This window comes from Phenylobacterium sp., from assembly GCF_030697925.1.
Lineage (GTDB): Bacteria > Pseudomonadota > Alphaproteobacteria > Caulobacterales > Caulobacteraceae > Phenylobacterium.
This window is the reverse complement of record NZ_JAUYOJ010000002.1, coordinates 1-53,546: the sequence shown is the minus strand read 5'-3', so window position 1 is coordinate 53,546 and position 53,546 is coordinate 1. Positions and strand designations below refer to the sequence as shown.

Sequence of the window (53,546 nt, the reverse complement as noted above, 5' to 3'; positions counted from 1 at the left end):
CATCTGGCCTGGTCGGCTTGGCGGGGGGCCTACCATCCCGACCTGCTGCCCTTTCCGCGAACGCGCCAGGCGCTCACTCGGATCGCGGCCAACGTGCACCGGGCGCAGGACGCACTGGGCCGCCCCATCGCCGTGGAGAACCCTAGCCACTACATGCCTATCGACGGGCACGACTGGGACGAGATCGATTTCCTGAGCGAGTTGGTGCGTCGCACCGGCTGCAGCCTGTTGCTGGACGTCAACAACGTCTTCGTCAGCGCCAACAACCTCCGCTTTTCGGCGGAAGCCTATCTCGACGCCTTTCCCGGCGAACACGTCGCTGAAATCCATCTGGCCGGCCACGCCGAAGACCCGGACCTGGGCCGCGCCCTGCTGATCGACAGCCATTCCGCGCCTGTCGCCGATCGGGTCTGGGCCCTGTACGAGCGCCTGGTCGCGCGGATCGGCCCCCGGCCGACACTGATCGAGCGCGACGACGATATACCCGCCTTCGCCGAGCTGATGGCCGAGCGTGATCGCGCCCATGCGGTGCTGACGACCTGCAGCCGCGGGGTCGCCGCATGAGCCCGCTAGCTGCCTGGCAGGACGCCTTCGCCGCGGGCCTGAGGGGAGCGGAGCATCCCCTGGCCGCGCATCCCGCCTTCGCCGTCTACCGCAATACGGTCTGGAAGGGCTGGATCGACGCCTTGGAAGCCAATTATCCCGCCATTGCCGCGCTGACCGGGTCGGACTGGACTCGCGCCGCGGCCGCCGCCTTCGCCGAGATCCACGCGCCGAGCTGTCCGATGCTGTCGCTCTACGGCGAGGGCTTCGCCGACTTCCTGGTCGAGTTCCCCCCGGCGGGTTTGCTTCCCTTCCTCCCCGACATCGCCCGGCTCGATCGGGGCTGGACCGAGGCCCACCTGGCGGCGGACGTCCCGGTGCTCGGGTTCGGCAGCCTGGCGGAGCTTGACGCCGGGGCGATGGAGCGAACGCGTTGTCGCCTGCATCCCTCAGCCCGCTTCGCCTGGTTCGAGACCACCATTCCGACGCTGTGGCTGGCCAATCGAACCGACTTCGAGGGCGGTGAACTGCTGCTCGACGATCGCCCCGAAGGCTTGCTGCTGGCGCGCCCGGCGGAAAGCGTCGAGGCCCTGGTCCTGGATGCGGCGGCCTTCGCCTTCCTCGACGCCTCCCGGAGCGGCGCAACCCTGCTCGACTGCGCCATCGCCGCCCTGGCCACTGATCCCAGGGCCGAGCTGGGCAGCCTGCTGGGCCGCTTGATCGGCTTCGGCGCCTTCACAGACTTCATCCCTATCGAACCGGAGCCGCCCCATGTCCCTGCTTGAAACCGCGCGCGCGCCATTCGCCCTGGCGGGCGCGGCCGCCGAACGCGCCCTGCCGCAGGCCCTCCTGTCGTTCGTCGCGCGCCTCGGCATAGCCGGGGTCTTCTGGCAGTCCGGACGCACCAAGGTCGACGGCCTGCTGCACCTGCGCGACGGGACCTATGTGCTCTTCGCCGAGGAATACAGGGTGCCGCTGATCCCGAGCGACCTCGCCGCGCACCTGGCGACCTACGCCGAGCACGCCTTCCCGATCCTGCTGGTCCTGGGCCTGTTCACCCGCTTCGCGGCCCTGGCCCTGCTCGGCATGACCCTGGTGATTCAGATCTTCGTCTATCCCGACGCCTGGCCGACCCACCTGTCCTGGGCGGCGATCCTAATCTTCCTCGTCGCCCGTGGCGGCGACGCCTGGTCGCTGGACCGCGCGCTCAGGATCGCCTGACGGACGGCCGGACCGGCCTCGCGTCCAGGCCCACCGTCGCGTTGGCGGCCAGTTCCGCCGCGGTCCTGCCCAGCACGGGATGACGCCACTCCGGCGCGATCTCGGCCAGGGGGCCCATGACGAACAGCCGCTCGTGGGCGCGGGGGTGCGGCAGGGTCAGGTTCGGATCGTCTGAGACCGTCCTGCCGTGGGCGATGAGGTCGAGATCGAGCGTCCGCGCGGCGTTCCGCGCACCACGTTCGCGCCCGAACGCCACCTCGAGGTTGAACAATGTTCGGATTACGTGTTCGGGGGGCTGTCGAGCCTCGACAAGCACGACGCCGTTGCGATACTCCTGGCCTGTCGGGTCCGGCCAGGCGGCGGAGCGCCACCAGGACGACCGGGCCACCAGAGGCAATCCCGCCTCTGCGAAACGCGCGAGCGCCGCTTCGAGAAGGGCTTCGGACGACCCAAAGTCGCCGGCGATATTTCCGCCAAGGGCGATGATGACCGCCTCGTCCGCCTTCAAGCCCAACGCCCCATTTCCAGGATTTCCGCAACCATGACGTTCTACCCCACCGACAGGCTCGCGCTCTTCATCGACGGCGCGAACCTGTATTCGGCCGCCAAGGGGCTGGGCTTCGATATCGACTATCGCAAGCTTCTGGAAGAATTCCGCAAGCGCGGCGTCCTGATCCGCGCCTACTACTACACCGCCCTGGTCGAGGATCAGGAATACTCCCCGATCCGCCCGCTGGTGGACTGGCTGGACTACAACGGCTTCCGCCTGGTGACCAAGCCAGCACGGGAATACACCGACGCCCAGGGCCGCAAGCGCTGGCGCGGGGACATGGATGTCGAGATCGCCGTCGACATGCTGGAGATGGCCGGCCACGCCGACCACCTGGTGCTGTTCTCTGGCGACGGCGACTTCCGGGTCCTGGTCGAGGCCGTTCAGCGCAAGGGCGCGCGGGTCACCGTGGTCTCCACCGTCAAGTCGCAGCCGCCGATGGCGTCCGATGACCTGCGCCGCCAGGCCGACAGCTTCGTGGACCTGGCCGACCTGGCCGACATCATCGGCCGGCCCTCGCGCCTGCCCCGCTTCATCCAGGAAAGCCGTACCGGTTCGGCCGACCGCGACGCGGACGCCGACGTCGACGCCGAAGCCTAGTGTCGGTTGAGCTCTGGGGCGCCGAGCCGCCCCGCGACTGCCCGCTCTGTCCCCGGCTGGTCGCCTATCGCGAGGCCAACCGCGCCCAGAACCCCGACTGGTGGAACGGCCCGGCGCCGTCCTTCGGCGACCAGCAGGCGCGCCTGCTGGTGGCGGGCCTGGCGCCTGGCCGCACGGGGGCCAACCGCACGGGGCGGCCCTTCACCGGCGATGGCGCCGGCTGGATGCTTTACGAGACCCTGATCAAGACCGGCTTCGCGCGCGGCGTCTACAAGGCCGACCCGAATGACGGGCTCGAGCTGGTCGATTGCATGATCACCAATGCGGTGCGCTGCGCCCCGCCGGGCAACAAACCCGAGACCCGCGAAGAGAACACCTGCCGCCCGTTCCTGACCGCCCGGCTCACGGCCCTGCCCCGGCTCAAGGTCATCATCACCCTGGGCGACGTCTCGCGGCGCAATGTGCTGAAGGCGCTGGGGCTGAAGGCCTCGGCCGGCCCGCCGGGCCACGGGACGGAGTTCCAGGCCGGGCCCTATGTGGTGCTGAATAGCTACCACTGCTCGCGGCTCAACACGAACACCGGCCGGCTGACGGCTGAGATGTTCGAGGCGGTTTTCCGCCGGGCGCGGGAACTGGTGGACGGCTAGGCGGGCCGGCTCCAGTAGAAATACCGCCAGGCCAGCCTGAACCCGAACGCGCGATAGAGCGAGCGGGCGGGCGTATTGGCTTCCTCCACCTGCAGGAACACCCGGTCGATCCCGCGCGCCTGGGCGGCGCCGGCCAGACCCGCCAGGACACGTCCGGCCAGACCTTCGCCACGGCGGCTGAGATCGGTGCGCATGCCGTGCACGCTGGCCCAACCTTGGCGGAAGGCGGCGACGCCCACCGCCACCGTCCGGCCGTCCTGCCGCACTCCACCATAGACGGCGTCCGGCGAGCGAGTCAGCGCCGCCACCCGGTTGGCGCCGTCAGCAGGATCGAATCCCTGGCCCGTGAACACCTGGGCCCAGCCCTCGTCCGGCGCATCGGCGACGTCGGCGGGCGCACCTCTGGCGGCGGCGACCATGGCCATCGGTGAGCCGACCTTCACGAGCGTCGGCTGCTCGAAGCCATAGCCCCGGCGGGTGAGCTCGGCCCGCACGGCCTCAAGACCGGGCGCGTCGGCCAGGCGGAAGGCCGGTTCCAGCCCAGACTCGGCGAAGGCGGCCTCGATGCGGTCGAGGATCGCGGGCGAGAAGGCCGGATCATGGAGGAGCGGGACCGCGCTCTTGGCGCGCCGGATCGTGCCGGGCTCGAGGGCGACCAGCCAGCCGTCGACCTCGGCGACCGCGCGCGGCGCGACGGCGGCGAGCGTCGCGCGTTCGATGGCCTCGACTTCCACTAGCCTTTGTCCCGCATCAGGCGGGCCTTGTCGCGTTGCCAGTCGCGCTCGGCGGTGGCCTCGCGCTTGTCGTGGGTCTTCTTGCCCTTGGCGAGCGCAATCTCCAGCTTGGCCAGGCCCTTCTCGTTCCAATAGAGCTTGGTCGGGATAAGCGTGCGGCCCTCGCGCTGGACGGCGCCGATCAGCTTGTCGAGCTGCTTCTTGTGCAGCAGCAGCTTCCGGTGCCGGCGCGGCTCGTGGTTGAAGCGGTTGGCCTGGGCGAAGGGCGGGATGTCGGCGTTGATCAGCACGATGTCCTTGCCTTCCACCGAGGCGTAGGACTCCGCGATATTGGCGCGGCCGAGGCGCAGCGACTTCACCTCCGAGCCGGTCAGCATGATGCCTGCCTCGAAGGTCTCCTCCAGGAAGTAGTCGTACCGCGCGCGGCGGTTCTCGGCGATCAGCTTGCCGGCCATCAGACCACGCCGGCTTCCCGCATGGCGGCCAGCACTTCGGCCTGCGAAGCCTCCGAGGCCGGCGTGATCGGCAGGCGCGCGAAGGCGTCGCACAGGCCCAGGTGCGCCAGGGCGAACTTGGTCGGCGCCGGCGACGCATCCGAGAACAGCGCCTTGTGCAGGCGGAACAACCGGTCCTGCCAATAGAGAGCGGTCTTCCAGTCCTCGGCCAGGGCGGCGTTGTAGAAGGTGGCGCAGAGGTCCGGGGCGACGTTGGAGGTCACCGAGATGCAGCCGTGGCCGCCATGGGCCATGTAGCCGAGCGCCGTCGGGTCGTCCCCGGTGAGCATCACCCAGTCGTCGCCGCACAGCAGGCGCTGCATGGTCGCCCGGGACATGTCTCCGGTGGCGTCCTTGACGCCCACGATGTTCGGCAGCTTGGCCAGCCGCGCCAGGGTCGTGTCGGCGATATCGACGCTGGTCCGGCCCGGCACGTTGTAGACCAGCACCGGCAGCTGCACGGCCTCGTTGATCGCCGCATAGTGGGCGTAGAGGCCTTCCTGGCTGGGGCGATTGTAGTAGGGCGTCACCACCAGGGCCGCGTCGGCGCCGATGGTCTTGGCGTGGCGGACCAGCTCGATGGCCTCGGCAGTGGAGTTTGACCCCGCCCCGGCGATCACCGGGACGCGACCGCCTGTCGCCTTGACGCACAACTCGACGACGCGACGATGCTCGTCGTGGCTGAGGGTCGCGGTCTCCCCGGTGGTGCCGACGGGCACCAGGCCATGGACGCCGCCGGCGATCTGGCGCTCGACGAGGGCCACGAAGGCCTGCTCGTCCAGGCCGCCGTCGCGGAACGGCGTCACCAGGGCTGGCATGACGCCCTTGAACAATGGATCTGACATGGTCTGCAAAAAGCCGTGAAAGCGAGGCCTGTTAATTGCGGCCTCAAGATTTGGCCGGACAATATGTTGGCCCGCCCCCGCGCCGCAACATATCTATCATGAGACCGGAGTTCGCCAACTTGCACTTCAAGGCCCGCAAAGCGTTCCTGACCGCCACGGCCGCGATCCTCGTCACGAGCGTCGCCCAGGCCCAGCCCGCGTCCACGCGCCAGGCCTATGAGGGGCCGCCGCGCCCGATCGAACTGACCCAGACCCCGCAGACCGCCTATCGCCAAGCCTTGTCCGACGCCGATTCCGCGGCCCTGCGCAGCGCGCTGGACGCCGCCAAGCGGGCCGACGTCACCGGCGCCCGCTCGGCCATCGGCATGATCGGCGATCCGATCGCCAAGAAGATCGCCACCTGGGCCCTGGTCGACGCCGCCGCCGAGTCGCTGTCGTTCTTCGAGGTTGACCAGGCTCGCCGCGACCTGGCCGGCTGGCCGCGCGGCCAGCGCCGGCTGCAGGCCTCCGAGCGGCTACTAGAGACCTCCGGCCAGAGCCCGCAGCGAATCGTCGAGTGGTTCGGCGGCGGCGAACCCCAGACCGCCGAGGGCGCCATGGCGCTGGCCTCCGCCTATCAGGCCACCGGCAAGCCCAAGGAGGCCGCCGAGCTGATCCGCGGTTTCTGGCGCAACCGGATCTTCGAGGTCGCCCCGCAGAGGGCCATGCTGGCCCGGTTCGGGGCCGCGCTGACGCCCGAGGACCACATCCGCCGGGCCGACGTCGTGCTCTATGGCGCGCAGGGGCCGGCCGCCCGCGAACTGCTGCCCTTGCTGCCGCTGGACCACCTGGCCCTGGCCCAGGCGCGGATGGCCTATCGGGCCAACGCCACCAACGCCAACGACCTGGCCGCCGCCCTGCCCCCGCAATTCGCCAACCATCCGGGCCTGGCCTTCGAGCGCGCCGCCTTCTACCGCAAGCGCAATCTCGAGAACCTGGCCCTGGCCCAGGTGCGCTATTTCCCGACCGAGGCGCCGCATGCCGAGATGGCCGACCGGATTTGGGACGAGCGTTACCGCCTGGTGCTGTTCGCCCTGCGCAACGGCGACGCTCAGGGCGCCTATGCCGCCGCAGCAAATAGCGGCCTGACCTCGGGCGGCGACGCGGCGGACGCGGAGTTCTACGCCGGCTGGCTGGCGCTCAATCGGCTGCGCAACCCGAAGCAGGCCGATATCCATTTCGCCAACCTGGAGAAGATCGGCTCGTCGCCGATCACCCGCGGCCGGGCGCTTTACTGGCGCGGCCGGGCGGCGGAGGCCGCCGGCGACAAGGCCAAGGCCGAGGGCTTCTATTCGGCCGCGGCGCGGCACAACACCACCTTCTACGGTCTGCTGGCCGGCGAGAAGGTGGACGGAGGGCGCCTGACGCTCGGCCAGGACCCAACGGTGACCCAGGCCGACCGCGCCCGGTTCGAGGGGCGTGGTTCGGTGCGCGCGGCGCGCCTGCTCCACGAGATGGGCGACAAGGACCGCTTCCGCGCCTTCGTCCTGGCCCTGGATGACGTCCTGCCGACGGCCGAGGAGCAGGCCCTGCTGGTCGACCTGGCCCGCGCCTATGGCGACCAGGACACCTCGATGAAGGTGGTCCGAACCGCCGCCCAGCGCGGTTTCATCCTGCCGGGCCGCGGCTATCCGCTCCGCACCCCGCCTCAGGTGATGGGCGCTCCGGAAACCGCGCTCACGCTCGGGATCACCCGGCAGGAAAGCGGCTTCGATCCCCTGGTGCGCTCCGGCGTGGGCGCACGGGGCATGATGCAGTTGATGCCGGCCACCGCGGCGCTCACAGCCCGCAAGGCCGGAATGAACTATTCGCCGGGCATGCTGGACGATCCGGACTACAACATGCAGCTCGGCCAGGCCTATCTGGGCGAGATGATCGGAACCTTCTCCGGCTCCTATCCGATGGCCATCGCCGCCTACAACGCCGGGCCCGGACGCCCTAGCCAATGGACGGCCTTCTGCGGCGACCCGCGCGGCGGTTCGACCGATCCGGTCGACTTCATCGAGTGCATTCCGTTCTCGGAAACCCGCAACTACGTCATGCGGGTGATGGAGGGGATGCAAGTTTACCGGGCCAAGCTCAACGGCGGCAGCGCCCCGATCACCCTTTCGAGCGACCTGCGGCGCGGCGCATACGGGACCTATGCCGGTCCCGCCCAGACGACGGCGCCCCGCCTGCCGATCGGCGGGGCGAACACGCCGATTCCCAATCCCCAATAAGGGTCGGCCCAGTAAGGCTAGTCGGCCACCAGGCCGTGCATCAGGCCGTCGAGGGTGACCTCGATGATCTCGTCGGTGGGGGCCCAGCCGAAGTTCGGCCGGGTGACCATCAGGGTCACGACCCCGTGGCAGGAGGCCCACAGGGCCTGGGCGGCCGAGTCCGCCGTGCCGGTGCGCAGGCGGCCCTCGGCGGCGATCTCACGCACCACGCCGGAGAAGATCTCGTAGCAGCGGGCGCCCATGTCGGCGGTGCCCTCGTGCCAGACTCCCGAGATTTGCCGGGCGCCGGAGAACACCAGCTCATAGGCGTTGGGATGCTCGAAACCCCAGCGCATATAGGATTCCAGCATCAGCTTGACCCGCGTGGCGGCGTCCACCGGCTTGGCGGCGATGATGCTGTTGCGTTCCAGCAACTGCTCCATGGTCCGCTCGCAGATCTCGAGCAGGATGCAGCCCTTGTCCGGGAAGTGCATGTAGAGGGCGGTGGAGGACACCCCCACCTCGTCGGCGATCTTGCGGATCGTGGCGCCTTCATAGCCTTCGGCGACGAAGATGCGCTCCGCGGCCTCTAGAATCTCGGCGCGACGCAGATGGCCGTCACCCTTGGGCTTGCGGGCCGAGCGTCTCGTGGTCACTGCCGTGGTCACGGGAATCCTTCCGACGTCTGAACACTCCGCGGACCATAACCGCCTCTTGGCGAGTCCGCCTCCGGAAAGTGAGGCATTTCCGTGACTAAGGCCAGACTGCAGATTCAGGCGCGCCGCAACGCCGCAGCTTGACGGAACCGCGGCGGCGGGCGCCAACTTTCCTTGGGGATGTCTCACGGATTGGAAGCGACCATGAAACTGCCGGACGACCAACTCCAACGCCTAGCCCTGCATAGCGCTTTCGGCCTTCACCTCATCGCCAAGTGGATGGCCGGGCGCACCGACGTCGACCCCGAAATCCGCGACCGCCTGAGCGTCCATATCGCCGCCCTGGAAGGCGTCTTCGCGTTCAACGGCCACGACTGGATCAAGGAAGAGATCGAGAGCACCGAAGCGGCGCTGCAGAGCCACTAGCTTCCCGAGGCTGGACGGCCGGGCGCCCGAACGGCTAGTGCGGAGGCCATGAGCAAGATCGCCCCCGCCGTCGCCGAGGCTCCCGGCGTCATGCGCACCACCGGCTGGAGCGACTACGGCCTGCTGGACAGTGGCGATGGCCGCAAGCTGGAGCGTTACGGCCCCTATTCCGTGGTCCGGCCAGAACCGCAGGCCCTGTGGAGCCCGAAGCTGGCGCCGGAGGTCTGGGCGCGGGCCGACGCCGTCTTCGATCCCAGCGATGAGGAGGACGCCGGCCGCTGGCGCTTCCAGGGCAAACCCAAGGAAAGCTGGCCCATGGCCTGGGGCGAGGCCAGGTTCCAGGCGCGCTTCACCGCATTTCGGCACCTGGCCTTCTTCCCCGAGCAGGCGGCCAACTGGGCCTGGCTGGACGCGAAGGTCCGCGCCGCAGGAGGTCAGCCCAAGGTGCTGAACCTGTTCGGATATACGGGCGTGGCCAGCCTGGTCTGCGCGGCGGCCGGCGCGGCCGTCACCCACGTGGACGCCTCGAAGAAGGCCATCGGCTGGGCGCGGGAGAACGCCGCCCTGTCGGGGCTGGAGGACCGTCCGATCCGCTGGATCTGCGAGGACGCGCGACGCTACGTCCAGCGCGAGGTGCGGCGCGGCTCGCGCTATGAGGGGATCATCCTCGATCCGCCGAAATACGGCCGCGGACCCGATGGCGAGGTGTGGCGACTGTTCGAGAACCTGCCTGAACTTTCGACCCTATGCGCTGAACTTCTATCGGAAAATGCTTCTTTCCTTCTACTCAACGCCTATGCCGAGCGGATCTCCGGCGCGGCCCTGGCCGGCCTCCTAGCCGACAAGCTCGGCGACCGGGGCGGCAAGATCGAATGGGGTGAGCTGGCCCTGGTCCAGGACGGCGGCGAACGCCAGGTGGGCATGAGCTTCTACGCCCGGTGGGCCGCGTGACCGGGCGCGCCGTCACCTCCCTGACCAATCCGACGGTCAAGGCCGTTCGCGCCCTGCATCTACGCAAGGAACGCGATGCGACCGGCCTGTTCGTCGCCGAGGGCCTGAAGATCGTCACCGAGGCGGTCGAACTGGGCCATGCGCCGGCCATCCTGATGTACGGCCAGGAGGCGCAGGGCCATCCCCTGCTCCGCCAGGCCATCGCCGCGACCCAGGCCGCGCGGGGCGAGGTGATCGAGGTAACCCAGGAGATACTCGCCAAGGTCTCGCGGCGCGACAATCCGCAAGCCGTGGTCGGTGTCTTCGCGCAGATCTTCACGGCGCTGGAGGATCTGAGGCCGGACGCGGCGCCCTGCTTCGTCGGGCTGCACCGGGTTCGCGACCCCGGGAACCTGGGGACCATCGTGCGCACCGCCGACGCGGCGGGCTGCGGGGCGGTGATCCTGGTGGGCGAGTGCTGCGACCCGTTCTCTGTGGAGGCCGTGCGCGCCACCATGGGCTCGATCTTCGCCGTGCCGATCGTCAAGGCCGCCGAGGCCGAGTTCGCAGCCTGGCGCGCGGCCTGGCCGGGCTCGGTGGTGGGCACCTTGCTGACCGCCGAGGTCGACCACCGCCAGGCCACCTACGCCAAGCCCACCCTGGTGCTGATGGGCAACGAGCAGCAGGGCCTGACCCCGGACATGGCCGCACTCTGCGACGTCAACGTCAAGATCCCCATGCGCGGCCGGGCCGACAGCCTCAACCTCGCGGTGGCCACGGGGATCATGATCTACGCGGCGACTTAAGTTCCGCGCGGCTTGGCGCGCGCCGTGGGCGCGGCGGTCGCGGGGTCTTCCGGCCAGACGTGCTTGGGATAGCGGCCGCGCATGTCGGAGCGGACGTCCTTCCAGGATCCCTTCCAGAAGCCAGGCAGGTCCTTGGTCATCTGGACCGGACGATGGCCCGGCGACAGGAGCGACAATGTGATCAGAACGCCGCCGACCGAGGGATGGTCGTTGAGGCCGAACACCTCCTGCACGCGGACATCGACTCGGGGCCCGCCCTCGGCGGCGTAGTCGATGGCGAAGCTGTTGCCGGTGGGGGCGGTCCAGCGGATGGGCGCGGCGGCGTCCAGCCGGCGCTGCTGGTCCCAGGGAATCAGGGCGCGGACCGCGCCGTCCAGGGCATCGGGCTTAAGGGCGGCCAGCGCGCGAACGCCGATCAGCAAGGGCGTCAGCCAATCCTCCAGCCGCCCGACAAGCGCCGCGTCCGACAGGTCGGGCCATGCCTCGCCCTCCCGAGATCTCAAGAAGGCCGCGCGCCGGCGCAGGCCGAGGGTCGCCTCGCTCCAGGGCAGGGCCGAGAGGCCCTCGGCGCGAACCCGATCGGCCAGGGCGGCGGCGATCAGGGCCGGATCGGGCCGCTCGTCGATCTCCTCGCAGATGGCCAGGCGACCCAGCCGCACGATCCGCTTGGCGCGCAGGCGTCCGCCGCCGCTCTCCTCCAGCCGGGTCTCGGTCTCGAGTTGGCCGGCGAAGATCCTGGCGAGGTCGGCCTCGTCCAGGGGTGCGGCTAGCAGTATGCGGTCGCGCCGGTCGCCGCCGCCCAGTTCGGCCACCGCCAGCCATTTCTCACGGGCGAGCGCGTCGCTGGGCTCCACGAAGGCGCCCCGACCACTGACCAGTTGGAACTCGCCTGAGCCGCCGCGCGCCTTGGCGATCCGCTCCGGATAGGCGAAGGCCAGCAGCAGGCCGTCGTCCAGCGGCGCCTCGCGCCCGGCCTTGCCCGCCAGGCCGGCCCAGCGATCGGCCAGGGCCCGGGCGTCGCGGGCGCGGGGCGAGCGGTCGCGTTCGAACCCTTCCAGCCGATGCCGCAGGTCGGCGTCACGTCCGCCCAGGCCGCGCTCGGTGACCAGGGCGGCGATCCGCGCGGCGCGACCGCCCTGCCCGCTGGCCTGGGCTTTGAGCACCATGTGGGCCAGCCGCGGCGCCAGGGGGAACTCGGCCAGGGCCTCGCCATGAGCGGTCAGCACGCCGTCGTCGGTGAGGGCCTCCAGCCGCCGCAGCAGGCCGCGGGCTTCTGCAAAGGCGGCGGCCGGCGGCGGGTCGAGGAAGGCCAGGCTCGTCGCGTCCTTGGCGCCCCAGCGGGCCAGGTCCAGCGCCAGGCCCGAGAGGTCGGCGTCGAGGATCTCCGGATCGGCATAGGCCGGCAGGGCGCGGGTCTCGGCCTCGTCCCAGAGGCGGTAGGCGACGCCGGGCTCGGTGCGGCCCGCCCGTCCCCGGCGCTGGTCGGCGGCGGCGCGGCTGACACGGACGGTGGCCAGGCGGGTGAGGCCGCTGGCCGGATCGAAGCGCGGGACCCGCGCCACGCCCGAATCGATCACCACCCGCACGCCCTGGATGGTCAGGCTGGTCTCGGCGATGGAGGTCGCCAGGACCACCTTGCGGACGCCCGGCGGCGGCGAAGAGATGGCGGCGTCCTGCTCGGCGGGGTCGAGAGCGCCATAGAGCGGCGCGATCCGCACGTCCGGCCGCCGCACCCGCTCGACCAGCAGCTCGGCCGCGCGGCGAATCTCCCCCTGCCCCGGCAGGAAGACCAGAACGCTGCCGGTTTCTTCGGCCAGGGCGCGCTCCACGGCGCGGACCACGCGATCCTCCAGGCGCAGGCGCTCGTCACGGCCGAGATACCGGGTGTCCACCGGAAAGGCCCGGCCCTGGCTCTCGATCACCGGCGCCTCGTCCAGCAGCCGGCCCACCGCGGCGCCGTCCAGCGTGGCCGACATCACCAGGATGCGCAGGTCATCGCGCAGCAGGCCTTGGGTGTCGCGCGCCAGCGCCAGGCCGAGGTCGGCGTCCAGGCTGCGCTCGTGGAACTCGTCGAAAATCACCGCCCCGACGCCGTCCAGCGTCGGATCGGCGAGGATCATCCGGCTGAACACGCCCTCGGTGACCACCTCGATCCGGGTCCGCGCCGAGACCTTCGACTGCATCCGCACCCTGTAGCCGACCGTGTCGCCGACCCGTTCGTCCAGCGTCTGGGCCATGCGCTCGGCCGCGGCGCGGGCGGCCAGCCGGCGTGGCTCCAGCATGACGATCTTGCGGCCGGCCAGCCACTCGGCGTCCAGCAGCCGCAGGGGAATGACGGTGGTCTTCCCGGCGCCTGGCGGCGCCACCAGCACGGCCGACGTGCGCTCGGAGAGCGCCGTTCGCAGCACGGGCAAAATTTCCTCGACCGGGAGCATGCTGCGGTCTAGCCGGGCCGCGTTCCCGCGCCAAGCGGCCGCCCATTCCCCGGGCGCCGGGTTTGGCGCAATCGCTCCACGTGCGTTGGCGCTTGACCGCACGGCGCCGAAGAGGCCACGTAACGCCAAATCACGACCGCGCGGCGGGGGCCGCCGGAACTCCTGGAGGAAATATGTGGCGAGTTAAATCGCTCGACGCGATTCTTGCGACTGCCGAGAAAAAGTCGCTGCACCGCTCGCTGGGGCCATTCCAGCTCACCATGCTCGGCATCGGGGCCATCATCGGCACCGGGATTTTCGTGCTCACCGCCGAGGCGGCCCAAAAGGCCGGGCCCGGCATGATCGCGGCCTTCATCATAGCCGGCTTCGTCTGCGCGGTCGCCGCGCTCTGCTACTCCGAGATGTCGTCCATGGTCCCGGTTTCCGGGTCTGCCTACACCTACAGCTACGCCGTGATGGGCGAGATGATGGCCTGGATGGTCGGCTGGGCGCTGATCCTGGAATATGCGGTCGCCGCCGGCGCGGTCTCCGTGGGCTGGTCCGGCTATGTGGTCGGGCTGGTGGAGAACGCCTTCAATATCGACATCCCCAACGCCTTGGTCCTCGGGCCGATGGACGGCGGGATCATCAACCTGCCCGCCGCCCTCATCGCCCTGGTGGTGACCGCCCTGCTGGTCGTCGGCACCCGGGAATCGGCGACGGTCAACGCCTTCCTGGTCGCCATCAAGGTGGCCGCCCTGTCGCTCTTCTGCGTCCTGGCCCTGCCGGTGATGAAGATGGAGAACTTCGAACCCTTCGCCCCGCTCGGCATGGCCGGGGTCTCGGCGGCGGCGGCCTCGATCTTCTTCGCCTATGTCGGCTTCGACGCGGTCTCGACCGCGGCCGAGGAGACCAAGAATCCACAGAGGAACATGCCGATCGGCCTGATCGGCTCGCTGGGCATCTGCACCATCTTCTACATCCTGGTCGCCATGGGCGTGATCGGCACCGTCGGCGCCCAGCCGGTGATGGACGCCACCGGCGCGGGCCTGCGTCCCGGCAGCCCGGAACTGTCGGCCGCCTGCGCCTCGCTCACCGAAAGCCACGTGGTCTGCTCCAAGGAAGCCCTGGCCTGGACCCTGCGCTCCATCGGCTGGCCGCAGATCGGCAACTTGCTCGGCCTCGCCGCCGGCCTCGCCCTGCCCTCCGTCATCCTGATGATGATGTTCGGCCAGACCCGGATCTTCTTCGTCATGAGCCGCGACGGCCTGCTTCCGGCCGTGTTCTCGAAGGTGCACCCCACCTTCCACACGCCCTATGTCATCACCATCATCACCGGCCTGTTCGTCTCAGCCTTCGCCGCCTTCTTCCCGGTGGGCGTGCTGGCCGACATCTCGAACTCCGGCACGCTGTTCGCCTTCGCCATGGTGGCGATCGCGGTGATGGTGCTGCGTAAGACCGATCCCGACCGCAAGCGTCCCTTCCGCACCCCGGCCGTCATGGTCGTCGCGCCGCTGGCGGCGATCGGCTGCGTCTACCTGTTCTTCAGCCTCTCGACCGAGACCAAGCTGATGTTCGTGGGCTGGGCGGCCATCGGCCTGGTGGTCTACTTCCTCTACGGGCGCAGCCGCAGCCATGTGGGTCGCGGCATCATCGACGTGCCGGAACTGGCGGTCGATGCGCCGCCTGGCCCGGTGCCGCCGATGCCCGGCGCGCCGTCGCCGACGGATCGCCAAGCCTGATACGGAGAGACCCGGGTTCGCCCGGGTCTTTTCATATGGCGGCGGAGGCCCGATGTTAGGGCCATGAGCACCGAACCGCCCATCCGCGCCCTGATCGCCCCCGTCACGCCCCTGGCGCAGAACTGCACCATCGTCTGGTGCGCCAAGACCCGGAAGGCCGCGATCATCGATCCCGGCGGGGAGGTTCCCCGCCTGCTCGAGGCCCTGAAGGCGCACGACCTCACCCTCGAGAAGATCTGGATCACCCACGGCCATCTGGACCATGCCGGCGGCACGGCGGCGCTCAAGGAGATCACCGGCTGCCCCATCGAGGGACCGCACCCGGACGACGCCTTCTGGATCGACGAGATCGGAACCTCCGGGGCGCGCTGGGGCATGCCGGACGCCAAGACCTTCACCCCCGACCGCTGGCTGGCCGACGGCGACATAGTGACGCTGGGAGAGACCCAGTTCGAGGTCTATCACTGCCCCGGCCACACTCCCGGTCACGTGGTCTTCTTCCACCGGGAGGCCCGCTTCGCCCAGGTGGGCGACGTGTTGTTCCAGGGTTCCATCGGCCGCACCGATTTCCCCCGCGGCAATCACCAGCAGCTCATCGACTCCATCACCGGCCGACTCTGGCCGCTGGGGGACGACGTCGCCTTCGTGCCGGGCCACGGCCCCATGTCGACCTTCGGGGCCGAGCGACGCACCAATCCCTTCGTCGCCGACGAGGTGCTGGCCGACGCATGATGCTTTCAAGCGTGAAATCCGCGCGTTACGGGAAGACGTAAGGATGGCGCGAATGGACACCTCGACAGATCAGCCTCACCGGGCCGCGCGCATCCTGATGGTCGACGACGACCCGGGCATCCGGGACGTTGTTTCCGACTTCCTCGGCAAGCACGGCTACGCCGTCGACACCGCCGGCGACGCGCGCGAGATGGAACAGGCGCTGGAGCGCGGCCCGGTCGACCTCATCGTGCTGGATGTCATGCTGCCCGGGGAGGACGGCCTGGCCATCTGCCGCCGCCTGGCGGTGGGCGACGGCCCGCCGATCATCATGCTGTCGGCCATGGGCGAGGACACCGACCGCATCGTCGGCCTCGAGCTGGGCGCCGACGACTATCTCTCCAAGCCCTGCAATCCGCGCGAACTGCTGGCCCGGGTGCGGGCGGTGCTGCGCCGCGCCGAGCAACGCGGCCAGTCCACGAGCGCCGCCGCCGGCTGCGAGTTCGCCGGCTGGCGCCTCGACCTGGTGCGCCGCGAACTTCGCTCGCCCCAGGGCGTGGTGGTCAACCTGTCTTCCGGTGAGTTCTCACTGCTCCGCACCTTCGTGGAGCGCCCGCAGCGGGTGCTGACCCGCGACCAGCTCCTAGAGTTCGCCCGCGGGCCGGATTCCGAAGCCTTCGACCGAGCCATCGACGTGCAGATCAGCCGCCTGCGGCGCAAGCTGGACGACGGCGGCGGCCAGGACCTGATCCGCACGATCCGCAACGAGGGCTACATGTTCACCGCCAAGGTGAAACGGGGATGAGACTTCCCTGGTCGGGACGGCCGACGGCCTCGCTGTTCGCCCAGCTCCTGGCCCTGATCGGCATCAGCCTGGTGGCCGCCCAGACCATCAGCCTGGTCATGCTGTTCAACCTGCCGCCACCCGCGCCGGACTTCTACCGCGTGAGCGAGATCGTCGCGGCGTTCCGGGGCGCCACGCCCACCTTCACCGAACGACGCCCGCTGACCGTTCAGTTCGCCGACGCCGCGCCCCAGCTGCCGATGGAGGGCCGCATGGCGCCGATCATCCGGCATCAACTGGCCCAGGCGCTGGGCGTCCCCGACGAGCGCGTGGTGATCGCCGCGACCTCCCGCTTCCCGGTCTCCGATCGGCGGGTGTTCCGCATCGTCCGCGACCGAATGGCGCGTGAGGGCGGCGCCGCGGAGCGCGAGGAGCACTTCCTGATCGCACCCTTCGACGTGGCGGTCCGCCAGCCGGACGGCAGATGGATGATCGTGCGGCCCGAGCCCGCGATCGGGCTCGATCCCTGGCAGCAGCGGATCGTGCTCTGGTTCCTGCTCTCGGGTCTGGCCATGGCGCCCGTGGCCTATGTGTTCGCGCGCCGGCTGTCGGCGCCCATCGGCCTGTTCGCCGACGCCGCCGAGCGGCTGGGGCGCGATCCCCGCGCCGCGCCGCTGTCACTGAAGGGCCCCGCCGAGGTGGCCATCGCCGCGCGCGCCTTCAACGACATGCAGGAGCGCCTGCGCCGCTATGTGGAGGACCGCACCGCCATGGTCGGCGCCATCGCCCACGACCTGCGCACGCCGCTCACCCGCCTGCGGTTCCGCATCGAGAGCGCGCCGGAGGACAGCCGCGCCAAGATGGCCGCCGACATCGACCAGATGGAGGAGATGATCTCCGCGGCCCTGACCTTCGTGCGCGACGCCACCCGCGCCGGGGAGCGCACACCCTTGGAGCTTTCCTCCCTGCTGGAGAGCGTCTGCGACGAGATGGCCGAGACCGGCGCCGACACCGAGGTCGAGCGCGGCGAAAAGGTGGTCCTGCACGGCGATCCGGTCGCCCTGCGCCGCATGTTCACCAACCTGCTCGACAACGCCGTGAAGTATGGCGGCCGGGCCCGGGCGCGGGTCTTCGTCGACGCCGGCAGCGCCGTGGTCGAGATCGAAGACGACGGTCCCGGCATCCCGAACGAGGATCGCGAACGGGTCTTCGAACCCTTCTACCGCCGCGAGCCCTCGCGTAGCCGCCAAACCGGCGGGATAGGCCTCGGCCTCGCCGTCGTGCGCTCCGTGGCCCGCGGTCACGGCGGGGATGTCTCCCTCATCAACCGCGGCGGCGGCGGGCTGACCGCCCGGGTCCAGCTACCGCTCTAGGCATTTGTTGCCACACCGACATTGCCACGTAACGCCGGTTTGTTCTTGAGACGGCAAGCCTGCGCGGCGCCGTATCTGACGGTTGGCTGCGGTTCAGGTAGAGCAGGCTAAACCATTGGGCGAATTTCGGAGATCCCCCGTCGCATGAGCCCCTCTCCCATCCGTTCGGCCAAGCGCCTGCCCCGCGTCGCCCGGATCGCGCTCGCCGTCGTCGCCCTGTTGGCCGCGGGGCTGGTCGGCTGGCAGGTGATGAAGCCCAAGGCGCCGAAGGATCCCTACCGGACGGCGGCGGTGGAGACCGGATCGATCACGAAATCGGTCTCGGCCTCCGGAACGCTGGAGGCCCTGGTGACGGTGGACGTGGGGTCGCAGATCTCGGGCCAGATCACCCAGGTGATGGTCGACTTCAACGATGAGGTGAAGCGGGGCCAGGTGCTGGCCGTGCTCGATCCCCAGACCTATGAGAGCCGGGTCCAGCAAGGTCAGGCCGACGTGGTGGCCGGCCAGGCCGCCCTGCGCCAGGCCCAGGCAGGGCTGGCCTCGGCCCAGGCCGACTACGATCGCAAAAAGACGCTGGTGAGCCAGGGCATCTATGCGCCTTCGACCCTGGACGTTTCCCAGGCCGCCTTCCGCCAGGCCCAGGCCGGCGTGGACAGCGCCCGCGCCCGCATCGCCCAGAGCCAGGCGGCCCTGCGCAGCCAGCGTGTGGACCTGGGCCGCACCACTATCGTCGCCCCGATCGACGGGGTGATCGTCGACCGCCAGATCGAGCCCGGCCAGACCGTGGCCGCCAGCCTGCAGGCCCCGATCCTGTTCCGCATCGCCCAGGACCTGTCGAAGGTGGAGGTGAAGATCTCCGTCGACGAGGCCGACATCGGCCAGGTGCAGGAGGGCCAGTCGGTGAAGTTCACCGTCGACGCCTTCCCGGACGAGAACTTCACCGGGATCGTCACCCAGGTCCGCAAGCAACCGGTCACCGAGCAAAACGTGGTCGCCTATATCGTCATGGCCGAGGCCAACAATCCGCGCGGCAACCTGCTGCCCGGCATGACCGCCAACGCCGACATCGTCATCCAGCAGAAGCCAAATGTCATGAAGGTCCCGGTCGCGGCCCTGCGCTGGACCCCGGCCAGCGAGAACGGCCAGACCGTGCGCGCGCCGGGCTTTGGCCCGCCTGGCATGGGCGGCCCCGGCGGCGGCGGCGGCGGCCAGCGCCAGCAGGGCGGCGGCGGACGCCAGGGCGGCGGCATGGGCGGCCAGCGGATCATCGCCCAGCTCGACCTCGACGCCGACCAGCAGAAGAAATGGGATGCCATCCAGGCCGAGCTGCGCCAGAAGTCGGCGGCGGCCTTCGCCTCGGCCGGCGGCGACCGCGGCGCGATGCGCGAGGCCATGCGCAAGAACATGACCGAAGCCCTGGCCAAGCTGGAACCCTCTCTGAAGGCCGGCCAGAAGACCAAGCTCGCGGCCCTGCGCGCCACCATCGGCCAGGGCGGCCGCGGCGACCGCTCGGGCTTCACCGGCGGGGTGGTCTATGTGCTGCGCGACGACAAGCCGGTTCCGATCCCGGTGCGGGTGGGCGCCACCGACGGCTCGTTCACCGAGATCCGCGGCGCGCTCAAGGCCGGCGACCAGGTGATCACTGGCGGCGGACCGAAGGCCAAGATCAAGGCGCCCTCCCCCATGGGCGGCCCGACGGGCGGCGGCGGCGGCGTGCGGGTGCGGATGTGACGCCGTGATCGAGATCTCCGATCTCCGGAAGCTCTACGTGATGGGCGAGGAGGAAGTCGCGGCCCTGGCCGGCGTCACTCTCTCCATCGGGCGCGGAGAGAACGTGGCGGTGATCGGGCCGTCGGGCTCGGGCAAGTCGTCGCTGATGAACATCCTGGGCGGCCTCGACCGTCCTTCCACGGGCGTCTACCGTTTCGAGGGCGAGGACGTGGGGGCGTTCAGCGACGACGAGCTGGCCGAGTTCCGCCGCCGGCGGATCGGTTTCGTGTTCCAGTCCTTCCAGCTCCTGCCGCGGCTGACCGCCTTGCAGAACGTCGAACTGCCGATGATCTATGCGGGCCTGGCCCCGCGCGAGCGCCGAGACCGGGCCGCCGAGATGCTGGAGCGCGTCGGCCTGGGTCCGCGCATGGGTCACAAACCAACCCAGCTCTCCGGCGGCCAGCAGCAGCGGGTGGCCATCGCCCGCTCGCTGGCCAATTCGCCCGACCTGCTGCTTGCCGACGAGCCCACCGGGGCGCTGGACACCCAGACCGGCCAGGAGGTGCTGGCCCTGTTCAAGCAGCTCAACAGGGAAGGCCTGACCCTGATCCTGGTCACGCATGACCACGACGTGGCGGCCTCCACCGATCGCCGCATCTCTTTCCGCGACGGTCTGGTGGTCTCCGACGAGCGGGGGGTCTGACCATGCGCTCCATCGAGCTTCTGCGTTTCGCCACGGGAGCCATCATCGCTCACCCGATGCGCTCCGCCCTAACCTCGCTGGGCGTGGTGATCGGGGTGGCCGCCGTGGTGATGATGACCTCCATCGGCCTGGGCGCGCAGCAGCGGGTGACCTCGACAATCGCCGGGCTCGGCTCCAACCTGATCATCGTCTCGCCTGGCGCCTCCCGAGGCGGCGCCGGGGGCGGCGGAGGCGGCTTCGTGATGGGCGCCGCGGGTTCAGGTCAGTCTCTGAAGGACGCCGACGCCGAAGCCATCGCCAAACAGGTCGAGAACGTCGCCGCCATCGCCCCCGTGGTGCGCGGCCAGGCCCAGCTCACCGCCGACGGCGCCAACTGGAACAGCCGTATCGAGGGGGTGACCCCGGACTACCTGGTCGCCCGCGACCTCGCCATCGCCTCGGGCCGCATGTTCGACGAGCGGGAGTCGCGCCAGGGCCGCAAGGTCGTGGTGATCGGCCAGACCGTGGCGCGCGAGCTGTGGGGCGATCTCGACCCCGTCGGCCGCCGGGTGCGGGTGCGCAGCGTGCCCTTCGAGGTGATCGGGGTGCTGGAATCCAAGGGTCAGTCGAGCTTCGGCCAGGACCAGGACGATGTCCTGCTGGGTCCGCTCGAAGCGGTGCGCTCGCGCATCGTCGGCCGCCGCGCCCGCGGCGACACCGTCCAGACCATCTATGTGAAGGCCGTCGACGCCGACAGCCTGGACCGGGTGCAGGAAGACGTCGTCAACCTGCTGCGCGAGCAGCATCGCATCCGCGCCGGAGACGATGACGATTTCCAGACCCAGAACATGGCCTCGATCCTCCAGGCCTCCCAGGCGGCCGTCGCCACCTTCACCATCCTGCTGGCCGCGGTGGCCGCGGTGTCGCTGGTGGTGGGCGGGGTCGGCATCATGAACATCATGCTGGTGGCCGTCACCGAGCGCACCCGGGAGATCGGCCTGCGCATGGCGGTGGGGGCGAAACGCTCCCAGGTTCTGATTCAATTTGCCCTCGAGGCGATCACGCTTTCGTTGGCCGGCGGCCTGATCGGCCTGCTGATCGGTGTGCTTGGGGCCGTCGCCGTCGCCAAGCTGGGCGCCTGGCCTGTGGCGATTCCACCGTGGGCAGGCCCTATTGCGCTAGGGTTTTCCAGCCTCGTGGGCCTGGTGTTCGGGGCCTATCCGTCCTGGCGCGCAGCGCGGCTCGACCCCATCGAGGCGCTAAGGCGCGAATAGGTCGCAGGCGCCGACTGCACTTTCCTCGCAACCTCAGCCGCATCTGGCGAGTTTGCTTGACCGTAACGGAAGTCGCGGCGTCGCCGCATCCCCCAACGGTCGACGCATTAGAGGAGTCGCTCATGGACCTTGATCCGAACGCCAAGCCGAAATCCCGCCGAGGGTTCGCAGCCATGAATCCCGAACGCCGACGCGAGATCGCCCGCAAGGGCGGCGCCAGCGTCCCGGGTGAGAAACGTAGTTTCGCCAAGGACCGCGACCTCGCGGCTTCGGCGGGTCGCAAGGGCGGGGAATCGTCCCGTGGGGGCGGACGCACCCGCGGCGAACGCCTGGAGAGCTAGGCTCTCAGTAGGACCACCGCGAAGCTCGGAGCGGGGCTTTCCCAGCGCCGCTCCAGCTTCCACCCCGCCTGTTCCGCCAGCTTCGCGAAGCCGTCCACGGTGAACTTGTAGGAGTTTTCCGTATGGATCGTCTCGCCGCTCTTGAAGCGGAACGTGGCCCCCGCCGCGCGGACGCCCTGATCGCGCAGGCTCACCAGATGCATCTCCATCCGGCTTTCCTCCGCGTTCCACACCGCCCGGTGCTCGAAGGCCGAGAGATCGAAATCCCCCTCCAGCTCCCGATTGATCCGCGCCAGAAGATTCAGGTTGAAGGCGGCCGTGACGCCCTGGGCGTCGTCATAGGCCGCCACCAGGGTCCCGGCGTCCTTGACCAGGTCTATCCCCACCAGGAAGCCGGCGCCCTCGCCCAGCAGATGCCTGGCCGCGGTCAGGAAGGCCACCACCTCCTGGGGCCGGAAGTTGCCGATGGTCGAGCCCGGGAAGAAGCCGACTCGGGGTCGGTCCCCCACCTCGCCCGGCAGGTCCAGCGCCGTGGTGAAGTCGTCCACCAGAGGCGCCACCTCAAGGCCCGGATAGTCGCGGCCGATGGCTTCAGCGGCGGCGTCGAGCGCCGAGCGGCTGATGTCGATGGGGACATAGACCCCGGTCCGCGGCGCCGCGTCGAGCAGGATGCGGGTCTTGGTGCTGGCGCCGCTGCCGAACTCCACCAGGGCCGCGCCAGCCGGAATGTGGGAGGCCATGTCCGGCGCCGTCGCGCGTAACAGGGCGACCTCGGTGCGGGTCGGATAGTATTCCGGCAGGTCGGTGATCGCCTCGAACAGGGCCGAGCCCTCGGCGTCGTAGAAGTACTTGGCCGGCAACTCCTTGCGACGCTGGGACAGACCGCGGCGCACGTCAGCGGCGAAGGCGCTGCCGTCGTCCTCGACCCGGACCATGGCGTCCCAGGCCAGGCGCAGGCCCGAGAACATCCAGCGCTGCTGCGGCTGGAAGAAGTTGCGATAGCTGGCCCGCGTGTGGCCCTGCGGCGTCACGCAGCAGCCACCGCGCAGCACCATCTGGCCGATCATGAACTTGCCGTTGTACTCGCCCACCGCCCCATCGGCCGGATGGAATCCGGGATAGGGGCCATAGGCGCTACGGGTCCATTCCCAGGTGTCGCCGAACATCTGGCGCAGGCCCGACGCCCCGGCTGGGGTCGCGGCGGGGCCGAACTGACCGCTGCCGAGAAAGTTGCCGCGCATCGGGATGTCGCGGGCGGCGTGCTCCCACTCGGCCTCGGTCGGCAGGCGCGCCCCGGCCCAGGTGGCATAGGCGTCAGCCTCGTAGAAGCTGATGTGGGTCACCGGGGCGTGCGGGGCGATGGCGCGCAGACCCTGCAGGGTCATGGCTCGCCAACCCGATGGCGCCTCTTGCCAGTAGAGCGGCGCATTCCAACCTTCGGCCTGCACCGTAGCCCAGCCTTCCGAGAGCCAGAGTTCGGGGCGCGCGTAACCGCCGTCGGCCATGAAGGCCAGCCACTCGCTGTTCGTCACCAGCCGGTCGGCCATGCGATAGGGCTGCAGATAGACCTTGTGACGCGGCCCCTCGTTGTCGAAGGCGAAGTCCGCGCCCGAATGGCCGATCTCCACCAGGCCCCCGGCGAAGTCCACGGGCCGCGCGGGACCGGGATCAGCGCCCACCGGCAGGGCCGGCGCCGGGGCGTAGGCAGGCTTCAGCGGCGACTGGGAGAACAGGTGCAGGATGTCCATCAGGATCAGCTCCTGATGCTGTTCCTCATGGGCCAGGCCCAGATCCAGCAGATCGGCGACCGCGCAAGCGTCGCGGCGCAGCAGCCGGATCATGCCGTCGTCCACATGGGCGCGATAGGCCTTGACCTCGTCCAGCGACGGGCGGGTCAGCAGTCCGCGCTCCGGCCGCGGCTGGCGGGGGCCGAGAGCCTCGTAATACGAGTTGAACAGATAGGCGAAGCTGCGATTGAACGGCCGGTAGTCGGCCAGCCTCGGGATCAGCAGGAAGGTCTCGAAGAACCAGGTTGTGTGGGCCAGGTGCCACTTGGTCGGGCTGGCGTCGGGCATCGACTGGGCGAGCTGGTCTTCGGCCGACAGATGCGCGGTCATGGCCAGGCTGGCCTCACGCACGCGCAGGTAGCGCGCGGCGGCCTCCGCCTGGGCGGCCCTGTGCAAGGCCGGCGCGGCGGCAGTCTCGTCAGATGGCGCCATGGGACTGCTCCTGTCACCGCGTTGAAGGGATGTCTTCGGCGAACCGAGTCGCCAAACGCCGCCACCCCCGGGGAGTTCCGGTAACGTGGGTATTCACCGACCATCCGCAAGGCGGAACACGCGGAACACATGGAGTCCGGATGCGTTCACCTGCCACGAGAGGTCGGCCCCTGGCCGCGCTCGATGGCCCGGGGCGTGTCGAGGACATCATGAGCGGAGAGAGCGACTGGCGTAATGACGTCGTCGGCATGATCCCGGCGCTGCGGGCGTTCGCCTGGTCACTGAGCCACAACGGCTCCGACGCCGACGACCTGGTTCAGGACACCCTGATCAAGGCCTGGACCAACCGCGACAAGTTCGAGCCCGGCACCAACCTGCGGGCCTGGCTGTTCACAATCCTGCGCAATACCTACTACACCCAGGTGATCCGCCGCCGCCGCGAGGTGCGCGACGAGACGGGGGAATATGCCGGCGCCCTGCGCAGCCCGCCGACCCAGGACTGGAGCGTGGCCATGCATGCCCTGCAGGACGCCTTGGCCCAGCTGCCCCCCGAACACCGCGAGGCCCTGGTGCTGGTCGGCGCCGCGGGCCTCTCCTACGAGGAGGCCGCCGAGATCTGCGGCTGCGCGCTGGGCACCATCAAGAGCCGGGTCAACCGGGCCCGCGCCCGGCTGCTGAAGATCATGGACGCCGAGGACGCCACCGACGTCATGGCCCTTGAACATACGGCCAGCGCCAACCGCGCCTAGCCGGGCCGCATCCGGCCGCTAGTATGCCGCCGACTCGCAGCCCCGACCGGATGTCCCATGCGCCGCACCTGCCTCTCCGCCGTCCTCGCCGTCCTGGTGGCCGGCCCCGCCCTCGCCGCCCCCAAGGACGACGTGGCGAGGATCGTGGGCAGCGCGGCCTTTAAGACGGCGGCGGCGACCCTGGACGCCGAGCATGATCGCACGGTCGCCGACATCGTCACCCTGACCGAGATCCCCGCCCCGCCCTTCAAGGAGGCCGAGCGGGCCAAGGCCTTTCGCGCCATGCTGGAGGCCCACGGCCTGAAGGACGTGGAGATCGATCCCGAGGGCAATGTCATGGGCCTGCGCAAGGGGACCAAGGCCGGGCCGGTCGTGGTGGTCTCCGCCCACCTGGACACCGTCTTCCCGGAAGGCACGAACGTGAAGGTCCGCCGCGAGGGGACCAAGCTCTACGCCCCCGGAGTCGCCGACGATTCCCGCAGCCTGGCCGTGCTGCTGGCCTGGATCGGGGCCCTGGACGCGGCCAAGATCAAGACCCGCAGCGACATCCTGTTCGTCGGAACGGTGGGCGAGGAAGGCGCGGGCGACCTGCGCGGGGTCCGCTATTTCTTCGGCAAGGGGAAGTATAAGGACAGGACCAAGGCCTTCTTCTCGGTCGACGGCATCGACCCGGCCCACATCACCCATGTCGGCGTCGGCTCGAAGCGCTACCGGGTCACCTTCAAGGGTCCGGGCGGGCACAGCTACGGCGCCTTCGGGATCGTCAATCCGATGGCCGCCATGGGCAAGGCGATCGCCGACCTCTACGCGATCCAGCCGCCCGTCGAGCCGAAGGTCACCTATTCGGCCTCGGTCGCCGGCGGCGGGACCTCGGTCAACGCCATCCCCGACAAGGTGTTCGTCGAGTTCGACATGCGCTCGGCCGACGCCGCCGAGCTCGCCAGGCTGGAAGCCCAGTTCAAGGCGGTGATCGAAGCCGCCGTCACCGCGGAGAACGCAGCCCGTTCCACCCGCGTCGGCGCCGTGAGCGCCGAGCTGACGCCGATCGGCGACCGCCCGGCCGGCAACACGCCCGAGGACGCCCCCATCGTGGCCAATACGATCGCCGCCATCACCGCCTTCGGCTACACGCCCAGCTTCGAGGCCTCGTCCACCGACGCCAATGCGCCGATGGCCAGAGGCGTGCCCGCCATCACCATCGGCTCGGGCGGAACCGGCGGCCGGGCCCACTCCACCGACGAATGGATCGACGTGGAGAAGGGCCCAAGCGTGCGCGGCATGACCGTCGGCCTAGTCGCGATCCTGGCCACCGCCGGCGTGGACTAATTCGCCGGATAGATCACTGGCAGCACCAGGGCCGAGGGGTGGGCGGCGTCGTGATAGACGCTGTTGACCGCCACCCGGGGCTTCAGCTTGCGTGCGCCCGGCGCCTCGCCGGTATTGGGGTTCACCTCAAAGCGCGGGCTGTTGGATGAGGTGATGTGCAGGGCGATGCGGTGGCCCTTCTCGAAGGTGATGGCCGTGCCCCACAGGTCGACGACCAGCTCTTCCGCGGCGTCCGGCGTCATCGGCTCCACGTCGTCGGGCAGGCGGCCCTTGCGGAACCGGGCGCGGACCGGGGCGTCCAGCACGATGGCCTCGTAGCCGTCGGGATAGACATCGACCACCTTGGCCATGAAGTCGGTGTCGGGACCGTCGGTGGCGACGTTGAGCTCCACCTTCACGGGTCCGGCGATCACCACGTCCTTGTCCAGCACCGGGGTCTGGAAGCGCAGATAGTCCTGGCGCGCCGGGATCGCCCGCTGGTCCATCGGCCCGCGGTCGAAGGTCAGGTTGGCGCCGCCCACGGTCTCCACCGGCTTGGCGGGATCGAAGCGATAGGTGGTCTTCGAGGCCACGGTCGGCGGCGCGGTGCTCAGGCCCTTGTCGGCGGTGAGGTAGTAGCGGACCTGCCGGTGCGCCGGCGGCCAGTTGGCCGAGGTCATCATCCGGTTCTTCGGCGATGGGGCGCCCTTCCGGGCCGAGGCCATCATGAAATAGCTGACCGGCGGCTCGTCCATGATGCCGTTCGGCGCGCCCTTCAGCCAGTGGTCGAACCAGCGGAACTCCTGGTCGCCGGCGGCCTTCAGCGCCTGCTCGTAGCCCGGATAGGCCAGGTCGCCCGACAGCTCGCCGTGGCCGAAGGGACCCATCAACACCTTCTGATTGCCCCGCGCGCCCTTGGCGCCGTGGTTTTGCAGCCAGGCGAAGTTGCCCGTCGCCCCTTCTTGGAAGATGTCGTACCAGCCGCCGACATTGAAGATCGGGATACGGATGTACTTGCGGTTGGCGCTCATGGATCCGCGGTTCCAGAACACGTCGTCGCCGATGCGGGCGCGGCTCGCCTCGATGACCTTGTCGTCGACGCCCTGCTCCTTCAGCCAGCCGCTGGTGTCCTTCTCCTTCGGGACGCCGCCCGGCGCGCGGTACTCGCCCAGGTCGCTCGGCGCGACCACCACATAGGCCGCCTTCAACGCCGGGTGAGCCGCCATGGCCGCGGCGTTGCCGGTGATGCCCAGGGCCGACCCGCCGGTGATCCCGACCTTGCCGTTGCTCCAGGGCTGGCCGGCGAGCCAGTCGAGGGTGTCGTAGCCGTCCTCGATGTCGTTCTCGAACGCGAGATAGGCGCCCTCCGAGCGCCCCTTGCCGCGGGTGTCCTGGACCACGAACACGTAGCCGGCGTCGGTGTAGCGCTTGGCCTGGGCGGCCAGCTGCGCCGGGGCGTTCTCGCGGTCCTTGGGGCCGTCCTTCAGATATGGCGTGCGCGAGACGATCACCGGCCAGGGCCCCTTCCCCGCCGGCTTGAACACATTGGCCGCCAGCTTCACGCCATCGCGCATGGCGGCGAACTCCTCCACCGCGCCGGGAATCGCCGAGGGGCCGGACTGGGCGTAGGCGGGGCCGACGGCGAGCACGAAAGCGAGCGCCGAGGCCGCGGCGAAGGACTTGAACATCGATGTTTCCCCAGCGGCTGTTGGTCGCCGCGCGAAATGACTTTTGGCTTCGAAATGCGCGGCGCGGCCGCGGGCGCATCTAAGCACAGCCATGCGACAGAAAAGAACCCCGCCGGCCGGGCCGACGGGGCGAAGTGTTCCGGGGAGGAAGGTCGAGGTCTAGACGGCCAGCCGTTGCGAGCGGCGCAGGCCCATGAACTGGAGCTCGGCGAAGGCGGCCACCGCCAGGGCCTGGCCGATCACGAAGGCGTAGCCGAGCGGCGTCGGTTGCGCCCAGCCTAGCGCCAGCAGCATCAGACTCTCGATCGCCCAGATGGCGTTGCCGACGATCACCAGCCAGACCACCGCCCCCGGCAAGGTCGACCGTACACCCAGGAAGCCGACGAAAGCGGCGTAGGCGATCAGGAAGTAGCCGGCCGGCTCGGTCAGGGCGACCTGCAGACCGGTGAGGCTCTCGAGCGTGGCGCCGCCGAAGGCGAGCAGGACGCCCGTGGCGCCACTGGCGAGCGCGTCGGCGACGAAGGCGCGGCGAAGGAACTGGGACGAGGCGGTCATGGGTGGCTCCCTTGGCTTGGCCCGGGGGCGTCCCAGGCGTGAGCCGAAAGTGCCAATCGCACCGCCCAGGGTCGATTACGCCTCAGGTAATGGGCGCCATGTCGTCGGCCAGCCGGCGACCAGCGACGTGGAAGCCGCAAGCCGATCATGCTAAATTCGGCCATTCCAAAACGAGGGAGGCACGCATGTCCTTGCGTATCAGTGATCTCGCCCCGGACTTCCAAGCCGACACCACCGAAGGCCGGATCAGCTTCCACGACTGGCTCGGAGACTCCTGGTGCATCCTGTTCTCGCACCCGAAGGACTTCACGCCGGTCTGCACGACCGAACTTGGCTATCTGGCCAAGCTCAAGCCGGAATTCGACAAACGAAACTGCAAGGTCATCGGCCTGTCGGTCGATCCCGTCAGCGACCACGAACGCTGGCTCGGCGATATCGCCGAGGCCACCGGCTACAGCGTTAATTATCCGATCATCGGCGACCGCGATCTCGCCGTGGCCAAGCTCTACGACATGTTGCCGGCCGATGCCGGGACCACCGCCCAGGGTCGGACGGCGGCCAACAATCAGACCGTGCGTTGCGTCTACATCATCGGCCCCGACAAGCTGATCAAGGCGATGCTGGTCTATCCGATGAGTTCGGGCCGCAACTTCGACGAGGTGCTGCGGCTGCTGGATTCCTGCCAGCTCACCGCCCAGCACAAGGTCGCCACCCCCGCCAACTGGAAGCGCGGCGAGGACGTGATCATCGTGCCGTCGGTCAGCGACGACGAGGCGCGCGAGCGCTTCCCCGGCGGCTGGACGGCGGTGAAGCCCTATATCCGCGTCGTTCCGCAGCCCGGCGCTTGACGGACGCCCGTGACCGGACGCACCGTTCCGGGTTCTCGGGAGGTGCGCCATGGTCTTCGAGACTATCCAGGTCGGCGGCTGCCGGTCCTATCTGATCGGCTGCGCCGAAACCTGCGCCGCGACCCTGATCGATCCGGAGATCAGCCAGATCGATCGTTATCGCGGCCTCGCCGCGCGCGACGGCCTGGTGATCCACTATGTCATCGACACCCATACCCATGCCGATCACTTCTCGGGCGCGCGGGAAATCGCCGGCGCGCTCGCCGCCAAGGTGGTCATGCATCGCGACAGCCCCGCGCCCTTTGTCGACCTACGGCTGGACGACGGCGACATGCTGCTGATCGGACAGATGCGGTTGCAGGCGATGCACACGCCCGGGCACACGGCCGACTCCATGACGTTGCTGGCGGAGGATCGCATCTTCACTGGCGACACCCTGCTGATCGGCGGAACCGGGCGCACCGACCTGCCGACAGGCGACCCGGAAGCGCTCTACGACAGCCTGTTCAACAAGATCCTGAAGCTGGACCCGGCGCTCGGCGTCTATCCGGCCCACGAGTACAAGGGTCGCGACGCAACGACGATCGGTCGCGAGATCGCCGAAAACCCGCGCCTGCAGAAGCGCGATCGCGCCGGGTTCGTCGCCATGATGCGCGAGTTGAACCTCTCGGCGCCCACCCACCTCACCGAGGCCCTACGGGTGAACATGAGCGGCAAGAAGTCGGTGGCGCAGCTGCTGGCCGAGGCCTCCGCCGCGGTGCCCTTCGTCGGACTGAGCGAACTCTCGCGGCGGCTCGAGGCGCGCGAGAACGACTTGGTGGTGCTGGACGTGCGCGAGCGTGACGCCTTCGAGGCGGGCCACATTCCTGGCGCGCGCTGGCTTCCCAGAGGTCAACTGGAGCTGCGGATCAACGAGACCTTCCCCGACCCGACGGTGCGCATCTTGACCTATTGCGAGTTGGGCAAGATCTCCACCCTGGCGGCGGCGACGCTGCAGTCGCTGGGCTTCACCCGCGCCGTCGCCCTGGACGGCGGCATGACGGCCTGGCGAGAGGGCGGCTATCCGGTCGAAACCTAGCCGCGCGCGGCTCACGGACTGGAAAGTGGCGGTGACGCAGGGATTCGAACCCTGGATACGCTTTCACGTATGACGATTTAGCAAACCGTTGCCTTCAGCCACTCGGCCACGTCACCATTTGATTTGGCTCGGGTTTTCTCCCGACCCGGCGGCGGAGCGGCGGTCGGCTGGATCGTCCCGCCCGCAGTCCCTCCGAAGGGACGGTTCTAATAGCCGAAGCTTTCCGGACGGGCAACGCGGGGATGGGAAAATGCTCGCCAAGCGTGGCATTGCGCCGACTCCCGTGCGAGGCGACAATCTCGTGTGACGCGTGCATCCGCCACCGCCAGCGAGACGGCCTCGGGCGAGGCCTTGAGCGACAGGCTCAACGCACGCCTGGATGAGCTGGCCGCGGCGGGGCGCTCGGCGCTGAAGATCGACGCCTCCATCGAAGACATCGCGCGTCTGTTCGTAGAACTGGGCGAGGACGCGATCCTGATGGACTGCGACCCCAAGCGCGACGTGGCCTGGTACCGCGACTGCGAGCTGCGCGCCTCGGCGGTCCCGGGCGTTCGGGTGGTGGCGGACGACGGCCGGGAACCCAGCCGCTTCGCGATCTGAGCCTCACCGGACACGAAAACGCCGCCGGTCATCGACCGGCGGCGCATCGGTAGGCAAGTGGACTATATCTAGGCGAAGGCCAGGGTCTGCCGACGACGCTGGTTGCGCACCGCGCCGCCCACGGCGCCGAAGCCGATGATCATCATCGCCCAGGTGGCCGGCTCCGGTACGGCCGAGACGTCATAGCGGACTTGGCCGAAGGCGAAGTCGGTGGTCGACGAGACAACCGCCTTGTCGAACTTGCCCGAGGCCGCCATCAGGCGCGCGCCGGCGCTGCCGTTGGCCACGCGGTTGACGGTGCCCTGGAGCACGCCACCCAGATAGTAGTCGATCTGGAAATTGTGCGCCGAGAAGGGGTTCGGTTCCGCTTCGAAGCCGAACACCGACAGAACCTTGTCCGACTGGAAGGTGATGGTGGTCAGACCGCCAGTGTAGACGATCTTGGGATTGGCGCCCTCGGTGTCCGGGGGCGAGCCCCAGGTGGACCAGCTGCCGCTGACGCTGCGGACTTGGCCCGGGTTGAAGGTCAGGCTGACGATACTGTCGGTCAGGCCCGAGATGGCCGTGTAGTCGGCGCCGGTGATGGCCAGCAGCGTCGTGCCGGACGTGTAGGCCAGATCCGGCGTGGTGATTTGAGTCACCGCAGCAGAGGCCGGTTGGGCGGCGAGGATGACCAGGCCGGCGGTAAGCAAGGCGAACTGTTTCATTGCGGGACTCCCTTGGTCTTTGACGATCGGCCTCCGCAATTGAGGTGCCACCCCGCCGCATTTCGGCCGCTTTCCCACCCGCGATGCGGGTCGATCCACACGCTATGATCGCGAAAAGATTGAGCAATTGCGGACAATTCGTTTACCGAACCTTGTTATGCTCGGTCCATGTCACGCTTACCGGTCACCTATGAGCCGCGGACAAGGCCTCCCAATCCGGGGCTGACACCGACGCGCCTGTTCCTGGCGATGCTGCTCGCGGCGTCCTTCGCCTTGCTGGGCTGGATCCTTACGGCCGGTTGAGAGAACGCGCAGCGTTAACCGCTCGCTGAGGCGCGGCGTGGCAAGCTAAAGCCTGATCCCGCCGCCTCCGCTGGTACTCCATGTCCTCCGTCGTCAAACTCGAACGCGCGCCCGTCCCGGAAGAGCCCTTGGACGATACGATCAGCCCGGCCGACGACATGTGGGGCGAGCGCCGCGGTCCGCTGCGGCCTGAGCGACTGTCGCCGACCCGCACCCGTCTTTCGGGCCGGATGCTGACCCGGTTCTTCCAGGCTGGCGACGGCCTGGCGCTCATCGGCGCGGCCCTCGTCGCCCAGTCGCTGTCGGGCGCGGCTAGCGTCTCCATGCTCCACAGCGCCGCGGGCCTAGCCGTCTTCATCAGCCTGCAGCTGTTCGACACCTACCGCCTGGGCCGGGCCGAGGATCTCGCCCTGCACCTGATGCGGGTCACGGTGGCCGTCGCGGTGGGCGCGGCCGCCTGCTTCGCCATCGCCGCCCCCTTCACCGCCCTGCCGGCCCTGGCGGAGACGCTTGGTCTGTGGGCGCCGTTGGGCGTCCTGGCCATGGCGCTGGCCCACGCCATCTGGTGGCTGAACGTGCGCCGCTGGCGGGCCAACGGCCGGCTGACCCCCAACATCGTCATCGTCGGCGCCACCGGCGCGGCCGAGCGCCTGATCGGCGCCGTGCTGAAGAACCGTGAAGCCAACGTTCTGGGCATCTTCGACGACCGCGCCGCGCGCGCGCCCAAGCGGGTGCGCGACGTGCCGGTGCTGGGCGACACCCAGGCTCTGCTGGCCCACCGGATCATGCCCTACGTGGATCGCATCGTGGTCACCGTCCCGTCGGGCGCCCGCGACCGGGTCCGGGCCCTGCTGGCCCGTCTCGAGGTCCTGCCCAACGAAATCACCCTGCTGCTCGACCGAAATGGCGCGGCCGACGAGGCCGTCGCCATCGGCCGCATCGCCGACCTGCCCCTGACCCGGATCTCCGGCGCCCAGATGGATCACGGCAAGGCGCTCGCCAAGCGGGTGCAGGACCTGATTATCGGAACCATCGCCCTGCTCCTCTTCGGACCGCTGATGCTGTTCGTGGCCGCCGCCGTGCGCATGGACAGCCCTGGCCCCGCCCTGTTCCGCCAGCGCCGCCACGGCTTCAACAACGAAGAGATCGTGGTCTGGAAGTTCCGCTCCATGCGGGTCGAGGCCGCCGACGCCAAGGCCGCGCGACAGATCAGCGCCGACGACGACCGCGTCACCCGGGTGGGCCGCTTCATCCGCAAGACCAGCCTCGACGAGCTGCCGCAGATCTTCAACGTGCTGATGGGCGAGATGTCCCTGGTCGGGCCCCGGCCCCACGCCATCGGCATGAAGACCGGCGACGTGGAGAGCCACCGCCTGGTCGCCGAGTACGCCCATCGCCACCGCATGAAGCCCGGCATGACCGGCTGGGCGGCCATCCACGGTTCGCGCGGCGCCATCGATACGCCCGACCTGGTCAAGCAGCGGGTGTCGCTGGACGTGGAATATATCGAGCGCCAGTCGTTCTGGCTCGACCTCTACATCATGCTGATGACCGTGCCCTGCCTGCTGGGCGACTCCGAAACCGTTCGGTAGCGGGGGGCCAGGGCGATGTTCTGGCGCGGGGTGCTCGGCTATCTGCCGGTCAATATCGTTCAAGGGCTGGTGGGCCTACTCACCATCATCCTGTTCACCCGCGCCCTGACGCCGGGCCAGTTCGGCGACTACGCGCTGGGCCTCTCGGTCATGACCCTCGCCCACACCGCGATCTTCACCTGGAATGAAGCCGCGGTCGGCCGGTTCTGGGCCGGCGAGTCCCTTCGCAACGGCGGGGCGGACCATGCGGCCACCGTCCATCGCGCCTGGCTGGGCCTGCTGGTCGTCATTCCGCTGGCCGTGCTGGCCGCGGCGCTCTGGCAGATGAGTTCGTCCCTCAAGCTCGCTGTGATCTCTGGCCTCGTCGCCCTGGTTCCGCGCACCTTCGCCAAGCTCGGCCAGGAGCGCCGCCGGGCGGCCGGCGAGGTGGGCGGCTCGGCCAGCCTCGAACTGATCCAGACCCTCGGCGGCTTCGGATTCGGCGCGGCGCTCGCCTATGCCGGTTTCGGTGGCGCGGCCCCCCTGATGGGCTTCGGTCTCGCCGCTCTCGTCGCCGTCGCCGTGTGCGCCCGGCCCGAGCTGGCCAAGGCCAGGGGCGGACGCTACGAGCCCGCCCGGCTGCGCGAGCATGCGGCCTATGGCGTGCCCCTGGCGGCGTCGCTGATCCTCACCGTGGTGCTATCGACCACCGACCGCTTCCTGCTGGCGGCCTTCCTCGATAACGCCGCCGTCGCGGTCTACCACGCGGGCTACAGCCTCTCGAACCGCACCCTGGACGTGGCCTTCATCTGGTTGGGCGCGGCGGGCGCCCCGGCCATGGTCATGGCCCTGGAGCGCGGCGGACGCGAGGCGCTGGCGAGCGCCGCCCGCGAACAGTTTTCGGTGATGCTGCTACTCACCCTACCGGCCGCCGTGGGCCTGGCCCTGGTGGCCCGTCCCTTGGCCGAGCTGATGATCGGTCCGGCCATGGCGGCGGGCGCGGCCCAGGTGACGCCGCTGATCGCCCTGGGCGGCCTGCTGGCGGGCCTCAACACCTACTATTTCTCGGAAGCCTTCGTCCTGGGACGGCGCAGCGGCCTGGCCCTGTGGGCGATGGCGGCGCCGGCGGTGGCCAATCTCGGCCTCAACCTGGCGCTCATCCCCCGGTTCGGGATCGAAGGCGCGCTGTGGTCGACCGTGATCAGCTACGCGCTCGGCGTGGCGGTCGCCATCGTCATGGCCCGCAAGGTCATGCCCCTGCCCGTCCCCTGGCGCGTCCTGGGCGAGGCGCTCGGCGCCGCGGCCGTCATGGCCCTGGTCGTCAGCAGCCTTCCAGCCCTCGGCGGCCTGCCCGAGTTGGCCCTGAAGGCCGCCGCCGGCGGCCTGACCTATGGCCTGATCGTCTTCCTGCTCGATGCCGGCCGGCTGCGCAGCCGCGCTCTGGCGATCCTTCAGGCGCGACGGGCCGGGAGCGCGGCATGACCACCCCGGACGAGACCCTGCACGACAACGCCACCTGGTCCGCCGGATCGGTCGCCCTGTCGATCTTGATCCCATTCAAGGGCGACGACCCCACGCCGCTGCTGGCGGCGCTAGGCCGCGAGGCCTGCGATGTGGAGTTGGTGGTTCTGGACGACGGCACCGGCGACGAGACCCTGGCGGCGCGGGTCGCCGAAGCGGTCATGGCCCTGCCCTTCCCCGCCCGCTTCGTACGTCTGGCGCGCAATGTCGGCCGCGCCAAGGGCCGCAACCGCCTGGTCGCCCATGCCCGAGCCGGCCGCTTCCTGTTCCTGGATAGCGACATGCTGCCCGACGGCCGGCATTTCCTGCGTGACTGGCTGGACGTGGTCGCCCGCCAGAACCCGCCGGTGGCGTTCGGCGGCTTCTCCCTGCACCAGACCCCGCTCAAGCCGGCCCACGCCCTGCACCGGGCCATGGCCTCGCATTCCGACTGCCTGACCGCCGACTGCCGGGCGCGCAATCCCGCCAAGCATGTCTTCACCTCCAACCTGCTGGTTCGCCGCGACGTCTTCGAGAGCGAGGCCTTCGACGAAGGTTTCGCCGGCTGGGGCTGGGAGGACGTGGAATGGGGCATGCGGGTGGCCCGCCGCTGGCCGATCCTGCACGTGGACAACACCGCCACCCACCTGGGCCTGGACACCGCCCCGGCCATGGCCGCCAAGTACGAGCAGTCGGCGGCCAACTTCGCGCGCGTCATCGCCGCCCACCCGGCCGTGGTCGCCACCTATCCCAGCTACAAGGTGGCCAAGGTGCTGAAATACGCACCCCTGCGCGGCCTGTGGCGCCCGGCGCTGAAACTCTATGCCCTGATCGAGGGCGCGCCGATCAAGACCCGCGCGTTTGCCATGCGCCTCTATCGCGCCGCGCTCTACGTCGAGGCCGTCTAAGGAAGCAGGGCCTTCAGGAAGGCCGGGCGCTCGACGGTGCCACGGTTGAAGAACAGGCCGGCGACGTTGCCGCCCGCCCCGTTGATCGCGTCGCGCAGCTTGGCCGGGGCGCGCACGTCCGCTTCGTCGGCGGCCACCACCAGCACGGTCTGATCCATGAACGGCGCCACGGTCAGCACCGCCTGGGAGCGCTCGGGCGACGGGGCGTCGACGATGATCACATCGGCGAACTTGCGCAGGGCGTTCCAGTAGTCGCCCGTGGGCAGGACGTGGACCGTCTGGCCGCCCTTCAGCGCATCGCGGCGGAACCGGGTCACCCAGAACCGCGCCGCGCCCACTCGATGGGCGACCAGATAGCGCGCATTGGGCCAGGGCTGGCCGTCGGCCTGGCGCAGGGGCGGCTGGACGGTGAAGAAGATCGAGCCGTCGGGGCTGGCCGCGGCTGGCTCGCCCATCTTGCCATAGCGCTCCGCGCCCTGGACCAGGGCCGCGTGCTGCGGCGACGCCAGCAGGTCGAGGTCCACCAGCCAGACCGACCGCCCCGCCCGCTTGGCGGCGTGCAGGGCCAGCTCCCGAGCGACCGTGGAGGCGCCCTCACCGCGCCGCGCCGCGGTGATCTGGATCACCCGCGCGCGGCCGGCCGCCGGCGCGCCAAGCGACGCCCAGAGTTCAGCCATCTCGGCGCTTAGGTCCAACATATCTCGAATCGCCGCACGCGCAGTTTGCCGAAGCTAACCCAGACTCAGCCCGAACATACCACGGGCTCTATCGGGCCTTGAGCGGAGCGGCGGCCAGGACCGGCAGGTCCAGGGTGCGCGAGGCCGACTGGGCGGTCGGCAGGCCCGGACGCATGAACATCCGCAACAGGCCGGTGCTCAGCGCCGTGAATCCCGCGAACAGGAAGGCCAGGATCACCGCGGGCTTGCGCAGGCTCTTGCCCTTGGTCGGCGGGGTGGCGCGGGCGACGATGCGGATGTTGTCGTTGGTCCGCGAGGCGATCTCCTGAGCCGCGCGGCTCTGCTCTTCCTTCACCGAGAAGTCGCGGACATTCGCCTGCAGCACGTCGCGATCCAGGCTCAGCTCCTGGAACTTGGGCTCCAGCTCGGCGAACTTCAGCCGCCGCTGGGTGACCTGCTCGATCTGCGAGACCAGCTCGGCTTGGGACTGGCGCAAGGCGTTGACCTCGGCGGTGAGTTGGATCTTCTCGGTCTGCACCGTCTGGTAGACGGGATTGACCCCGAAACGGCGCGCGCCCTCGGCCAGGGTCCGGCCGGCGGCGATGCCAGCCTCCAGCTGGGCGATCTGGGCGTCCAGTTCCTGCACCGGCCGGGCGTCAGCGCGATAGCGTGACAGCAGGTCCTCGCGCTGGATCTTCAGAGCCACCAGCTTCTCGCCTGGCGCGCTGGAGACATCGCGATAGAGGCCGACTTCCGGGGCGATCTGGCCGAACTGGCTCGACAGGGTCGCCAGCCGGCCGATGCGATCCTGCAGCTGGGCGTCGGTCTGGTACTTCTGCTGCTCGATCTGGGCCTGGAGCTGGGACAGCGAGGCCTTCTCGGCCACGAAGTCGCCGATCCGGTTGTTGTTGAGGAAGTCCTCGTAGGCCGCGTCGGCCTGGGCCAGCCGGGTCTCGAAATTTCGGCGCTGCTGTTCCAGGGCCGGCGAGTTGGGATCGCTCAGCACCGCGCGCCGGTAGATCAGGTATTCCTCGAGCAGGGTGTTGAGGATGAGCGCCGCGGCCTCCGGATCCTCATGGGTGAAGCTCACCCGGATGATCGGGGTCTGGGGCGCGGTCTCGATCTTCAGGCTGGATTCGATGCTGCGCACCGCCGAGCTCATGATCTTGCGCTTCTCCTCGGGCCCGGCGGCGGCGTACTTGGCCGCCAGCTTGGGATAGGTGCGCGACAGGCCCAGCTTCTCAACAACCCGCAGCTTCAGCTGGCTGGCGCCGAGGATGGCGGTTTCGGACTGGATCACCTGGTCGGAGTCGAGCACGGCGCCGCGGCCGGCGTCGCCCGCCCGGGGCTCGTAGACATATTCCTGTCCCAGGCGAACCAGGACGCTGGACTGAGCCGGATAAGTGGTCTTCAGGGTGAGCGCGGCTCCAACCCCCACGATGAAGATGATCAGGAAGATCGCCGCCATCAGGTAGCGCTCGCGCCACAGGAGGGTCGCGAAGTCCGACACGGCATAGCGCGGTCGCGCGGCCCAGTCGGCCCGCGGCGGCACGTCGTGCGTCCTAGCTGTCCATGCGCCCGGCGCGGCCATAGAATCCTGTTCCCACCAACTGTTGAGGACCCTGGCGGCGCGCGATTAACACTCCGTTACCCATTCTCCTTAACCTTTAGGCCATGCGCTCCAGACCGCCTCTCGTGCTCGCCCTGATCGTCGCCTCCAGCCTTGCGCTCGGCGGCTGCGGCATGCCGCGCATACCGAGGATGGACCTGCTCGGACGGACCGACGAGCCCGCGCCGCCACGCGGCCAAGCCTTCAGCGACATTCCCTACGCCAACTGGAGCGACTACGAGCCGGACTACCGATTCTATCCCGGCGACGAGATCGAGGTCTCCCTCCCTTCCGCGCCCGAATTGAACAAGACGGTGACGGTGCAGCCGGACGGGCGGATCGCCCTGCCCCTGATCTCGACGGTGATGGCGGCGGACCGCACGATTCCCGAACTGCAGGCCACGCTCACCGAGGCCTATTCGCGCCAACTGCTGCGACCCGAGGTCGATGTGGTGGCCAAGGCCGCGCCGCTCAAGGTGTTCGTGGGCGGAGAGGTGGGCACGCCAGGCATGCTCGACCTGACCGGCGATTCCGACGCCCTGCGCGCGGTGATCCAGGCCGGGGATTTCAAGACAAGCGCCGACCGCAGCCGGGTGATCATCATCCGCCGCGGGCCGGACGGCCGGGCCATGATGCGGCGAGCCAATCTGTATCGGGGCCTGAAGAGCGGCGACTCGGACGTGGTGCCCCTGCGCCGGTTCGACATCGTCTATGTGCCGCGCAGCGGCGTGGCCGAGGCCTCGCTGCTCATTCAGCAGTACTTCCGGGACCTGTCGCCGGTGCAATTCGGCTTCAACTACGCCCTAGGTGATCGCGTCATCAACTGACGCGCGGCGCCGGCGGGCTGAAGCGCGGTTAGCGCGGACGGCGATCAGCCGTGGGCCAGCCACTCGCGCGCCTGGCGTTGGGCCTCGGCGACCTCGTCGGAGGCCATCTCCTGGCTCAGTTCCTTGCGGTAGACCTTGGCTTCGATCGAGCCGCGCATGGCCGCCAGGTTGAACAGCATGTGGGCCGACACGTAGTCCAGCGGCGCGCCGCCTTGGCCGGTCGAATAGAGCAGCCCCATCTTGAACAGTTCGTCGCCCGAGGCATCCGCGCTCGGCAACGGCAGGCCTTCGGTGCATTCCACGCTCGCAAGCATGAGTTCGTTTCCCTCTCCCCGACCGGCGCGGATCCATTCTGGAACCCCATCCGATCATCCTGAGGGGTAGGAAAGTCTATGCGCGCTAAACATAGGGTTAATTACAGGCGCTGCGAGATTCTGCCGCAGTCTTTAGTACTATTCGCAGCTTTTACTGACGGGAAAGATCCATATCCGGAACCTTAAGTCGACTAGCCGACTGGGCCCGAGGCGGTCGCCAACTGTCCCAACGACTTGCCCATGCGCACCAGGGGGACGACGACGCCGTCGACCGGCGTCGAGGCGGTGCGCTCGATCTCCTTGAAACCGCAGGCCTTGTAGAGCGGCTCCCCCGCCAGGGTGGCCATGAGTTCGGCCCGGCCATAGCCCTCCGCCAGGGCGGCGGTCTCGCAAAGGCCCAGGATCATCCGCCCCACCCCGCGCCGGGCGAAGGCGGGATGGGTGTACATGGCCCGCACCCGGGCGGCGTCTTGGGCGGGATCCAACAGGGCCGCGTCGCGCAGGGCTTCGCTATGGTCGCCGCCGTAGAGCGTGGCGCGGCGGCTCCAGCCGCCGCAACCGGCCAGGAGGCCGTCCTCCTCGACGATGAAATAGGTGCGGTCGGCGACCAGCTGGGTGTCCAGGCCCATGACCGCCCGGCTGGCCACGATCTCGGCGGGACTGAGGAAGCTCCGCTGCAGGTCGTCGATCGCCAGGGCCATCAGGGCCCGCAGGGCCGGGAGGTCCGCCTCCGTGGCCAGCCGGCTGGTCAGCATGGCTAGCGCGCCCGCTGTCCGAACAGCACCTTGCGCGCCTCCTCCGCCTCCTTGGTCGGGGCGCCCAGGTTGCGGCTGGTGATGGCCTTGCCGGCCTCGGCGCTGCGCTGGACAGCCTCACGCGCGGCGATGCGATCGTACCAGGCCTTCACGTTCGGGAACTGGTCCAGGACGATCCCCTGCATCTTCCAGGGCGCGACCCAGGGAAAGGCGGCCATGTCGGCGATGGAATAGTCCCCGGCCACGAAGTCACGACCTTCCAGGCGCTTGTTCAGCACGCCGTAGAGCCGCTCGGTCTCGTTGGTGTAGCGGATCGCGCCATAGGCCACCTGCCGCTGGTCGGCGATCATCGACGGCGCATAGCCGCGGAAGTGGTGGGTCTGGCCGGCCATCGGCCCGAGGCCCGCCATCTGCCACATCAGCCATTCCTCGACCTCGGCGCGGTTGCGCTCGTCGCGGCCGTAGAACCTGCCGGTCTTGCGGCCGAGATACTGCAGGATCGCGCCCGACTCGAAGACCGAGATCGGCTTCCCGTCCGGCCCCTCGGGATCGACGATGGCCGGCATGCGGTTGTTGGGGCTGATGGCCAGGAACTCGGGCTTGAACTGCGCGCCCGCCCCGATGTTGATTGGGATGAGCTTGTACGGGAGCCCCATCTCCTCCAGGGCGATGGTGATCTTGTAGCCGTTGGGCGTCGGCCAGAAATAGACGTCGATCGGCTCAGCCATGTGTTCTCTCCCGGATGCGGCCACGGGCTCATACATGGCGGATGCGCCGCCAAGCGCAACCGTCAAGCTGACAGTTCCGTTCAGGTCGAGTTCAGGCGGGAGCACTCAGGGTTAGCGCCTGGGACACCAAACCTTCCGAAAGGAGGTCATCGCCATGAAGCGCCTTATTCTCAGCCTAGCGGTCGCCGCCGCCGTCGCCGGCCCCATCGCGGCCAGCGCCACCTCCGCCTATGCGGATGACCGCGGCCGGCGCGATCACCGCGAGGACCGCTGGGACCGCCGTGAGGACCGTTGGGACAATCGTCATGATGGCGGTCGCTGGGACCGCCGCGAGGACCGCTGGGATCGCCGCGAGGACCGTCGCGACGACCGACGCGGCGGCTATAGCAGCTGGAATCGCGGCCGCCACAACGGCTACTACTACAACAACCGCTGGTACTACGGCCCGCCGCCCCAGGCCTATTACGGCAACCCCTATTATCGCCCGGGCTACGCTGCCTGGCGCCGAGGGTCGCACCTGCCGCCGTACTACCGGACCTACGTCGTACACGACTATCACCGCTACCACCTTCGCCAGCCGCCGCGCGGCTATGCCTGGTACCGGGTCGGCGACGATTACCTGCTGGCCGCCTTGGCCAGCGGCGTGATCTTCGACATCATCGCCAACAACTGAGCCGAATATCCGGAACCGATCCACGTCCCGCCCCGGAGCTCCGCTCCGGGGCGCTTTTGTTGCCGCGGGCGCCGTAGGGTCAGGCTTTCGGCCGCCCGGCAAAACGCTATCCTCTATCGCCAGATAAGGCGGGAGGAACGCCATGGACCTGATCAGCAACACCTATGTGGAAGGGCGGATCGGACCCACCCATGCTGTCGCCTACCCGCCCCTCTCCGGCGTCGATCTGGCCGACGCGGGTAGCTTCACCGGCGGCCAGCCCTTCAACGCCTATGCGCGCCTGCGCCGAGACGCCCCGGTGATGTGGCATCCCGAGCCCAGAGGCGGCCCGGGCTTCTGGGCGGTGACCCGCCACGCCGACGTCATGACGGTGGACGCCGATCCGGTGACCTTCTCGTCGCAAAAGGGCGGCATCCTGATGGGCTACGGCGAGCCGGAAGGCCGCCACGGCCAGCTCCACCGCGCCAGTCTCGACGCCATGATCAACCTGGACGGCCCGCCGCACATGGCCCTGCGCCGCGAGCACATGCCGTACTTCACGCCATCCTATCTGCGCGGACTGACAGACAGAGTGTCGGCGGAGGTGACCCGGCTGCTGGACGACATGGCCAAGAAGGGCCGCTGCGACCTGGTCTCGAACTTCTCGGCCCACCTGCCACTCTACACCCTGTGCGAGATCCTGGGCGTGCCCGAGGCCGACCGGCCCAAGTTCCTGGGCTGGATGCACTTCCTGGAACTGGCCCAGAACATCGCCGGCGAGCAGTCCGGCGAGGGCCAGTTGGACATGGCCAACCTTCCGCCAGAGGTCCAGGCCTTCATCGACGCCTTCAACGCCAATGTCTCGGAGATGTTCGAATACGGCCGGGTCATGCTGCGCAAGCGCCGGCTCGACCCGCAGCCCGACCTGATGTCCGCCATAGCCCGGGCCCAGGTGGACGGGGAACTCCTGTCGGACGAGTTCCTGGACGGCTCCTGGCTGCTGATCGTCTTCGCCGGCAACGACACCACCCGCAATACGCTCTCCGGCGCCATGAAGCTGCTGACGGAGTTCCCGGACCAAAAGGCCCGGCTGATCGCCGATCCGTCGCTGCTGCCCAATGCGGCCAACGAGTTCATCCGGATGGTGAGCCCGGTGATCTACATGCGCCGGACCGCCACCCGCGACGTCGAGCTGGGCGGCCAGATGATCGGCGAGGGCGAGAAGGTGATCATGTACTACGGCGCGGCCAACCGGGACGAGGCCGTGTTCGCAGACCCCGACCGCCTGGACGTCGGGCGCGCCAACGCCGACAAGCACATCGCCTTCGGCTACGGCCCCCATGTCTGCATCGGCAAGCGCGTGGCCCAGATCCAGCTCGAGGAGGCCTACCGCCAAATCCTGGCGCGCTTCCCCGACATCGCCTGGACCGGCGAGATCGACATCGCCCCGAACAACTTCGTCCACGCCGTTCGGCAGCTCGGCGTGGCGTTTACGCCCGAGAGCTAGGTAGCTCCCTCGCGATGACCGGCGACGCACGCCTGGAGCAGTGGAGACGCGACGCGGCCGCGCCGTTCGAGGGTTGGGACTTCTCCTACCTCAAGGACCGCATGGTCGAGGCCGAACCCGTGTGGGACTATCTGGCTTTGGCCAGGGCGGCGATTTGCCAGTCCACCGACCTGCTCGATGTCGCCACCGGGGGTGGAGAAATCCTGTCATCCCTGGCGCCTTTCCCCGGCCGCGCCCGGGCCGTCGAAGGCTTCGAACCGAACCTGCCGATCGCCCGAGCTAGGCTGGAGCCGCTGGGCGTGCAGGTCTTCAGGGGCGGCGCCCGCGCGGGCATGCCCTTTGACGACGGGTCATTCGACCTGATCCTCAACCGCCATGGCGGTTTCCGGGCCGCCGAAATGGTCCGCGTGCTTCAGCCAGGCGGCGTCTTCCTCACCCAGCAGGTGGCGGGAGACAACCTAGCCGACCTGGCGGAAGCATTTGGCGCGCCCCTCGCCTACCCCGGCAACACCCTGGATCGGGTCGTCGACGACCTTCGCGTTCTCGGGTGCGAGGTGCGCCGGGCCGAGACCTGGCGCGGCGCCGTCACCTTCAGCGACGTCGGAGCCCTGGCGTATTTCCTCAAGGCCATTCCCTGGGTCGTTCAGGACTTCGACGTCGATCGACACCGGCAAGTCCTCGAGGCGCTCCAGGCGGGAGCAGAGGCCGGCGAGCCGCTGAGCTTCACCTACACGCGCTATCTGGTCGAGGCGGTGAAGGCCTAGCTCGCGAATCTAGAGCCCCAGCTTCGCTTTCAGGAGCTGATTGACCGTCCCGGGATTGGCCTTGCCGCCGGTGGCCTTCATGACCTGGCCGACGAACCAGCCGATGGCCTGGGGCTTTTCCCTGACCGAGGCCGCCTGGCCCGGATTGGCGGCGATCAGGTCCTCGATGATCTTCTCCAGCGCCCCGGTGTCGGAGACCTGCTGCAGGCCCTGCTTCTCGACGATCTCGCGCGGGCGCCCCTCGCCGGCCCACATCCGCTCAAAGACGTCCTTGGCGATCTTGGAGGAGATGACCCCCTCCTCGATCAGGGCCACCAGCTCGGCGATGGCGTCGGGCTTCAGCGGGCTGTCGCCGATCTCCAGATTGGCGGCGGCCAGCCGCGCGGCCAGTTCGTTGGTCACCCAGTTGGCGGTCAGCTTGGCGTCGCGGCCCTTGGCGGCTTCCTCGAAGAAGTCGGACCGGGCCTGCTCGATGATCAGCACCCCGGCATCATAGGCCGACAGGCCGTACTGCGATTGCAGGCGGGCCTTCTTGGCGTCCGGCAGCTCCGGCAGGCTTTCCTCGATCCGCTTCACCCAGGCCGGGTCGAGGTCCAGCGGCAGCAGATCGGGATCGGGGAAGTAGCGATAGTCGTGCGCCTCTTCCTTCGACCGCATCGAACGGGTCTCCAGCTTGTTCGGGTCGAACAGCCGGGTTTCCTGGTCGATCTTGCCCCCGTCCTCCAGGATCTCGATCTGGCGGCGGGCCTCGTACTCGATGGCCTGCTGGATGTAGCGGTAGGAATTGACGTTCTTGATCTCGCAGCGGGTGCCCAAGTGGCTGAAGCTGCCGGTCTCGCGGAACTTCTCGTAGTCGCCCGGGCGGCAAACCGACACGTTCACGTCGGCGCGCAGGTTGCCCTTCTCCATGTCGCCGTCGCAGGTGCCCAGATAGACCAGGATGGTGCGGACCTTCTTCACATAGGCCGCGGCCTCGGCCGACGAGCGCATGTCGGGCATCGACACGATCTCCATCAGAGCCGTGCCCGCCCGGTTAAAGTCCATATAGGTGGCGTTGGGGTCCTGGTCGTGCAGGCTCTTGCCGGCGTCCTGCTCCAGGTGCAGGCGCTCGATCCGGACATTGAAGGTCGAGCCGTCGTCGTGCTCGACGATGACCACGCCCTCGCCGACGATCGGGTGCTTGTACTGGCTGATCTGATAGCCCTGCGGCAGGTCCGGATAGAAATAGTTCTTCCGGTCGAAATGGCTCTTGAGGTTGATCTGGGCCTTGAGGCCAAGGCCGGTCTTCACCGCCTGCTCGACGCAGTGGCGGTTGATGACCGGCAGCATGCCGGGCATGGCCACGTCCACCAGGCTGACCTGCTGGTTGGGCCCCGCGCCGAAGCCCACGGCCGCGCCGGAGAACAGCTTGGCGTTCGAGGCCACCTGGGCGTGGATCTCCAGGCCCAGAACCATTTCCCACGGGCCGGTGCGGCCCTCTATCAACTTGGAGGTCTCAGTCATGAGGCTCTACTAGCGCCGGTCGCGGGCGAGCGGAAGCCGGCTGTGCGATATCCCTTGCACGCGGACGGAAACGGAGGCGAAATCCGCGCTCAAGACCATTCGGGGATTAGGAAACCACCCATGAACAAGATGCTCGCCGCAGGCCTCGCCGGCCTGTCCATGTCGTTCGGCGCGCTCGCCGCCGCGCCTGTCCTGGCCCAGGACGCCGCCGCCGCGCCGGCCGCGGCGCCCGCCCCCGCCTCCGTGGACGCGACCCCGGTTATGCAGCTCGTCGACAACCCGACCACCAAGGCCGTGGTCGACAAGCACATCCCGCAGCTGGCCAGCCATCCGGCCTATGACCAGTTCAAGGAAATGACCCTGAAACAGCTCCAGCCGCTGTCCCAGGGCGCGATCACCGATGAAATGCTGGTCGCCCTGCAGTCCGATCTCGACAAGGTCAAATAGGCCGACACACCGTCGCGAGACGAGAGACCCCGCCTCACCGGGCGGGGGTTTTTTGTTGCTGTTTCCCGGACAGCGAGACGGCAACCTTGACCGGGGCCGCGGCGTTTACTCCGCAAGGCCGGTCCCGACGCAACGGACGCCGGGGCGTCCGCGCCTCGCAAGCGGAAGGCAGGTCCCATGCGACAGGCCAGCGGCGTTCCCACAGCCCTATTCTTCCTAACCTCCGCCCTGGGGGTGGGAACGGCCTATCTGGCCTACGCCGGCGGTGGCCTGACGGCCGCCATCTGGGTCGAAGGCCTCTTCCTGACCTGCGCCGTGCTACTGGGGACCGCGACAAAGGTCGCCAGCCAGTGGGAGCGGGCTGTGGTCCTGCGCCTGGGACGTTTCCGGGCCCTCAGGGGACCGGGTCTGTTCTTCATAATCCCCATCGTCGACGCCATCGCCTACTGGATCGATATCCGGGTGATCACCTCATCGTTCAAGGCCGAGAAAACCCTCACCAAAGACACCGTTCCGGTCGATGTGGACGCCGTCCTGTTCTGGAAGGTCGTTGATCCGGAAAAGGCCGCGCTGGACGTCGAGGACTACGGCAACGCCATCGCATGGGCTTCGCAGACCGCCCTGCGCGACGTCATCGGCAAGACCATGCTGGCCGATATGCTGGAGGGTCGCGAAAAGATCAGCCGGGAATTGGGCCGGATCATCGACGAACGCAGCCAGCCATGGGGGATCAACGTCATCTCCGTCGAACTGAAGGATGTCCTCATCCCGGCGTCCCTGGAAGACGCCATGTCCATGCAGGCCCAGGCCGAGCGCGAGCGCCAAGCACGGATCATCCTGGGCGACTCCGAACGCCAAGTGGCCGAGAAGTTCAAGGAGGCGGCCAGGACCTACGCCGACGACCCCGCGGCCTTCCACCTGCGGGCCATGAACATGCTCTATGAAGGCCTCAAACAGAACTCGACCATTGTCGTCGTGCCCTCGACGGCGGTGGAGACCATGAATTTGGGCGGCCTGGCGGGAACCACCGCGCTCGCGCTCCAGCTCGCCAAGGCCCGCGCGCCCAAGCCCGCCGTCGTGCGGCCAGCCGCCTGACCTCCCGGCAAGGAAGGAGCAAACCATGAACGTATTCATCCTGTTCGCTGGCAGCGGCCCGCTGGTGATCCTCACCTCGCATGCCTCGATCGAGGACCCCGACCTGCTTGAGAAACTCGCGGCTAAGGGGGTCGACAAGTTCCTCGCCTACAGCGTCCCGTTAGGCTTGGCCAAGGCGCGCTATGGCATGCATTTCGATATCGTCGCGCGCGGCCTCTCGGAGACCGATGACCTACGGGTGCTGGATTTCGACGGCGCCCGCGCCTTCCGCCTGTTCAGCTTCGGGGAAATGACGGGGCCGTTCGTCTACGAGGCCGCGACGCCGCCGCGCGTCGGGTCGCTAGCGGCCGTCTAGGGCGCGCCGCCTACCACCACCGCGCCGGCTTGGCGCGGAAGTCGGCGGCCTTCTCGATGGCGCCGCCCAGGGAGAACAACGTCCCCTCATCCAGCGCCTTGCCGATCAGCTGCAGGCCGAGCGGCAGGCCCTTGGCGTCGACGCCGGCGGGAATGCTCATGCCGGGCAGGCCCGCCAGGTTCACCGTCACCGTGAAGATGTCGTTCAGGTACATGGCCACCGGATCGTCCGCGTTCTCGCCGAGCCCGAAGGCGGCCGACGGGGCCGTGGGCGTCAGCAGGGCGTCGACCTTCTGGAAGGCCCGGTCGAAGTCGTCGGCGATGCGGCGGCGGACCTTGAGCGCCTTCAGGTAGTAGGCGTCGTAATAGCCGGCCGAGAGCACATAGGTGCCGATCAGTATGCGGCGCTTGACCTCCGCGCCGAAGCCCGCGGCGCGGGTCTTCTCATAGGTCTCGGTGAGGTTGGCGCCGTCTTCGCGCAGCCCAAACCGCATGCCGTCGTAGCGGGCCAGGTTCGAGGAGGCCTCGGCCGGCGCCACGATGTAGTAGGCCGGCAGGGCGTACTTCGTGTGCGGCAGGGACACCTCGACGATCTCGCAGCCGGCCTCCTTCAGCCAGGCGATCCCCTGCTCCCACAGTTTCTCGATCTCGGCCGGCATGCCGTCGACCCGGTACTCCTTGGGAATACCGATCCGCAGGCCCTTCACCGACTTGCCGACGAAGCTGGCGAAGTCCGGGACCTCGACGTCCAGGCTGGTGGAGTCCTTCACATCGTGGCCGGACATGGACTTCAGGAGGATCGCCGCGTCCTCGACGGTCTTGGCGATCGGTCCGGCCTGGTCCAGGGACGAGGCGAAGGCCACCACGCCCCAGCGCGAGCAACGGCCATAGGTCGGCTTAATGCCCACCGTGCCGGTGAACGAGGCCGGCTGGCGGATCGAGCCGCCTGTGTCGGTCGCCGTCGCGCCTAGGCAGAGTTCGGCCGCCACCGCCGCGGCCGACCCACCCGACGAGCCGCCGGGAGTCAGCTTGGCGTTGCCGCCCTCCGCGCGCCAGGGATTGACCACCGGACCAAAGGCCGAGGTCTCGTTGGACGAGCCCATGGCGAATTCGTCCAGGTTCAGCTTGCCCAGCATCACGGCCCCGTCGCGCCACAGGTTGGCGGTGACGGTGGATTCGTAGGTCGGGACGAAATTGCCAAGGATGTTCGACCCGGCGGTCGAGCGGACCCCTTCGGTGCAGAACAGGTCCTTGATCCCGAGCGGCGCGCCGTCCAGCGCCCCGGCCTCACCCTTCGCCCGGCGGGCGTCTGAGGCCTTGGCCATCTCGATGGCCTTTTCGGGCGTCTCCAGGATGAAGGCGTTGAGTGGGCGGGCGGCTTCCACCGCCGTCACGTGGGCGGCGGTGAGTTCCTCCGACGAGAACGACTTGTCGGCGAGGCCGGTCAGCGCGGCCTTCAGGGTGAGCGAGGTGAGCGCGGTCATCTATTCCACCACCTTCGGCACGACGAAGAAGCCGTCGATGGTCTTGGGCGCGTTGGAGAGCACCTGGGAAGCGTCCCCGCCCTCGGTGACCACGTCTTCGCGCATCGGCGCGGGCATGTGAACGGCCGAGGTCATCGGCTCGACACCGTCGGTGTCGACCTCGGCGAGCTGCTCGATCCAAGTCATGATGCCGGTCAGCTCCTTGGCCAGAGCCTCCAGCTTTTCCTCGGGCTCGGCGATCCGCGCGAGCCTCGCGACCTTACGGACGGTCGCGGCGTCGATGGCCATGGGGCCCTCCTCAATCTCAGAGGCCTGCCCTAGCCGTGCGCGCCCGCCTTTGACAAGTGATCCCTCGCCTCAAGCCGCGGCGAGGCGGCTTTCCAGTTCGTCCAGGCTGACCACGAACCAGACATGGCGACCGCGATTGGACTCGTAGACGAAGTCACGCAGCGGGCCACTGTGCGCCAAGTGGCGGGAGATATCGCCGACCACGGCCAGCCCGATCCCATAGTTGACGAACTTCTGGATCGCATCGCCGGCGATGCGCGTGGAGAGCACGAAGAAATCCTCGCCCAGACGCTCGGCGGGGATCGCCGCCCATGCGACGCCGGCCCCCAGCGCGTCGCCGATCAGGTCGATGGCGTCGCGATCACTGCGCACGGGCAGGCCTTCGGCGCCGAGGACCATCACCCGCACCTCGCCCATCTCTCGGATCAGGCCGCTCATGACGCACCTCGCAGGAAGTCATAGATGGCCTGAGCCTGGCCCGGCAGGACGTGACGCCCCTCCGGCAGGTAGCGGACATCTGCTCCTGGCGCATGCGCCGCCAGCCGCCGCCGCGTGCCTTCGGAGTCCAGCAGGACGTCCTTGCCGCCGACGATCGCCAGGACCGGCATGGTCAGGCGGGCCAGGGCGGCGTCGCTGAAGGCCGGGATCTTGAGCGGACGCGGACGCGTGCTGCTCGCGACCAGGGTCGTGAAGGCCACGAAGCCCTGAGCTTCCGGCGGCAGTTCGTCCAATGACGAACCGAACACCATCTCGCGAAGCTTCTCCTGGCCCCACTTTCCCATGAACAACAAGGGCGCCGCCTTCAGCAGAAAGTTCTTCTGCGCGCCCACGCCCGCCGGGCACAACACCGCCAGCCGTTCGATCCGTTCCGGCCGGCGCGTTGCGTAGTCCAGGGCCAGCCAGCCGCCCAGCGAGACGCCGACTAGGCAGGCCCGCTGGACACCGAGCGCCGCCATCACCTCGTCCAGCCACCGGACATAGGCCTCCGAAGCCAGCGGCGGCCGCACAGGGGCGCTGAACCCAGCGTCGCCGGGTACGTCCACAGAATAGACGCGGAAGCTCTGCGACCAGTGGGCGCTGTCGAACATCCACGTCGCGGCGTTGGCCTGGGCCCCGTGGAAGGCCAGCAGCGGTGGGGCGTCCTCGGGCCCGCAGACGACCACGAACGTCTCGCCTCGGGCTGTTGGAATCCGCAACTCCTGCTTAGGGACCGGCCAGGCGTCCAGCACCTTGCGATAGGCCGCCTCGACCGCTTCCTGAGCCGCCTGCGACCTGTAGATCGCGCTCATCGGTAGGCGTCCGCCCAGAAGCTGATCAGCTTCAGCAGGTCGCGGGTGACGTCCAGCCCGCCCACCAGGATGATCTTCAACCGCCTGCGCTCGCGGTCGTGGATGGTCTCCGCCCGCATCGGCGGTTCGCCCGCGCCCCGGGTGTTCATCGTCCCCATCAGGGCGTTGGTCATCCGGATGGCGGCGTCCAGGTCGACGCCGTCGATCTCCACGATGCTGGAGACCTCCACATGACGGCCGGCCGGCGCGGGCTGGCCGGTGAAGGCCTCCAGGTCGGCGCGGGCGATCCGGTACTGCTTGCCGATGCGCACGGCGCTGAGCCGGCCCTCCCGGATGTAGCCGCGGACGGTCCGCACATGCAGGCCCAGCCGCTCGGCGACCTGGTCAACGGAATAGAGCTCTTGCGACACGGCGCGGGGTCTCCGGGATTTACGTAAACTTCCCTATCACACCCCATACAACCTTCAATAGGTGCTTTTTCGTCGCTTCGCGCGGCCCCTCCTCCCCGCTATGGAAGCCCATGGCCGTCGTCGATCTCACCGAACTCCCCGCCCTCCTCCCCCGCTACGGCGCGCTGGTGGGCCTCGACCTCGGCGAGAAGACCATCGGGGTGGCGGTCTCCGACCCCACCCGAACCGTGGCGAGCCCGCTGACCCTGATCCGCAAGACCAAGTTCACCGACGACGCCAAGGCGCTGTTCAAGCTGATGGACGGCCGTGAGGTCGCTGGGCTGGTCATCGGCCTGCCGGTCAATATGGACGGGACCGAAGGCGTTCGCTGCCAGTCCAACCGCGCCTTCGCCCGCAACCTGCTGCGGCTGCGGCCCGAGCTCGTCATCGCCTTCTGGGACGAGCGGATGTCGACCATGGCGGTCAACCGCTTCCTGATCGACGAGGCCGACATCAATCGCGCCCGCCGCGCCGAGGTGGTCGACAAGATGGCGGCGGGTTGGATCCTGCAGGGCGCCCTGGAACGCCTGCGAACTGTGGAGCGATGACCAAGCCGCTTGGCGCCCCGGCATAAGCCGCCTAAGACGCCGCTTTAATGAGCGCCGCCCTAACCGGTCTGAACGAGGTCCTTGGTCGGACCTTCCCCTTCCCGCAGCGGCATTTCCTGTCCGTGGTGGATCTGAACCCCGTGGAAGTCGCGGGGCTGCTGGATCTCGCCGACAGTTTCGTCGCCCTGAACCGCCAGACCTCGAAGAAGCTCGACCTGCTCAAGGGTCGGACCCTGATGAACCTGTTCTTCGAGAACTCGACCCGGACCCAGAGCTCCTTCGAGCTGGCCGGCAAGCGGCTGGGCGCCGACGTGGTCAATATGAGCCCGCGGTCCTCGTCGATCTCCAAGGGCGAGACCCTGATCGACACGGCCGTGACGCTCAACGCCATGCAACCCGACCTGCTGGTGGTGCGCCACGCCTCGTCGGGCGCGGCCTCCCTGCTCGCCCAGAAAGTCACCTGCTCGGTGATCAACGCCGGCGACGGCCAGCACGAGCATCCGACCCAAGCCCTGTTGGATGCGCTCTCCATGCGCCGCGCCTTTGGGCGCATCGCGGGCCTGCGGGTGGCCATCTGCGGCGACGTCCTGCACTCGCGCGTGGCGCGCTCCAATGTCGGCCTGCTGCAGATGATGGGCGCCGAGGTGCGGCTGGTGGGCCCGCCCACCCTGATGCCGGCCCAGGCCGACCGCTGGGGCGTCGCCGTCCACCACGACATGCGCACCGGCATCGCCGACTGCGACGTGGTCATGATGCTGCGCCTGCAGCTCGAGCGGATGGACGGGGTGTTGGCCCCCTCGCAGCGCGAATATTTCCGCTTCTACGGCCTGGACCGCGAGAAACTGGCCTATGCCTCCCCCGGCGTGCGGGTGATGCATCCCGGCCCGATGAACCGCGGCGTCGAGATCGATTCCGACGTGGCCGACGACCTGGCCGTCTCGCTGATCCAGGACCAGGTCGAGATGGGCGTGGCCGCGCGCATGGCAGTCCTCGCCTCCTTGGCCGCGCGGCTGGACAACGACTGATGAGCCAGATCGCCTCCGTCTGCGTCTTCTGCGGGTCGAGCCCCGGCGGCGACCCGGCCTATCGCGTCGCTGCCGAGGCCCTGGGCCGGGCGATCGCCAATCGCGGCCACCGGCTGGTCTATGGGGGCGCCAAGGTGGGCCTGATGGGCGCGCTGGCCGACGCGGCCCTGGACGCCGGCGGCGAGGTGGTGGGCGTCCTGCCCGCGGCCCTGGCCGACAAGGAGATCGCCCACAATGGCCTCTCGCGCCTGGAGATCGTCGCTTCCATGCACGAGCGCAAGGCGCGGATGGCCGAGCTTTCCGACGGCTTCGTCGCCCTGCCCGGCGGGGTCGGCACCCTTGAGGAGATCTTTGAGATCTGGACCTGGGGCCAGCTCGGCTTCCACGCCAAGCCGGCGGGATTCCTCAACGCGCTCGGCTATTTCAACGCCCTGCGCAACTTCGTCGACCACGCCGTGGGCGAGGCGTTCCTGCAGGCGCCCCACCGCGACATGATTATTTTCCGCGAGGACGCCGGACAGATGCTGGAGGCGCTCGACGCCTATGTCCCGCCGGTGGTCGAGAAATGGATCGGACGGCCCGAACTATGACCCAGCGCCCGACCGCCTTCGTCAACGCCCGCCTGGTAGACCCGGCCAGCGGCTGGGACGGCCCCGGCGCCCTGCTGGTCCGGGACGGCAAGATCGCCGACGTCGCCCAGGGCGGCGACCTGGGGACCCTGTCGGCCGATATCGAGGTCATCGACGCGGGCGCCGCCATGCTGGCCCCCGGCCTGGTGGACCTGCGGGTCAAAACCGGCGAGCCGGGCGCCGAAACCAAGGAGACGCTCAAGTCCGCCGCCCTGGCCGCCGCGGCCGGCGGCGTCACCTCCATCGTGCTTCAGCCCGACACCGACCCGGTGGTGGACGAGGCCTCGGTGGTCGACTTCATCCTGCGCCGCTCGCGCGACATCGAGCTGGTCCACGTCTATCCGGCCGGCGCCGCCACCAAGGGCTGCCGCGGCGAGCGGATGGCCGAGATCGGGCTGATGGCCGAGGCCGGCTGCGTCTATGTCACTGACGCCGACCGGCCCATCGTCGACTCCAAGGTCCTGCGCCGGGTGCTGGCCTACGCCAAAAGCTTCAACGTCCTGGTCGCCCACCGGCCCTCCGATCCGTGGCTGGCCAACGGCTCGGCCGCCACCGAGGGCGAGTTCGCCGGCCGCATGGGCCTGCCCAGCGTGCCGCCCATCGCCGAGAAGATCATGCTGGAGCGGGACCTCGCCCTGGTGGAGCTCACCGGCGCGCGCCTGCTGGTCGACCAGGTGACCACCGCCTGCGCCCTGGAGAGCCTGGCGCGGGGCAAGGCCAAGGGCCTGCCGGTCACCGCCACCACCTCGATCAACCACCTGTCGTTCAACGAGATCGACATCGGCGACTACCGCACCTTCCTGAAGTTCGACCCGCCGGTGCGCGGCGAGGACGACCGCCAGGCGACCATC

At 69.0% G+C, this 53,546-nt stretch carries 57 protein-coding genes and 1 tRNA gene (1 of these 58 running past the window's edge); 36 read left to right on the top strand and 22 right to left on the bottom strand.

The window, feature by feature from the left end:
• The 3 genes in view from Q8Q88_RS00300 to Q8Q88_RS00290 are tightly spaced (each overlapping or abutting the next) and all read left to right on the top strand, a layout consistent with a single transcriptional unit that may run on beyond the window.
• Positions 1-564: the 3' portion of a DUF692 domain-containing protein gene (locus tag Q8Q88_RS00300; RefSeq protein ID WP_305673199.1), read on the top strand. The gene continues 279 nt to the left of window position 1, outside the view; the window shows 564 of its 843 coding nt (coding positions 280-843); its start codon lies beyond the left edge, outside the window; it ends in the stop codon at positions 562-564.
• Positions 561-1,328, top strand: a complete 768-nt coding sequence (locus Q8Q88_RS00295; protein ID WP_305673198.1) for a DNA-binding domain-containing protein — start codon at positions 561-563, stop codon at positions 1,326-1,328. The genes Q8Q88_RS00300 and Q8Q88_RS00295 overlap by 4 nt, the downstream gene beginning before the upstream one ends.
• On the top strand, positions 1,315-1,764 hold the full coding sequence (locus tag Q8Q88_RS00290; RefSeq protein ID WP_305673197.1) for a DoxX family protein: 450 nt from the start codon (positions 1,315-1,317) through the stop codon (positions 1,762-1,764). The genes Q8Q88_RS00295 and Q8Q88_RS00290 overlap by 14 nt, the downstream gene beginning before the upstream one ends.
• On the opposite strand, the gene folK is transcribed toward Q8Q88_RS00290, so the two are convergent.
• The gene (gene folK, locus Q8Q88_RS00285; protein WP_305673196.1) at positions 1,751-2,278 is read right to left on the bottom strand and encodes a 2-amino-4-hydroxy-6-hydroxymethyldihydropteridine diphosphokinase; all 528 of its coding nucleotides are present in this window, start codon (positions 2,276-2,278) and stop codon (positions 1,751-1,753) included. The genes Q8Q88_RS00290 and folK overlap by 14 nt on opposite strands.
• Positions 2,279-2,305: 27 nt before the next feature.
• Here folK and Q8Q88_RS00280 point away from each other — a divergent pair, with 27 nt between their 5' ends.
• Both Q8Q88_RS00280 and Q8Q88_RS00275 read left to right on the top strand, forming a co-directional pair.
• Complete coding sequence (locus Q8Q88_RS00280) at positions 2,306-2,914, top strand: NYN domain-containing protein (RefSeq protein WP_305673195.1); 609 nt, start codon at positions 2,306-2,308, stop codon at positions 2,912-2,914.
• Entirely contained in the window at positions 2,914-3,561 is a 648-nt protein-coding gene (locus Q8Q88_RS00275; RefSeq protein ID WP_305673194.1) for a uracil-DNA glycosylase, read from the top strand. Before Q8Q88_RS00280 ends, Q8Q88_RS00275 begins: the two co-directional genes overlap by 1 nt.
• On the opposite strand, the gene Q8Q88_RS00270 is transcribed toward Q8Q88_RS00275, so the two are convergent.
• Genes Q8Q88_RS00270 through dapA form a run of 3 tightly spaced genes read right to left on the bottom strand, consistent with a single transcriptional unit; the run spans position 3,558 to position 5,634 of the window.
• Positions 3,558-4,295 carry a GNAT family N-acetyltransferase gene (locus tag Q8Q88_RS00270; RefSeq protein ID WP_305673193.1) on the bottom strand — a complete coding sequence of 246 codons (738 nt, stop codon included), beginning with the start codon at positions 4,293-4,295 and terminating at the stop codon, positions 3,558-3,560. The genes Q8Q88_RS00275 and Q8Q88_RS00270 overlap by 4 nt on opposite strands.
• A complete protein-coding gene (smpB, locus tag Q8Q88_RS00265) occupies positions 4,295-4,750 on the bottom strand; it encodes an SsrA-binding protein SmpB (RefSeq protein ID WP_254836985.1) in 456 nt (151 codons plus the stop codon). The genes Q8Q88_RS00270 and smpB overlap by 1 nt, the downstream gene beginning before the upstream one ends.
• Positions 4,750-5,634 carry a 4-hydroxy-tetrahydrodipicolinate synthase gene (dapA, locus tag Q8Q88_RS00260; protein ID WP_305673192.1) on the bottom strand — a complete coding sequence of 295 codons (885 nt, stop codon included), beginning with the start codon at positions 5,632-5,634 and terminating at the stop codon, positions 4,750-4,752. The genes smpB and dapA overlap by 1 nt, the downstream gene beginning before the upstream one ends.
• A 98-nt stretch (positions 5,635-5,732) precedes the next feature.
• On the opposite strand from dapA, the gene Q8Q88_RS00255 reads away from it, so the two are divergent.
• Positions 5,733-7,892, top strand: coding sequence for a lytic transglycosylase domain-containing protein (locus Q8Q88_RS00255; RefSeq protein WP_305673191.1), 2,160 nt, complete (start codon positions 5,733-5,735; stop codon positions 7,890-7,892).
• Positions 7,893-7,909: 17 nt separating this feature from the next.
• Here the strand turns inward: Q8Q88_RS00255 and Q8Q88_RS00250 are convergent, their stop codons facing one another.
• Positions 7,910-8,539 carry a TetR/AcrR family transcriptional regulator gene (locus Q8Q88_RS00250; protein ID WP_371129788.1) on the bottom strand — a complete coding sequence of 210 codons (630 nt, stop codon included), beginning with the start codon at positions 8,537-8,539 and terminating at the stop codon, positions 7,910-7,912.
• Positions 8,540-8,731: 192 nt separating this feature from the next.
• On the opposite strand from Q8Q88_RS00250, the gene Q8Q88_RS00245 reads away from it, so the two are divergent.
• The 3 genes from Q8Q88_RS00245 to Q8Q88_RS00235 are packed head-to-tail and all read left to right on the top strand — an operon-like array spanning position 8,732 to position 10,689.
• Positions 8,732-8,953, top strand: a complete 222-nt coding sequence (locus Q8Q88_RS00245) for a hypothetical protein (protein WP_305582716.1) — start codon at positions 8,732-8,734, stop codon at positions 8,951-8,953.
• Positions 8,954-9,010: 57 nt separating this feature from the next.
• A complete protein-coding gene (locus Q8Q88_RS00240; protein ID WP_305673219.1) occupies positions 9,011-9,904 on the top strand; it encodes a class I SAM-dependent methyltransferase in 894 nt (297 codons plus the stop codon).
• A complete protein-coding gene (locus tag Q8Q88_RS00235) occupies positions 9,901-10,689 on the top strand; it encodes an RNA methyltransferase (RefSeq protein ID WP_305673190.1) in 789 nt (262 codons plus the stop codon). The genes Q8Q88_RS00240 and Q8Q88_RS00235 overlap by 4 nt, the downstream gene beginning before the upstream one ends.
• Here Q8Q88_RS00235 and hrpB read toward each other — a convergent pair.
• Complete coding sequence (hrpB, locus tag Q8Q88_RS00230; RefSeq protein ID WP_305673189.1) at positions 10,686-13,124, bottom strand: ATP-dependent helicase HrpB; 2,439 nt, start codon at positions 13,122-13,124, stop codon at positions 10,686-10,688. The genes Q8Q88_RS00235 and hrpB overlap by 4 nt on opposite strands.
• A 173-nt stretch (positions 13,125-13,297) precedes the next feature.
• Between hrpB and Q8Q88_RS00225 the strand changes: the two genes are divergently transcribed.
• The 8 genes from Q8Q88_RS00225 to Q8Q88_RS00190 all read left to right on the top strand — a co-directional run bounded on the left by Q8Q88_RS00225 (position 13,298) and on the right by Q8Q88_RS00190 (position 21,720).
• Positions 13,298-14,845 (top strand): amino acid permease, encoded by a 1,548-nt coding sequence (locus Q8Q88_RS00225; protein WP_305673188.1) that lies wholly within the window; start codon positions 13,298-13,300, stop codon positions 14,843-14,845.
• A gap of 63 nt (positions 14,846-14,908) precedes the next feature.
• Entirely contained in the window at positions 14,909-15,577 is a 669-nt protein-coding gene (locus Q8Q88_RS00220; protein WP_305673187.1) for an MBL fold metallo-hydrolase, read from the top strand.
• A 52-nt stretch (positions 15,578-15,629) separates the two neighbouring features.
• The gene (locus Q8Q88_RS00215; protein WP_305673186.1) at positions 15,630-16,361 is read left to right on the top strand and encodes a response regulator; all 732 of its coding nucleotides are present in this window, start codon (positions 15,630-15,632) and stop codon (positions 16,359-16,361) included.
• Positions 16,358-17,713 carry a cell wall metabolism sensor histidine kinase WalK gene (locus Q8Q88_RS00210; RefSeq protein WP_305673185.1) on the top strand — a complete coding sequence of 452 codons (1,356 nt, stop codon included), beginning with the start codon at positions 16,358-16,360 and terminating at the stop codon, positions 17,711-17,713. The genes Q8Q88_RS00215 and Q8Q88_RS00210 overlap by 4 nt, the downstream gene beginning before the upstream one ends.
• 144 nt (positions 17,714-17,857) lie before the next feature.
• Entirely contained in the window at positions 17,858-19,444 is a 1,587-nt protein-coding gene (locus Q8Q88_RS00205) for an efflux RND transporter periplasmic adaptor subunit (RefSeq protein ID WP_305673184.1), read from the top strand.
• Between the two features lie 4 nt (positions 19,445-19,448).
• Positions 19,449-20,126 (top strand): ABC transporter ATP-binding protein, encoded by a 678-nt coding sequence (locus Q8Q88_RS00200; RefSeq protein ID WP_305673183.1) that lies wholly within the window; start codon positions 19,449-19,451, stop codon positions 20,124-20,126.
• 2 nt (positions 20,127-20,128) lie between these two features.
• Positions 20,129-21,379: an ABC transporter permease gene (locus tag Q8Q88_RS00195; RefSeq protein WP_305673182.1), complete on the top strand. Its 1,251-nt coding sequence runs from the start codon at positions 20,129-20,131 to the stop codon at positions 21,377-21,379.
• Between the two features lie 122 nt (positions 21,380-21,501).
• Complete coding sequence (locus Q8Q88_RS00190; RefSeq protein ID WP_056734746.1) at positions 21,502-21,720, top strand: general stress protein; 219 nt, start codon at positions 21,502-21,504, stop codon at positions 21,718-21,720.
• Here the strand turns inward: Q8Q88_RS00190 and egtB are convergent.
• The gene (egtB, locus tag Q8Q88_RS00185) at positions 21,717-23,939 is read right to left on the bottom strand and encodes an ergothioneine biosynthesis protein EgtB (RefSeq protein WP_305673181.1); all 2,223 of its coding nucleotides are present in this window, start codon (positions 23,937-23,939) and stop codon (positions 21,717-21,719) included. The genes Q8Q88_RS00190 and egtB overlap by 4 nt on opposite strands.
• Before the next feature lie 140 nt (positions 23,940-24,079).
• Between egtB and Q8Q88_RS00180 the strand changes: the two genes are divergently transcribed.
• Both Q8Q88_RS00180 and Q8Q88_RS00175 read left to right on the top strand, forming a co-directional pair.
• Positions 24,080-24,688 carry a sigma-70 family RNA polymerase sigma factor gene (locus tag Q8Q88_RS00180; RefSeq protein WP_305673180.1) on the top strand — a complete coding sequence of 203 codons (609 nt, stop codon included), beginning with the start codon at positions 24,080-24,082 and terminating at the stop codon, positions 24,686-24,688.
• A gap of 57 nt (positions 24,689-24,745) precedes the next feature.
• Positions 24,746-26,014 (top strand): M20/M25/M40 family metallo-hydrolase, encoded by a 1,269-nt coding sequence (locus tag Q8Q88_RS00175; RefSeq protein WP_305673179.1) that lies wholly within the window; start codon positions 24,746-24,748, stop codon positions 26,012-26,014.
• Here the strand turns inward: Q8Q88_RS00175 and Q8Q88_RS00170 are convergent.
• On the bottom strand, positions 26,011-27,681 hold the full coding sequence (locus Q8Q88_RS00170; protein WP_305673178.1) for a CocE/NonD family hydrolase: 1,671 nt from the start codon (positions 27,679-27,681) through the stop codon (positions 26,011-26,013). The two genes, Q8Q88_RS00175 and Q8Q88_RS00170, sit on opposite strands and share 4 nt — an antisense overlap.
• Before the next feature lie 159 nt (positions 27,682-27,840).
• Entirely contained in the window at positions 27,841-28,236 is a 396-nt protein-coding gene (locus Q8Q88_RS00165; RefSeq protein ID WP_305673177.1) for a hypothetical protein, read from the bottom strand.
• A 185-nt stretch (positions 28,237-28,421) separates the two neighbouring features.
• Here Q8Q88_RS00165 and Q8Q88_RS00160 point away from each other — a divergent pair, with 185 nt between their 5' ends.
• Both Q8Q88_RS00160 and Q8Q88_RS00155 read left to right on the top strand, forming a co-directional pair.
• Positions 28,422-29,084, top strand: a complete 663-nt coding sequence (locus Q8Q88_RS00160) for a peroxiredoxin (RefSeq protein WP_305673176.1) — start codon at positions 28,422-28,424, stop codon at positions 29,082-29,084.
• 49 nt (positions 29,085-29,133) lie between these two features.
• Positions 29,134-30,162, top strand: coding sequence for a rhodanese-like domain-containing protein (locus Q8Q88_RS00155; RefSeq protein ID WP_305673175.1), 1,029 nt, complete (start codon positions 29,134-29,136; stop codon positions 30,160-30,162).
• Positions 30,163-30,188: 26 nt separating this feature from the next.
• Here the strand turns inward: Q8Q88_RS00155 and Q8Q88_RS00150 are convergent.
• Positions 30,189-30,278 (bottom strand) — tRNA-Ser (locus tag Q8Q88_RS00150).
• Positions 30,279-30,465: 187 nt separating this feature from the next.
• Here Q8Q88_RS00150 and Q8Q88_RS00145 point away from each other — a divergent pair.
• A complete protein-coding gene (locus Q8Q88_RS00145) occupies positions 30,466-30,762 on the top strand; it encodes a hypothetical protein (RefSeq protein WP_305673174.1) in 297 nt (98 codons plus the stop codon).
• A 68-nt stretch (positions 30,763-30,830) separates the two neighbouring features.
• Here Q8Q88_RS00145 and Q8Q88_RS00140 read toward each other — a convergent pair whose 3' ends face one another.
• Complete coding sequence (locus tag Q8Q88_RS00140; RefSeq protein ID WP_305673173.1) at positions 30,831-31,469, bottom strand: PEPxxWA-CTERM sorting domain-containing protein; 639 nt, start codon at positions 31,467-31,469, stop codon at positions 30,831-30,833.
• 431 nt (positions 31,470-31,900) lie between these two features.
• Here Q8Q88_RS00140 and Q8Q88_RS00135 point away from each other — a divergent pair, with 431 nt between their 5' ends.
• The 3 genes from Q8Q88_RS00135 to Q8Q88_RS00125 are packed head-to-tail and all read left to right on the top strand — an operon-like array spanning position 31,901 to position 35,751.
• On the top strand, positions 31,901-33,364 hold the full coding sequence (locus tag Q8Q88_RS00135) for an exopolysaccharide biosynthesis polyprenyl glycosylphosphotransferase (RefSeq protein WP_305673172.1): 1,464 nt from the start codon (positions 31,901-31,903) through the stop codon (positions 33,362-33,364).
• A 15-nt stretch (positions 33,365-33,379) separates the two neighbouring features.
• Entirely contained in the window at positions 33,380-34,825 is a 1,446-nt protein-coding gene (locus Q8Q88_RS00130; protein WP_305673171.1) for a lipopolysaccharide biosynthesis protein, read from the top strand.
• Positions 34,822-35,751: a glycosyltransferase family 2 protein gene (locus tag Q8Q88_RS00125; protein ID WP_305673170.1), complete on the top strand. Its 930-nt coding sequence runs from the start codon at positions 34,822-34,824 to the stop codon at positions 35,749-35,751. Before Q8Q88_RS00130 ends, Q8Q88_RS00125 begins: the two co-directional genes overlap by 4 nt.
• On the opposite strand, the gene Q8Q88_RS00120 is transcribed toward Q8Q88_RS00125, so the two are convergent.
• A complete protein-coding gene (locus Q8Q88_RS00120) occupies positions 35,748-36,449 on the bottom strand; it encodes a sugar kinase (protein ID WP_305673169.1) in 702 nt (233 codons plus the stop codon). The two genes, Q8Q88_RS00125 and Q8Q88_RS00120, sit on opposite strands and share 4 nt — an antisense overlap.
• A 67-nt stretch (positions 36,450-36,516) precedes the next feature.
• The gene (locus tag Q8Q88_RS00115; protein WP_305673168.1) at positions 36,517-37,980 is read right to left on the bottom strand and encodes a GumC family protein; all 1,464 of its coding nucleotides are present in this window, start codon (positions 37,978-37,980) and stop codon (positions 36,517-36,519) included.
• Positions 37,981-38,189: 209 nt separating this feature from the next.
• On the opposite strand from Q8Q88_RS00115, the gene Q8Q88_RS00110 reads away from it, so the two are divergent.
• Positions 38,190-38,864 (top strand): polysaccharide biosynthesis/export family protein, encoded by a 675-nt coding sequence (locus Q8Q88_RS00110; RefSeq protein ID WP_371129789.1) that lies wholly within the window; start codon positions 38,190-38,192, stop codon positions 38,862-38,864.
• 44 nt (positions 38,865-38,908) lie between these two features.
• On the opposite strand, the gene Q8Q88_RS00105 is transcribed toward Q8Q88_RS00110, so the two are convergent.
• The 3 genes from Q8Q88_RS00105 to Q8Q88_RS00095 form a co-directional block, all read right to left on the bottom strand.
• On the bottom strand, positions 38,909-39,178 hold the full coding sequence (locus Q8Q88_RS00105; RefSeq protein ID WP_254836951.1) for a sel1 repeat family protein: 270 nt from the start codon (positions 39,176-39,178) through the stop codon (positions 38,909-38,911).
• 191 nt (positions 39,179-39,369) lie between these two features.
• On the bottom strand, positions 39,370-39,933 hold the full coding sequence (locus Q8Q88_RS00100; protein ID WP_305673166.1) for a GNAT family N-acetyltransferase: 564 nt from the start codon (positions 39,931-39,933) through the stop codon (positions 39,370-39,372).
• A 2-nt stretch (positions 39,934-39,935) separates the two neighbouring features.
• The gene (locus tag Q8Q88_RS00095; protein ID WP_305673165.1) at positions 39,936-40,661 is read right to left on the bottom strand and encodes a glutathione S-transferase N-terminal domain-containing protein; all 726 of its coding nucleotides are present in this window, start codon (positions 40,659-40,661) and stop codon (positions 39,936-39,938) included.
• Positions 40,662-40,815: 154 nt separating this feature from the next.
• Between Q8Q88_RS00095 and Q8Q88_RS00090 the strand changes: the two genes are divergently transcribed.
• The 3 genes from Q8Q88_RS00090 to Q8Q88_RS00080 all read left to right on the top strand — a co-directional run bounded on the left by Q8Q88_RS00090 (position 40,816) and on the right by Q8Q88_RS00080 (position 43,584).
• On the top strand, positions 40,816-41,334 hold the full coding sequence (locus Q8Q88_RS00090; protein ID WP_305673164.1) for an RcnB family protein: 519 nt from the start codon (positions 40,816-40,818) through the stop codon (positions 41,332-41,334).
• Between the two features lie 142 nt (positions 41,335-41,476).
• Entirely contained in the window at positions 41,477-42,820 is a 1,344-nt protein-coding gene (locus tag Q8Q88_RS00085; protein WP_305673163.1) for a cytochrome P450, read from the top strand.
• A gap of 14 nt (positions 42,821-42,834) precedes the next feature.
• Entirely contained in the window at positions 42,835-43,584 is a 750-nt protein-coding gene (locus tag Q8Q88_RS00080) for a class I SAM-dependent methyltransferase (RefSeq protein ID WP_305673162.1), read from the top strand.
• 9 nt (positions 43,585-43,593) lie between these two features.
• Here the strand turns inward: Q8Q88_RS00080 and gatB are convergent, their stop codons facing one another.
• Positions 43,594-45,087 (bottom strand): Asp-tRNA(Asn)/Glu-tRNA(Gln) amidotransferase subunit GatB, encoded by a 1,494-nt coding sequence (gene gatB, locus Q8Q88_RS00075; protein WP_305673161.1) that lies wholly within the window; start codon positions 45,085-45,087, stop codon positions 43,594-43,596.
• 120 nt (positions 45,088-45,207) lie between these two features.
• Here gatB and Q8Q88_RS00070 point away from each other — a divergent pair, with 120 nt between their 5' ends.
• From Q8Q88_RS00070 to Q8Q88_RS00060, 3 genes are all read left to right on the top strand, one after another.
• A complete protein-coding gene (locus Q8Q88_RS00070; protein WP_305673160.1) occupies positions 45,208-45,534 on the top strand; it encodes a hypothetical protein in 327 nt (108 codons plus the stop codon).
• 177 nt (positions 45,535-45,711) lie between these two features.
• Positions 45,712-46,629 (top strand): slipin family protein, encoded by a 918-nt coding sequence (locus Q8Q88_RS00065; RefSeq protein WP_305673159.1) that lies wholly within the window; start codon positions 45,712-45,714, stop codon positions 46,627-46,629.
• Positions 46,630-46,654: 25 nt separating this feature from the next.
• Positions 46,655-46,984: a hypothetical protein gene (locus Q8Q88_RS00060; protein WP_305673158.1), complete on the top strand. Its 330-nt coding sequence runs from the start codon at positions 46,655-46,657 to the stop codon at positions 46,982-46,984.
• Between the two features lie 10 nt (positions 46,985-46,994).
• Here Q8Q88_RS00060 and gatA read toward each other — a convergent pair whose 3' ends face one another.
• The 5 genes from gatA to Q8Q88_RS00035 all read right to left on the bottom strand — a co-directional run bounded on the left by gatA (position 46,995) and on the right by Q8Q88_RS00035 (position 50,454).
• A complete protein-coding gene (gene gatA / locus Q8Q88_RS00055) occupies positions 46,995-48,467 on the bottom strand; it encodes an Asp-tRNA(Asn)/Glu-tRNA(Gln) amidotransferase subunit GatA (RefSeq protein WP_305673157.1) in 1,473 nt (490 codons plus the stop codon).
• Complete coding sequence (gene gatC, locus Q8Q88_RS00050; protein WP_305673156.1) at positions 48,468-48,755, bottom strand: Asp-tRNA(Asn)/Glu-tRNA(Gln) amidotransferase subunit GatC; 288 nt, start codon at positions 48,753-48,755, stop codon at positions 48,468-48,470.
• Between the two features lie 69 nt (positions 48,756-48,824).
• Positions 48,825-49,193 carry a DUF4180 domain-containing protein gene (locus Q8Q88_RS00045; RefSeq protein ID WP_305673155.1) on the bottom strand — a complete coding sequence of 123 codons (369 nt, stop codon included), beginning with the start codon at positions 49,191-49,193 and terminating at the stop codon, positions 48,825-48,827.
• The gene (locus tag Q8Q88_RS00040; protein ID WP_305673154.1) at positions 49,190-50,044 is read right to left on the bottom strand and encodes an alpha/beta fold hydrolase; all 855 of its coding nucleotides are present in this window, start codon (positions 50,042-50,044) and stop codon (positions 49,190-49,192) included. The genes Q8Q88_RS00045 and Q8Q88_RS00040 overlap by 4 nt, the downstream gene beginning before the upstream one ends.
• Positions 50,041-50,454: a helix-turn-helix domain-containing protein gene (locus Q8Q88_RS00035; protein ID WP_305673153.1), complete on the bottom strand. Its 414-nt coding sequence runs from the start codon at positions 50,452-50,454 to the stop codon at positions 50,041-50,043. Before Q8Q88_RS00035 ends, Q8Q88_RS00040 begins: the two co-directional genes overlap by 4 nt.
• A 110-nt stretch (positions 50,455-50,564) precedes the next feature.
• Here Q8Q88_RS00035 and ruvX point away from each other — a divergent pair, with 110 nt between their 5' ends.
• From ruvX to Q8Q88_RS00015, 4 genes are all read left to right on the top strand, one after another.
• Positions 50,565-51,041 (top strand): Holliday junction resolvase RuvX, encoded by a 477-nt coding sequence (gene ruvX / locus Q8Q88_RS00030; RefSeq protein WP_305673152.1) that lies wholly within the window; start codon positions 50,565-50,567, stop codon positions 51,039-51,041.
• A 47-nt stretch (positions 51,042-51,088) separates the two neighbouring features.
• Entirely contained in the window at positions 51,089-52,066 is a 978-nt protein-coding gene (locus tag Q8Q88_RS00025; protein ID WP_305673151.1) for an aspartate carbamoyltransferase catalytic subunit, read from the top strand.
• Positions 52,066-52,656, top strand: coding sequence for a TIGR00730 family Rossman fold protein (locus Q8Q88_RS00020; protein ID WP_305673150.1), 591 nt, complete (start codon positions 52,066-52,068; stop codon positions 52,654-52,656). Before Q8Q88_RS00025 ends, Q8Q88_RS00020 begins: the two co-directional genes overlap by 1 nt.
• Positions 52,653-53,546 (top strand): dihydroorotase (locus Q8Q88_RS00015; protein WP_305673149.1); only part of this gene is annotated, 894 nt, incomplete at its 3' end. The genes Q8Q88_RS00020 and Q8Q88_RS00015, both read left to right, overlap by 4 nt.

Excerpts from the sequence above, each read along its gene's own strand:
- Q8Q88_RS00295 (WP_305673198.1), top strand. The coding sequence starts at position 561 with ATGAGCCCGCTAGCTGCCTGGCAGGACGCCTTCGCCGCGGGCCTGAGG.
- Q8Q88_RS00290 (WP_305673197.1), top strand. The coding sequence starts at position 1,315 with ATGTCCCTGCTTGAAACCGCGCGCGCGCCATTCGCCCTGGCGGGCGCG.
- Q8Q88_RS00280 (WP_305673195.1), top strand. The coding sequence starts at position 2,306 with ATGACGTTCTACCCCACCGACAGGCTCGCGCTCTTCATCGACGGCGCG.
- smpB (WP_254836985.1), bottom strand. The coding sequence starts at position 4,750 with ATGGCCGGCAAGCTGATCGCCGAGAACCGCCGCGCGCGGTACGACTAC.
- dapA (WP_305673192.1), bottom strand. The coding sequence starts at position 5,634 with ATGTCAGATCCATTGTTCAAGGGCGTCATGCCAGCCCTGGTGACGCCG.
- Q8Q88_RS00255 (WP_305673191.1), top strand. The coding sequence starts at position 5,733 with ATGAGACCGGAGTTCGCCAACTTGCACTTCAAGGCCCGCAAAGCGTTC.
- Q8Q88_RS00245 (WP_305582716.1), top strand. The coding sequence starts at position 8,732 with ATGAAACTGCCGGACGACCAACTCCAACGCCTAGCCCTGCATAGCGCT.
- hrpB (WP_305673189.1), bottom strand. The coding sequence starts at position 13,124 with ATGCTCCCGGTCGAGGAAATTTTGCCCGTGCTGCGAACGGCGCTCTCC.
- Q8Q88_RS00225 (WP_305673188.1), top strand. The coding sequence starts at position 13,298 with ATGTGGCGAGTTAAATCGCTCGACGCGATTCTTGCGACTGCCGAGAAA.
- Q8Q88_RS00220 (WP_305673187.1), top strand. The coding sequence starts at position 14,909 with ATGAGCACCGAACCGCCCATCCGCGCCCTGATCGCCCCCGTCACGCCC.
- Q8Q88_RS00215 (WP_305673186.1), top strand. The coding sequence starts at position 15,630 with ATGGACACCTCGACAGATCAGCCTCACCGGGCCGCGCGCATCCTGATG.
- Q8Q88_RS00210 (WP_305673185.1), top strand. The coding sequence starts at position 16,358 with ATGAGACTTCCCTGGTCGGGACGGCCGACGGCCTCGCTGTTCGCCCAG.
- Q8Q88_RS00205 (WP_305673184.1), top strand. The coding sequence starts at position 17,858 with ATGAGCCCCTCTCCCATCCGTTCGGCCAAGCGCCTGCCCCGCGTCGCC.
- Q8Q88_RS00195 (WP_305673182.1), top strand. The coding sequence starts at position 20,129 with ATGCGCTCCATCGAGCTTCTGCGTTTCGCCACGGGAGCCATCATCGCT.
- Q8Q88_RS00190 (WP_056734746.1), top strand. The coding sequence starts at position 21,502 with ATGGACCTTGATCCGAACGCCAAGCCGAAATCCCGCCGAGGGTTCGCA.
- egtB (WP_305673181.1), bottom strand. The coding sequence starts at position 23,939 with ATGGCGCCATCTGACGAGACTGCCGCCGCGCCGGCCTTGCACAGGGCC.
- Q8Q88_RS00180 (WP_305673180.1), top strand. The coding sequence starts at position 24,080 with ATGCGTTCACCTGCCACGAGAGGTCGGCCCCTGGCCGCGCTCGATGGC.
- Q8Q88_RS00175 (WP_305673179.1), top strand. The coding sequence starts at position 24,746 with ATGCGCCGCACCTGCCTCTCCGCCGTCCTCGCCGTCCTGGTGGCCGGC.
- Q8Q88_RS00170 (WP_305673178.1), bottom strand. The coding sequence starts at position 27,681 with ATGTTCAAGTCCTTCGCCGCGGCCTCGGCGCTCGCTTTCGTGCTCGCC.
- Q8Q88_RS00165 (WP_305673177.1), bottom strand. The coding sequence starts at position 28,236 with ATGACCGCCTCGTCCCAGTTCCTTCGCCGCGCCTTCGTCGCCGACGCG.
- Q8Q88_RS00160 (WP_305673176.1), top strand. The coding sequence starts at position 28,422 with ATGTCCTTGCGTATCAGTGATCTCGCCCCGGACTTCCAAGCCGACACC.
- Q8Q88_RS00155 (WP_305673175.1), top strand. The coding sequence starts at position 29,134 with ATGGTCTTCGAGACTATCCAGGTCGGCGGCTGCCGGTCCTATCTGATC.
- Q8Q88_RS00140 (WP_305673173.1), bottom strand. The coding sequence starts at position 31,469 with ATGAAACAGTTCGCCTTGCTTACCGCCGGCCTGGTCATCCTCGCCGCC.
- Q8Q88_RS00130 (WP_305673171.1), top strand. The coding sequence starts at position 33,380 with ATGTTCTGGCGCGGGGTGCTCGGCTATCTGCCGGTCAATATCGTTCAA.
- Q8Q88_RS00125 (WP_305673170.1), top strand. The coding sequence starts at position 34,822 with ATGACCACCCCGGACGAGACCCTGCACGACAACGCCACCTGGTCCGCC.
- Q8Q88_RS00120 (WP_305673169.1), bottom strand. The coding sequence starts at position 36,449 with ATGTTGGACCTAAGCGCCGAGATGGCTGAACTCTGGGCGTCGCTTGGC.
- Q8Q88_RS00110 (WP_371129789.1), top strand. The coding sequence starts at position 38,190 with ATGGACCTGCTCGGACGGACCGACGAGCCCGCGCCGCCACGCGGCCAA.
- Q8Q88_RS00105 (WP_254836951.1), bottom strand. The coding sequence starts at position 39,178 with ATGCTTGCGAGCGTGGAATGCACCGAAGGCCTGCCGTTGCCGAGCGCG.
- Q8Q88_RS00100 (WP_305673166.1), bottom strand. The coding sequence starts at position 39,933 with ATGCTGACCAGCCGGCTGGCCACGGAGGCGGACCTCCCGGCCCTGCGG.
- Q8Q88_RS00095 (WP_305673165.1), bottom strand. The coding sequence starts at position 40,661 with ATGGCTGAGCCGATCGACGTCTATTTCTGGCCGACGCCCAACGGCTAC.
- Q8Q88_RS00090 (WP_305673164.1), top strand. The coding sequence starts at position 40,816 with ATGAAGCGCCTTATTCTCAGCCTAGCGGTCGCCGCCGCCGTCGCCGGC.
- Q8Q88_RS00085 (WP_305673163.1), top strand. The coding sequence starts at position 41,477 with ATGGACCTGATCAGCAACACCTATGTGGAAGGGCGGATCGGACCCACC.
- Q8Q88_RS00080 (WP_305673162.1), top strand. The coding sequence starts at position 42,835 with ATGACCGGCGACGCACGCCTGGAGCAGTGGAGACGCGACGCGGCCGCG.
- gatB (WP_305673161.1), bottom strand. The coding sequence starts at position 45,087 with ATGACTGAGACCTCCAAGTTGATAGAGGGCCGCACCGGCCCGTGGGAA.
- Q8Q88_RS00070 (WP_305673160.1), top strand. The coding sequence starts at position 45,208 with ATGAACAAGATGCTCGCCGCAGGCCTCGCCGGCCTGTCCATGTCGTTC.
- Q8Q88_RS00065 (WP_305673159.1), top strand. The coding sequence starts at position 45,712 with ATGCGACAGGCCAGCGGCGTTCCCACAGCCCTATTCTTCCTAACCTCC.
- Q8Q88_RS00060 (WP_305673158.1), top strand. The coding sequence starts at position 46,655 with ATGAACGTATTCATCCTGTTCGCTGGCAGCGGCCCGCTGGTGATCCTC.
- gatA (WP_305673157.1), bottom strand. The coding sequence starts at position 48,467 with ATGACCGCGCTCACCTCGCTCACCCTGAAGGCCGCGCTGACCGGCCTC.
- gatC (WP_305673156.1), bottom strand. The coding sequence starts at position 48,755 with ATGGCCATCGACGCCGCGACCGTCCGTAAGGTCGCGAGGCTCGCGCGG.
- Q8Q88_RS00045 (WP_305673155.1), bottom strand. The coding sequence starts at position 49,193 with ATGAGCGGCCTGATCCGAGAGATGGGCGAGGTGCGGGTGATGGTCCTC.
- Q8Q88_RS00040 (WP_305673154.1), bottom strand. The coding sequence starts at position 50,044 with ATGAGCGCGATCTACAGGTCGCAGGCGGCTCAGGAAGCGGTCGAGGCG.
- ruvX (WP_305673152.1), top strand. The coding sequence starts at position 50,565 with ATGGCCGTCGTCGATCTCACCGAACTCCCCGCCCTCCTCCCCCGCTAC.
- Q8Q88_RS00025 (WP_305673151.1), top strand. The coding sequence starts at position 51,089 with ATGAGCGCCGCCCTAACCGGTCTGAACGAGGTCCTTGGTCGGACCTTC.
- Q8Q88_RS00020 (WP_305673150.1), top strand. The coding sequence starts at position 52,066 with ATGAGCCAGATCGCCTCCGTCTGCGTCTTCTGCGGGTCGAGCCCCGGC.